This is a genomic window from Streptomyces sp. NPDC093546 (assembly GCF_044765045.1).
Classification (GTDB): domain Bacteria; phylum Actinomycetota; class Actinomycetes; order Streptomycetales; family Streptomycetaceae; genus Streptomyces.
Genome location: NZ_JBIWJG010000014.1, coordinates 56690 through 112944, shown reverse-complemented (window position 1 = coordinate 112944; position 56255 = coordinate 56690). Strand labels below are relative to the sequence as shown.

General features: G+C 72.6%; 50 protein-coding genes and 1 riboswitch (2 of these 51 running past the window's edge). Of the genes, 30 read left to right on the top strand and 20 right to left on the bottom strand.

The window, feature by feature from the left end:
• The 8 genes from ACIRNI_RS26520 to ACIRNI_RS26485 all read right to left on the bottom strand — a co-directional run.
• Positions 1-218, bottom strand: the 5' portion of a protein-coding gene (locus ACIRNI_RS26520) for a hypothetical protein (protein WP_403555001.1). It extends 421 nt beyond the left edge of the window; the window shows 218 of its 639 coding nt (coding positions 1-218); its start codon is at positions 216-218; its stop codon lies off the left edge, out of view.
• Positions 215-958, bottom strand: a complete 744-nt coding sequence (locus ACIRNI_RS26515; protein WP_403554999.1) for an HAD family hydrolase — start codon at positions 956-958, stop codon at positions 215-217. Before ACIRNI_RS26515 ends, ACIRNI_RS26520 begins: the two co-directional genes overlap by 4 nt.
• On the bottom strand, positions 955-1782 hold the full coding sequence (locus ACIRNI_RS26510; RefSeq protein ID WP_403554997.1) for an AfsA-related hotdog domain-containing protein: 828 nt from the start codon (positions 1780-1782) through the stop codon (positions 955-957). The genes ACIRNI_RS26515 and ACIRNI_RS26510 overlap by 4 nt, the downstream gene beginning before the upstream one ends.
• 53 nt (positions 1783-1835) lie before the next feature.
• Positions 1836-2054 (bottom strand): 4-oxalocrotonate tautomerase family protein, encoded by a 219-nt coding sequence (locus ACIRNI_RS26505; RefSeq protein WP_403554995.1) that lies wholly within the window; start codon positions 2052-2054, stop codon positions 1836-1838.
• A 48-nt stretch (positions 2055-2102) separates the two neighbouring features.
• Positions 2103-3005 carry a hypothetical protein gene (locus ACIRNI_RS26500; protein ID WP_403554993.1) on the bottom strand — a complete coding sequence of 301 codons (903 nt, stop codon included), beginning with the start codon at positions 3003-3005 and terminating at the stop codon, positions 2103-2105.
• A complete protein-coding gene (locus ACIRNI_RS26495; protein WP_403554991.1) occupies positions 2998-3618 on the bottom strand; it encodes a hypothetical protein in 621 nt (206 codons plus the stop codon). The genes ACIRNI_RS26500 and ACIRNI_RS26495 overlap by 8 nt, the downstream gene beginning before the upstream one ends.
• Before the next feature lie 107 nt (positions 3619-3725).
• On the bottom strand, positions 3726-3968 hold the full coding sequence (locus tag ACIRNI_RS26490) for a phosphopantetheine-binding protein (RefSeq protein WP_403554989.1): 243 nt from the start codon (positions 3966-3968) through the stop codon (positions 3726-3728).
• Between the two features lie 215 nt (positions 3969-4183).
• A complete protein-coding gene (locus ACIRNI_RS26485; RefSeq protein WP_403554987.1) occupies positions 4184-5113 on the bottom strand; it encodes a helix-turn-helix transcriptional regulator in 930 nt (309 codons plus the stop codon).
• Positions 5114-5237: 124 nt separating this feature from the next.
• Between ACIRNI_RS26485 and ACIRNI_RS26480 the strand changes: the two genes are divergently transcribed.
• The 4 genes from ACIRNI_RS26480 to ACIRNI_RS26465 all read left to right on the top strand — a co-directional run bounded on the left by ACIRNI_RS26480 (position 5238) and on the right by ACIRNI_RS26465 (position 9152).
• On the top strand, positions 5238-6110 hold the full coding sequence (locus tag ACIRNI_RS26480; RefSeq protein ID WP_403554985.1) for a thioesterase II family protein: 873 nt from the start codon (positions 5238-5240) through the stop codon (positions 6108-6110).
• 47 nt (positions 6111-6157) lie between these two features.
• Complete coding sequence (locus tag ACIRNI_RS26475; RefSeq protein ID WP_403554983.1) at positions 6158-6985, top strand: helix-turn-helix transcriptional regulator; 828 nt, start codon at positions 6158-6160, stop codon at positions 6983-6985.
• 369 nt (positions 6986-7354) lie between these two features.
• Entirely contained in the window at positions 7355-8398 is a 1044-nt protein-coding gene (locus ACIRNI_RS26470) for a beta-ketoacyl-ACP synthase III (protein WP_403554981.1), read from the top strand.
• Positions 8399-8498: 100 nt separating this feature from the next.
• Positions 8499-9152: an NADPH-dependent F420 reductase gene (locus ACIRNI_RS26465; protein ID WP_403554979.1), complete on the top strand. Its 654-nt coding sequence runs from the start codon at positions 8499-8501 to the stop codon at positions 9150-9152.
• 110 nt (positions 9153-9262) lie between these two features.
• Here the strand turns inward: ACIRNI_RS26465 and ACIRNI_RS26460 are convergent, their stop codons facing one another.
• Positions 9263-10420: an acyltransferase family protein gene (locus ACIRNI_RS26460; protein ID WP_403554977.1), complete on the bottom strand. Its 1158-nt coding sequence runs from the start codon at positions 10418-10420 to the stop codon at positions 9263-9265.
• Between the two features lie 611 nt (positions 10421-11031).
• Between ACIRNI_RS26460 and ACIRNI_RS26455 the strand changes: the two genes are divergently transcribed.
• The 4 genes from ACIRNI_RS26455 to ACIRNI_RS26440 all read left to right on the top strand — a co-directional run bounded on the left by ACIRNI_RS26455 (position 11032) and on the right by ACIRNI_RS26440 (position 14192).
• Positions 11032-12279, top strand: coding sequence for an MFS transporter (locus ACIRNI_RS26455; RefSeq protein ID WP_403554975.1), 1248 nt, complete (start codon positions 11032-11034; stop codon positions 12277-12279).
• A 46-nt stretch (positions 12280-12325) separates the two neighbouring features.
• Positions 12326-12937 carry an NADH oxidase gene (locus tag ACIRNI_RS26450; RefSeq protein ID WP_403554973.1) on the top strand — a complete coding sequence of 204 codons (612 nt, stop codon included), beginning with the start codon at positions 12326-12328 and terminating at the stop codon, positions 12935-12937.
• 156 nt (positions 12938-13093) lie between these two features.
• On the top strand, positions 13094-13597 hold the full coding sequence (locus ACIRNI_RS26445) for a flavin reductase family protein (protein ID WP_403554971.1): 504 nt from the start codon (positions 13094-13096) through the stop codon (positions 13595-13597).
• 169 nt (positions 13598-13766) lie between these two features.
• A complete protein-coding gene (locus tag ACIRNI_RS26440; RefSeq protein WP_403554969.1) occupies positions 13767-14192 on the top strand; it encodes a nuclear transport factor 2 family protein in 426 nt (141 codons plus the stop codon).
• Positions 14193-14329: 137 nt separating this feature from the next.
• On the opposite strand, the gene ACIRNI_RS26435 is transcribed toward ACIRNI_RS26440, so the two are convergent.
• From ACIRNI_RS26435 to ACIRNI_RS26425, 3 genes are all read right to left on the bottom strand, one after another.
• Positions 14330-15097, bottom strand: coding sequence for a BTAD domain-containing putative transcriptional regulator (locus ACIRNI_RS26435; protein ID WP_403555132.1), 768 nt, complete (start codon positions 15095-15097; stop codon positions 14330-14332).
• A gap of 196 nt (positions 15098-15293) precedes the next feature.
• Positions 15294-16280, bottom strand: coding sequence for an aldo/keto reductase (locus ACIRNI_RS26430; RefSeq protein WP_403554967.1), 987 nt, complete (start codon positions 16278-16280; stop codon positions 15294-15296).
• A gap of 120 nt (positions 16281-16400) precedes the next feature.
• Entirely contained in the window at positions 16401-17558 is a 1158-nt protein-coding gene (locus tag ACIRNI_RS26425) for a hydrolase (RefSeq protein WP_403554965.1), read from the bottom strand.
• Between the two features lie 215 nt (positions 17559-17773).
• Here ACIRNI_RS26425 and ACIRNI_RS26420 point away from each other — a divergent pair, with 215 nt between their 5' ends.
• The 7 genes from ACIRNI_RS26420 (at position 17774) to ACIRNI_RS26390 (ending at position 28327) form a co-directional block, all read left to right on the top strand.
• Positions 17774-19132 carry a DUF4192 domain-containing protein gene (locus ACIRNI_RS26420; RefSeq protein ID WP_403554963.1) on the top strand — a complete coding sequence of 453 codons (1359 nt, stop codon included), beginning with the start codon at positions 17774-17776 and terminating at the stop codon, positions 19130-19132.
• A 115-nt stretch (positions 19133-19247) separates the two neighbouring features.
• Positions 19248-21308, top strand: coding sequence for a glycogen debranching N-terminal domain-containing protein (locus ACIRNI_RS26415; protein ID WP_403554961.1), 2061 nt, complete (start codon positions 19248-19250; stop codon positions 21306-21308).
• A 74-nt stretch (positions 21309-21382) separates the two neighbouring features.
• Entirely contained in the window at positions 21383-22150 is a 768-nt protein-coding gene (locus ACIRNI_RS26410) for an NUDIX hydrolase (RefSeq protein WP_403554959.1), read from the top strand.
• A gap of 112 nt (positions 22151-22262) precedes the next feature.
• Complete coding sequence (locus ACIRNI_RS26405; protein WP_403554957.1) at positions 22263-24047, top strand: ATP-binding cassette domain-containing protein; 1785 nt, start codon at positions 22263-22265, stop codon at positions 24045-24047.
• A 160-nt stretch (positions 24048-24207) separates the two neighbouring features.
• Positions 24208-25098: a FadR/GntR family transcriptional regulator gene (locus ACIRNI_RS26400; RefSeq protein ID WP_403554955.1), complete on the top strand. Its 891-nt coding sequence runs from the start codon at positions 24208-24210 to the stop codon at positions 25096-25098.
• A 672-nt stretch (positions 25099-25770) separates the two neighbouring features.
• On the top strand, positions 25771-27321 hold the full coding sequence (locus ACIRNI_RS26395; protein WP_403554953.1) for an RNA polymerase sigma factor: 1551 nt from the start codon (positions 25771-25773) through the stop codon (positions 27319-27321).
• 142 nt (positions 27322-27463) lie between these two features.
• A complete protein-coding gene (locus ACIRNI_RS26390; RefSeq protein ID WP_403554951.1) occupies positions 27464-28327 on the top strand; it encodes a S1 family peptidase in 864 nt (287 codons plus the stop codon).
• A gap of 139 nt (positions 28328-28466) precedes the next feature.
• Here ACIRNI_RS26390 and ACIRNI_RS26385 read toward each other — a convergent pair whose 3' ends face one another.
• Positions 28467-28694, bottom strand: coding sequence for a hypothetical protein (locus ACIRNI_RS26385; RefSeq protein ID WP_355356818.1), 228 nt, complete (start codon positions 28692-28694; stop codon positions 28467-28469).
• Positions 28695-29137: 443 nt separating this feature from the next.
• Between ACIRNI_RS26385 and ACIRNI_RS26380 the strand changes: the two genes are divergently transcribed.
• Positions 29138-31255, top strand: a complete 2118-nt coding sequence (locus ACIRNI_RS26380) for a type IIA DNA topoisomerase subunit B (protein ID WP_403554948.1) — start codon at positions 29138-29140, stop codon at positions 31253-31255.
• A gap of 22 nt (positions 31256-31277) precedes the next feature.
• On the opposite strand, the gene ACIRNI_RS26375 is transcribed toward ACIRNI_RS26380, so the two are convergent.
• Entirely contained in the window at positions 31278-32231 is a 954-nt protein-coding gene (locus ACIRNI_RS26375) for a GlxA family transcriptional regulator (protein ID WP_403554946.1), read from the bottom strand.
• 104 nt (positions 32232-32335) lie between these two features.
• Here ACIRNI_RS26375 and ACIRNI_RS26370 point away from each other — a divergent pair, with 104 nt between their 5' ends.
• Complete coding sequence (locus ACIRNI_RS26370) at positions 32336-32950, top strand: MBL fold metallo-hydrolase (protein ID WP_403554944.1); 615 nt, start codon at positions 32336-32338, stop codon at positions 32948-32950.
• A gap of 58 nt (positions 32951-33008) precedes the next feature.
• Here the strand turns inward: ACIRNI_RS26370 and ACIRNI_RS26365 are convergent, their stop codons facing one another.
• Positions 33009-33692 (bottom strand): response regulator, encoded by a 684-nt coding sequence (locus ACIRNI_RS26365; protein WP_403554942.1) that lies wholly within the window; start codon positions 33690-33692, stop codon positions 33009-33011.
• Entirely contained in the window at positions 33689-35308 is a 1620-nt protein-coding gene (locus ACIRNI_RS26360; RefSeq protein ID WP_403555130.1) for an ATP-binding protein, read from the bottom strand. The genes ACIRNI_RS26365 and ACIRNI_RS26360 overlap by 4 nt, the downstream gene beginning before the upstream one ends.
• Positions 35309-35556: 248 nt before the next feature.
• On the opposite strand from ACIRNI_RS26360, the gene ACIRNI_RS26355 reads away from it, so the two are divergent.
• From ACIRNI_RS26355 to ACIRNI_RS26345, 3 genes are read left to right on the top strand one after another with little or no spacing between them, the layout of a single operon-like run.
• Entirely contained in the window at positions 35557-36642 is a 1086-nt protein-coding gene (locus ACIRNI_RS26355) for a CobW family GTP-binding protein (RefSeq protein ID WP_403554940.1), read from the top strand.
• Positions 36643-36652: 10 nt separating this feature from the next.
• Positions 36653-37813 (top strand): DUF1266 domain-containing protein, encoded by a 1161-nt coding sequence (locus ACIRNI_RS26350; RefSeq protein ID WP_403554938.1) that lies wholly within the window; start codon positions 36653-36655, stop codon positions 37811-37813.
• Complete coding sequence (locus tag ACIRNI_RS26345) at positions 37804-38949, top strand: DUF1266 domain-containing protein (protein ID WP_403554936.1); 1146 nt, start codon at positions 37804-37806, stop codon at positions 38947-38949. The genes ACIRNI_RS26350 and ACIRNI_RS26345 overlap by 10 nt, the downstream gene beginning before the upstream one ends.
• A gap of 42 nt (positions 38950-38991) precedes the next feature.
• Here the strand turns inward: ACIRNI_RS26345 and ACIRNI_RS26340 are convergent, their stop codons facing one another.
• Positions 38992-41445 carry a DNA topoisomerase (ATP-hydrolyzing) subunit A gene (locus ACIRNI_RS26340; protein ID WP_403554934.1) on the bottom strand — a complete coding sequence of 818 codons (2454 nt, stop codon included), beginning with the start codon at positions 41443-41445 and terminating at the stop codon, positions 38992-38994.
• Between the two features lie 201 nt (positions 41446-41646).
• On the opposite strand from ACIRNI_RS26340, the gene ACIRNI_RS26335 reads away from it, so the two are divergent.
• The 4 genes from ACIRNI_RS26335 (at position 41647) to ACIRNI_RS26320 (ending at position 46493) form a co-directional block, all read left to right on the top strand.
• Complete coding sequence (locus ACIRNI_RS26335) at positions 41647-42996, top strand: M16 family metallopeptidase (RefSeq protein ID WP_403554932.1); 1350 nt, start codon at positions 41647-41649, stop codon at positions 42994-42996.
• Between the two features lie 26 nt (positions 42997-43022).
• On the top strand, positions 43023-44390 hold the full coding sequence (locus ACIRNI_RS26330; RefSeq protein WP_403555128.1) for a M16 family metallopeptidase: 1368 nt from the start codon (positions 43023-43025) through the stop codon (positions 44388-44390).
• A gap of 259 nt (positions 44391-44649) precedes the next feature.
• A riboswitch (cyclic di-AMP (ydaO/yuaA leader) is annotated at positions 44650-44815 on the top strand.
• Between the two features lie 13 nt (positions 44816-44828).
• On the top strand, positions 44829-45611 hold the full coding sequence (locus tag ACIRNI_RS26325; RefSeq protein WP_403554930.1) for a M23 family metallopeptidase: 783 nt from the start codon (positions 44829-44831) through the stop codon (positions 45609-45611).
• A gap of 216 nt (positions 45612-45827) precedes the next feature.
• Complete coding sequence (locus ACIRNI_RS26320) at positions 45828-46493, top strand: GntR family transcriptional regulator (RefSeq protein ID WP_403554928.1); 666 nt, start codon at positions 45828-45830, stop codon at positions 46491-46493.
• A gap of 133 nt (positions 46494-46626) precedes the next feature.
• Here the strand turns inward: ACIRNI_RS26320 and ACIRNI_RS26315 are convergent, their stop codons facing one another.
• Positions 46627-46908 carry an HPr family phosphocarrier protein gene (locus ACIRNI_RS26315; protein WP_030021209.1) on the bottom strand — a complete coding sequence of 94 codons (282 nt, stop codon included), beginning with the start codon at positions 46906-46908 and terminating at the stop codon, positions 46627-46629.
• Between the two features lie 130 nt (positions 46909-47038).
• On the opposite strand from ACIRNI_RS26315, the gene ACIRNI_RS26310 reads away from it, so the two are divergent.
• Genes ACIRNI_RS26310 through ACIRNI_RS26295 form a run of 4 tightly spaced genes read left to right on the top strand, consistent with a single transcriptional unit; the run spans position 47039 to position 52432 of the window.
• A complete protein-coding gene (locus ACIRNI_RS26310; protein ID WP_403554926.1) occupies positions 47039-49897 on the top strand; it encodes a GNAT family N-acetyltransferase in 2859 nt (952 codons plus the stop codon).
• Positions 49898-49938: 41 nt separating this feature from the next.
• Positions 49939-50523: a DUF5998 family protein gene (locus tag ACIRNI_RS26305; RefSeq protein ID WP_355356844.1), complete on the top strand. Its 585-nt coding sequence runs from the start codon at positions 49939-49941 to the stop codon at positions 50521-50523.
• The gene (locus ACIRNI_RS26300; RefSeq protein ID WP_403554923.1) at positions 50523-51728 is read left to right on the top strand and encodes an alkaline phosphatase family protein; all 1206 of its coding nucleotides are present in this window, start codon (positions 50523-50525) and stop codon (positions 51726-51728) included. The genes ACIRNI_RS26305 and ACIRNI_RS26300 overlap by 1 nt, the downstream gene beginning before the upstream one ends.
• A 59-nt stretch (positions 51729-51787) precedes the next feature.
• Complete coding sequence (locus ACIRNI_RS26295; protein WP_403554921.1) at positions 51788-52432, top strand: thymidine kinase; 645 nt, start codon at positions 51788-51790, stop codon at positions 52430-52432.
• An 11-nt stretch (positions 52433-52443) separates the two neighbouring features.
• On the opposite strand, the gene ACIRNI_RS26290 is transcribed toward ACIRNI_RS26295, so the two are convergent.
• Positions 52444-53217 carry a VOC family protein gene (locus tag ACIRNI_RS26290; protein ID WP_403554919.1) on the bottom strand — a complete coding sequence of 258 codons (774 nt, stop codon included), beginning with the start codon at positions 53215-53217 and terminating at the stop codon, positions 52444-52446.
• A 229-nt stretch (positions 53218-53446) separates the two neighbouring features.
• Here ACIRNI_RS26290 and ACIRNI_RS26285 point away from each other — a divergent pair, with 229 nt between their 5' ends.
• Positions 53447-54283, top strand: a complete 837-nt coding sequence (locus ACIRNI_RS26285) for a sulfurtransferase (RefSeq protein WP_403554917.1) — start codon at positions 53447-53449, stop codon at positions 54281-54283.
• A gap of 50 nt (positions 54284-54333) precedes the next feature.
• Here the strand turns inward: ACIRNI_RS26285 and sepH are convergent, their stop codons facing one another.
• Positions 54334-55392, bottom strand: a complete 1059-nt coding sequence (gene sepH / locus ACIRNI_RS26280) for a septation protein SepH (protein WP_403554915.1) — start codon at positions 55390-55392, stop codon at positions 54334-54336.
• 454 nt (positions 55393-55846) lie between these two features.
• Between sepH and ACIRNI_RS26275 the strand changes: the two genes are divergently transcribed.
• Positions 55847-56255, top strand: partial view of a hypothetical protein gene (locus ACIRNI_RS26275; RefSeq protein ID WP_403554913.1) — the 5' portion only. It continues 332 nt past the right edge of the window; only the first 409 of its 741 coding nucleotides appear in the window; the start codon lies at positions 55847-55849; its stop codon lies off the right edge, out of view.

Below are 56255 nucleotides of genomic sequence, written 5' to 3'. Positions count from 1 at the left end.
GCGAGGAAGTCCACGGAGTACGCGGTGCCGAGACCGGGCAGCAGCTGGTCGTGCAGGTCCCGCCGCAGCCGCGGGATCAGGGCGTGCTCGGGCGCGACGAACGCGCTGTCGGTCGACACCAGCCGCCACCCGGGCAGCGTCTTCGCGAGGCGCCGCATGACCGACGACTTGCCGGCGCCGTCGGGCCCCAGCAGTACGTGGAACCGGGGCTCGCTCATCGGATACGCGTCATTTCGGAGCGCTGCGCCAGGCGGTCGAGCAGCTCGGCGTCGTCCCCGACGACCACCGGATGCCCCACGAGCTCCAGCATCGGCAGGTCGGACACATGGTCCCCGTACGCGTAGCAGTCACGCGGGTCGACGTCGGGGCGGGCGGCCAGGTGGTCCAGCACCGCGGCGCGCTTGCCCTCGCCGATCACGGGGGTGTCGACCTCGCCGGTGTACCTGCCGCCCGCGACCAGCGGACGCGTACACAGGATCGCGTCGGCACCCACCTCACGCGCCAGGGGTTCCAGGAGGGGCGGGAACGAGCCGGACACCAGGACGAGGGACGCGCCGGCGGCCCGGTGGTCACGGAGGGCGCGGCGCGTGGACTCGATGTAGAAGCCCCGCGTGGACACCGCGCGTTCGGTGAACCAGTCGTCCGCGAGACGCGTGATCGTCGCGACGGACTCGTCCGCGTACTGGCGGTAGTAGAAGCGGTTGATGTCGGCGCGCGGCACTCCCTCGGCGGCCCGCCGGCGGACCACCTCCATGATCCGCTCGTACTCCTGCTCGCCGTCCAGACCGTGCCGGCGCACCAGCTGGTAGTGGAGGAAGTCGAACATGCTCTTGACCGTGATCAGCGTCTCGTCGACATCGCTGAAGACGATGGAGGGCGGGGAGGGTAAGGAGGACGAGGAGGACGAGGAAGGTGAGGAGGACGAGGAGGACGAGGAGGGTATAAGGGGCGGGGTCATGACGCGCCGACCTCCGTCCGCGCCGGGTTCTCCGCGGCGGCCGCCGCCGTCGCGAGTGCCACGCCGTCCTGAAGGGAGCGCTGCGCCGCTCGCGTCTCCTTGGCGTGGGAGACCTGCGTGTCGAAGGCGGTGAACCGGACCTCCAGGCAGGCGGTTTCCGACCCGCCCTGGCTGACGGAGAGTTCGCAGTGGAACGTCGTACGGGTGTGGTGCGGCGTGCGGTGGGCGAGGACGTGGCACCGCACCACCGCGGGCAGCGGGAAGAGGAAGCTGCGGTACCGGGTGGCGAAGGAGTCGATGACGAAGTACCTGCTGCCGACCGCTTCGGCCGGCAGGTAGAACTGCTCGGCCACCGCGATGAACATCTGCCGCCCGGCCTCCGTGGCCAGCATCCCCTGCATGTGCTGCCCGGTGAGGTGGTCGGACATCACTTCGTTCGCGGCGTCCACCAGCAGGTCCGCCTCGTACCAGTCGGCGCCGACCGGACGCGGCTCGGAGATCAGCACGTTCTCCGGACGGTGCTTGTGCGCGATCTCCCGTCCGGCGCGGGTGTGCAGCGCCCGGTCGTCGATGACGACCCGGTCCGCGAGCCCGCGCCGGGCGAGCGTGTCGCGTACGAACTGCACGTCGAAGAGGGAGACGCCCTGGCCCAGGGTCACGCGGACCTCGCCGGGACCTTCCGGGAACGTCCCGCTCCGGATCAGCCGTGCCAACTGGGAGACGGTGAACACGCCTTCGTGGTGGGCGAACTCCGCGAACACGTCGCCGACGAGGAACAGCGCCCCCGGCGTGGCATCGGTGTCCCGGGGTGTTTCATGGGGCATGACTCTCGACCTTTCGCGTACTCCTGCGTGGATGGCTCGACGCGCTCAGCGCGTCACTCGGTCGTCCGCCGGCTCAGCTCCGGGAACTTCGGATCGCTGCCCAGGGCTCCGCCCTCGGCCCAGCGGTTGCGGGGAACCTCCTGGATGTAGACGGTGATCTTGTCCAGGGGTGCTCCCGTGACGCGCCTTACGGTCCGGGTCAGCTCCTCCATGAGCTCCTGGCACTGTGCGTCGTCCTGGCCGTCCCACGTGGTGACGGAGATGATGGGCATGGGACCTCTTCCGGTCTCTCTCGTACTAAGGGCTGGTTCAGGACTCGTTCAGGACCGGGGGGATCCGACGGTCCGGAGGTCCTGGAAGGACGGGCCGCGCAGCTTGAGATGGGCGTGGATGTCGCCTCCCAGCCCGAACTCGCCGATGGCGCCGCCGTAGCTGCGCTGGTAACTCATCCACAGCACGACCACGTTGATGACCCGGTTGGCCCCCGGGAGGTCCGGGTCCGGGAACGGGTCCGGCAGCGTGGCGGAGTAGCGTCCCGAGCCGTCCGCGTCCGTGACGAACACGTTCGGCACGCCGAGCGGGCCCGGGCGGGTCGGCCCCGCGGGATCCAGGTCACGGGCCCGCAGCGACATCACCGTGTAGACGCTGTCCGGCACGAGCGAGGAGAACCGGAAGTCGAAGGTCCCGGAGCGGCCGTCCGGCGTGACGGCCACCTCCAGGGTCCCGCTCGCCCGCATCCACCGGCCGAACGTCACCGGCTCGACGACCTTCGGCCCGTCCTCCGCACGCAGGTCCGGGATGGGCACCTGGTGGAAGGCGTGGCTCGGCCGCTCGACCCGGCCGGCGTCGGGCCGCTGTTCCGGCGCGAACACCATGGGGTAGTTGTTGCACGGCAGGGGCAGCGGCAGCGTGTGGAGGACGACGTCCCGGTCCCGCCCGTCGGGGTCGGTGTCCATTTCGCGCAGCACCGTGTAGGGGGCGAGGCTGCCGAACGCGGGGACGGGACTGTCCGGCGAGACCACGGCCGCGCCCCATTCCGGCACGGTTCCTCCGCCCGGGGCGGACCGGTTGATCATGCCCACCACCACGAAGTTGCCGTCGCCGTCCATGACCTCGCTCGGCGGGTACAGCGGGCCCTGGGTCGTGAGGGCGAGTTCGTGGGTCTCCCTGCGGTTCGGGGTGGCGAGCCCGTACGGGCCGGCCACCGTACGGACCTCAGGCATCGACGCGCTGGTAGACGCGCGTGTACAGGCCGCTCTCGCCGCCCACGATGTAGCGGTCGCCCGCCTCCTGGACGATCCGCTGGTACTCCGGCGACGTGAAGACCGCCTGGTACTCCGCCGGCTCGCACGCGAAGCCGGACACGAACATCACGCCGGGCTCGGTGCTGAACAGCGAGTGGTACGCCAGGAAGGCCTCCACCTGCTCCGCGCGCCGGACGACGTCGAAGATGGTGTTCTCCCGCCACTCGCGGTACGCCGCGAACTCCCGGGGCTTCACCTCGATGTGACGCAGCTGCACATACGGGGTCGCCGGCAGCGGGTCGGCGGTGTCCTTCGGCGCCTCGACGAACTCCAGGAGCTGGCGCCGGAAGTCGGAGACCAGGTCGTCCGACACCCCTTCCCACAGCTTCTGCCAGACCGCGCCGAGGGCGCCCAGCTCCGACAGGTTCTCGATGGGCGTGATCTCCAGGATGTTGCCGTCGTCCACGCTGCGGTACAGCGCGCGGCCGGTCACCGGCTCCTTCTGGTTCAGCTCGCTCCACGCGGCCAGGACCTGGTCCGCCTTGCCGGGGGCTACGGCGACTTCGTTGAGGACGAGCAGGGGCGAAGACATGGTGTTCCTCTCGATGAAACGGTGGGGTGGAAAGAAGGGGTGAAGCGGGGGTGGGGGGTGGGGGGAATTCGCCGTGCGGACGCCGTGCGGACGACGTGCGGAATGCGTCAGGCTACGGCGACGCCCTTGGACGAGATGACCGCCGCCGCTTCCGCGACGGTCTGCTCCGGGACGAGCTCGCCCATCTCGATCTCGATACCGAAGGACATCTGCAGTCGCAGTGCCAGTTCTTCCAGCAGGAGCGAGTCGATCTCCATGGCCTCGAACGTGGTGTCCGGCGTGACATTCGCCGTGGACACCTCCAGCTCGCCCAGTATCGTGATGATCCGGCTGGCGATTGAATTGTCCATCACATTCCTCCGTGAATCAATGGGGCCGCCGACTCGCGAGGGGATTTCCGCACCCCGGGAGACGGTGGACTGCCGTTGCGGGAAAGAATGGAACGGTTAATTCGGAGGATTGAACTCCTCCGCGTCCCACGGATTCATCATGGGATCCGGGAACGGGCGGAGGAAGTGTCTCCTGATCGTGGTGGTGAGAACACCAGCGGTGCCGGTGGCATACCTCAGCCGGAGCCGGCGCCGGAGCCGGCGCCGGAGCCGGAGCCGGAGCCGGAGCCGGAGCCGGAGCCGGAGCCGGCACCGGCCCCGGCCCCGACCAGTTCGCCCGGCGACCGCTCGGCGGAATCCGTCCGGGGCTGGGCGATGTACAGGGTCAGCAGCGACTCCGGGTGGTCCGGCACGCGCATCACCACACGGTCGAAGACCCGCACGCCGGCCTGCGGAAGCGCGATCCTGCGCAGCCCCTGGTGCGGGCCGACGACCTCATGGGAGTCCCACAGGGCGGCGAACCGCGAGCTGGCCTCGCAGAGCCGCTCAGCCATCCGGCCGAATTCCCGGTCCTCCGGGAAACAGGCCGACTGGGCCCGGAACTGGGCGACCAGTCCACGACCCACCTCGTCCGCGTCCGGGTACTTCTCGCGCGTGGCCGTTTCGGTGAAGAACTTCACCACGCAGTTGTGGTCACGCTCGTCGATGTGGAACAGGGAGCGAGCGGTACGGCTGGCCAGTTCGATACGCCCGTACCTGTCGGTGATGTACGCCGGATTGCGCGACCACCCTTCGACGAGCGCGTGCATCCGCGCGTACGCGCTGTCCCACCCGTAGCCCTCCGTGCGCTGGGGTGGATTGTGGCCGGCCAGCCGGTGGAAGTACTGGCGCTCGCAGTCGTCGAGCCGAAGGGCGTTGCTGACCGCGTTCACGATTCCTTCGGAGACGTTGATGTCCCGGCCCTGTTCGAGCCACGTGTACCAGGACACGCCGACCCCGGCCAGGGTCGCCACCTCCTCGCGCCGCAATCCGGGGGTACGCCTGCGCTCCACGTTCACCAGGCCGACTTCTTCCGGCGTGATCTGCTCCCGGCGGGCGCGCAGGAAATGCCGCAGCCTCGCTCGCCGTAAAAGGCCGGATACCGGGGGAGATGCGGTTGTCTGCATGGATCGACTTCTTTCCTTCCGAAGAAGATTTCGGTGCGAGGGGGAGAGGCTCACCGGTGGTAGTGCCACCACCCGGTTCGACAGACACTCCCTCGCATCGGAACTCGGCGTCACACTGGCGGGCATGTTCCACACAGCGGCGAACATTCCGGCGGACACGGCGACGGGTACGGCGACGGCAGCGACGACGGGCCCGGCGACGGCAGCGGCGACAGGAGCGGACACAGGAGCTGCGACAGGCGTCCCGGCGAGGACCCGGGTCGCCCGGCTGCGCCTGTTCTGCTTCCACCACGCGGGCGGCAGCCCGTGGTCCTTCTCCGGCTGGGGGCAACGCCTCGGTCGCGGGGTGGAGGTGGTCCCGGTGTCCATGCCCCCGAGAGCGGTGCGCGCGGCCGGCGTCCCCGGTGCCGTCAGCACGATGGACGCCCTCGTACGAGAGGTGACACGGCAGCTGACTCCTTTCCTCGACGAGCCCTACGCCTTCTACGGCCACAGCATGGGTTCGCTGGTCGCCTACGGTGTGGCTCAGCGGCACATCGCCGCGGGGCGACGCCCGCCCGCCTGTTTCGTGGCCGCGGCGCACCGTGCGCCGCACCTCAGGGCTGCACCCGACCTCACCGTAGGACTGTCGGATAGTGCGTCCCTCGAGCTGCTGTTGGGTCTCGGTGGAGCCGGCCGCCTGCTGCGGGAGAACCCCGCGCGCATGCAAGCCGTCGCGGACCGGCTCCGGGAGGACCTCCAGGTGTGCGGCACCTACCGGCACCCGGCCGCGGGGCACCGGCCGCTGCCCTGCCCTGTCCACGTCCTGGTGGGAAGCCGTGATCCGCTGGTCCCGGCCGAGGACGCCGCGGCGTGGCGCGTGCACACGAGCGCCCGCTTCTCGTTCCGCACGCTCCCCGGAGGGCACTTCTTCAACCGGGAGCACAAGGAACTGTTCTTCACCGAGTTGGAGCCCCTGCTCGGCGAAGCCGCGTACGGAGTCACGGGCGTGGTGTGATCCTCACCGCTGACAGTGCGTGTGGGCGTGACCTACCTTCGGTCGGTATGGACGCCATGCCCACGGGGCCCGAGAGTAAGAAGAAGCGGCGCACCCAGTTAGCGCACTTCCTGCGGAGCCGTCGTGCGGGGCTCTCCCCCGAGGACGTGGGGCTGGCGACGACCGGCAGGCGCGCCCGGGTCGGGCTCCGCCGGGAGGAGGTCGCGGTCCTGGCCGGGGTGAGCGCGTCCTGGTACGCCTGGCTGGAGCAGGGCCGCCCCATCAGGGTCTCGGACGGGATCCTGGACGCGATCAGCTCCGCCCTGCGGCTCAGCGAACTCGAACGGGTACACCTGTACCGGCTCGCGGACGCGAACCCCCCGGTGCCGCTCACGCCGCCCGGCCCCTCGGATCCCGACGTGTTCCAACGGATGGTCGAGACACAGCAGTTGGGCCCCTCCTGCGTGATCGACCGGTACTGGGACGTCCTCGCGGCCAACCAGCCGGCCGTCGATCGGCTGGACCTGACCCGCGACGGCAACGACAACTTCCTGACCAGCCTGTTCACCGGATCCCACGGCAGGCACTACCTGAACCGGCCGCAGGTGGCCCGCCGGATGACCGCCCGGTTCCGCTTCCAGGCCTCGTACGCCGCCGACGACCCGCGCTACGAGCAGATCGCGGACCGCCTGACGCGGAGCGACCCCGAGTTCGACGAGCTGTGGGACCGTCACGAAGTCGAGGACTTCGTACCGACGACCGTCGAACTCGACGGCGCCCAGGACGGGCCCCGTTCCTTCGTGCTGTTCACCATGGACCTGGACGACGCCGCCAGCAACCGCCTCCTGGTGTACGTGCCGCCGGGCGCCGCGGCCCCTCCGTCGGCCCGGCAGTAGAACCGCTCCCGTTTCTCCTCCCTGATACGAACCCGAGCCAAGCCAAGCCGAGCAGTCGCAGCCGCCGTACGCAAGGGCGGCAGAGTGGTGGTTCCACCACCACCGACGGCACCCACAGCGTCAGCGCGCTCTGGATGGGACACGTCCGCCGCCGGAGAATCGTCGTACGTCTTCAAGACGGCTTCGAGACGGCGCGGACCTCCGCGCCCTCCGTACCGGGTCGCGTCCGGTGGCCGCGTACCGCGGCGCCCGCCGGCGACGCCGTTCCGCGTCCGTCGCCTTTCCCTTCGAGCGGAGTGCGGCCCGTTCCACCATGCCCGGTAGCGGCGTCCCGCACCGGCGATCAGGGAGGCCCCCTTGACTTACGCGTTGTCCCACGGACATCTCCCCCTCGGGCAGGGTGCCGGGCGAGCAGCCGTCCTCACCGGGCTCGGCTCGTTCGTCCCGCCCCGCGTCGTGACCAACGAGGAGCTCTCGCGGACCCTCGACACCACGGACGAGTGGATCCGCACCAGGACGGGCATCACCCGCCGCCACTGGGCCGACCCCGGGACCGCGACCGGCGACCTCGCCGTGGCCGCGGGCGAACGGGCGCTGAAGTCGGCCGGATCCGCCGACGTCGACCTGGTGGTCCTCGCCACGACCACCCCGGACCACCCGTGCCCGGCGACGGCACCCGACGTCGCCTCCCGGCTGGGGCTGGGGAACGTGGCGGCCTACGACATCGCCGCCGTGTGCAGCGGGTTCGTCTACGCGCTCGCGTCCGCCGCGGGCGCCATCGCCACGGGCACCGCCGAACGCGTGCTGGTCATCGGCGCGGAGACGTACTCGACCATCCTCGATCCGGACGACCGCACCACCTCGGTCATCTTCGGCGACGGCGCCGGAGCCGTGGTGTTGCGGGCCGGCGACCCCACCGAGCAGGGTGCGCTGCTGGGGTACGACCTCGGCAGCGACGGCTCGTTGAAGGACCTCATCATCGTCCCGGGCGGCGGTTCGCGGCAGCGGACCACCCAGGCCGACGAGCCCGGAGCACGCCCCGCGGACACGTACTTCACCATGCAGGGCAAGCAGGTGTTCCGGCACGCCGTCACCCGCATGGCAGCCTCCTCCCGCGCGATGCTCGACCGTTCCGGGTGGGCACCGGAGACGGTGGACTGGTTCGTCGGCCACCAGGCGAACGTACGGATTCTGCACGCCGTGGCCGACCAGCTCGGGATGGCCAGGGACCGGACCGTCGTCAACCTCGACCGCGTGGGCAACACCTCTGCCGCCTCCATCCCGCTGGCCCTCGCCGACGCCGTCTCCGGCGGCCTGATCACCCCGGGCGACCGTGTGCTGATGAGCGCCTTCGGCGGTGGTGTGACCTGGGGCTCGACCGCTCTGGTCTGGCCCGACATCGCCGTGCAGTGAGTCTGCGCCCCTCCCTCTCGTCGGCCGTCGGCCGTCGGTCAGAGATGACCGGCGGCCGACGGCCATGTCCACAACCAGCCAAAGATATTGAGGAGTTCACATGACCGCGAACGCGACGCCCCTGACCATCGGCATCCTCGGGGCGGGCAACATCGGCCGCCCCCTCGGCCGTCACTGGGTGGCGGCCGGGCACAGCGTGACGTTCGGCTCCCGGGACCCGGGCCGGCTCGCCTCCTTCGTCGAGCCGCTGGGGGACCGGGCCCGGGCGGCTACGTACGCCGAGGCGGTCGAGGCGAGCGACGTCGTACTGCTGTCCGTCCCGCACCCGGCCCTGGACGAGCTGCTGGACCGGCTGAAGGACCGGCTGACCGGAAAGACCGTGATCGACGCCACCAGCCCGATCGGCGTCTCGGAGGAGGGCCTCTTCGTCTCGCAGCTCCGCCCGGGCCTCACGCAGGGCAGCTGGACCGCCGAGCGGCTGCCGGACAGTTCGGTCGCCCGTGCGTTCACCCACTTCCCCGACGAGCTGCTGTGGTCGCGCGGTACGGGGCAGCGGCACTTCTGGGGCATGGGCATCGCGTCCGGCGACTCCGACGCCCGCCGGATGACGGAGGCTCTCGTGCACGACGCCGGGTTCGTCCCGGTCCACCTCGGCGGCCTCGAGGAGTCGGCCGCCGTGGACCCCGGCGGCGCGCTCTTCGGGTACGTGTCCACCGCGGCGGGCCTGCGCGCCGCGGCCGGGCTCGCCGGCTGAGCCGCCCCGTACCGGAACCACACGAAAGGGGGCCGCCTGCCCCACCGGCTCCGGCCGGGTGGGGCAGGCGGCCCCCTTCATGCTTCACCTGTACCGCTTCACGCGTACGGTCAATCGACCGCGCCCGGAGCGGCGAGAGGCAGCGGCGCGGCTGCCGCGGGGCGCTCGGCCACCGGCTTCTTCTTCGGGTTCGACCAGCGCCGGGTGATCGGCCGCTCGATCAGGGCGTACAGCGCCCATGACGCCAGGATCCCCACGCCCATGCACAGCACCATCAGGCCGACGGCGCCCGGGACCGAGTACGACGCCCCGCCGAGCAGCTTCCACACACCGACCATCACGGTGTAGTGCACCAGGTAGAAGGCGAACGAGATGTCGCCGAGCCAGACCATCACGCGGTTCCGGAAGAGCGTGAACCTGCCCTCGTTGTCCGCGATGGCGCCGGCGGCGATGAGCAGGGCGGCGGGGACGACACAGACCGCACGCGTCGAGTAGATGGGCGGCGTGAAGTAGCCCACCGCATAGCTGGCGACGAGCAGGACACCGGACCACACCATGCCGATGTTGCGCCAGCGCCCCGCCATCACCGAGCGGGCCACCAGGATGCCGAGGGCGAAGTCCAGCACCCGGGGCAGCGGCAGGATGTAGGAGAAGAAGTACTGGTTGACCGAGGTGTCGGGTTCCGTGTCCATCATCGCCGTGCCGGCCGGGACCAGCAGCTCCGAGAGCAGCGGCGTCGCGATGATCCCGGCGGCCACGGCCGCGACCCAGAGGTTCAGCCGGTGCGCCGGAATCTTCTTGATCCAGTGGAGCAGCACCGGGAAGAGGAGGTAGAAGACCGCCTCGACGCCCAGGGACCAACCAGCCGGGTTCACACCGAAGTTGATGGCGAAGTCCGGGTACCAGACCTGGACCATGAAGAGGTTGAGCAGCCCGATCGTCATGTCGGTGAAGGGGGCGGCGAACACCACCATGGCGAGCGCCCACACCAGGACGTAGTTGGGGACGATCTTGAGGAACCGGCGCCGCCAGAAGCGCGGTGCGGTGTCGGTGTCCCGGGCCGACCACGTCAGCACGAAGCCGCTGAGCACGAAGAAGAAGGTGACGCCTAGGGCGCCGGCGTGGGCGACGGCGTCGTAGTAGGTGGTCACGGCCGAGCTGTTGCTCAGCCACGGGACGCCCAGGAAGGCCAGGAGCGACGCGTGGTACAGGAAGACCACGAAGGCGGCGGGGAAGCGCAGTCCGGTCAGCGTGTCGAGACGGTTCACCCGGTTACGCCCGGGCGCTCGCACGGCTCCCGCCGCTCCTTGAGCTTTCGCCGCTCCCTGTGCCCCCGCCGCTCCCTGCGCCCCCGGCGCTTCCGTCCCCGCCGTGCCGGCGGGCCGCGGCACCACGTCCACCGCTTCGTGCTCCGTCACACGCATGCTGTCCGTCGACACGTTTCTGCTCCTTCGGGAGAGGGGTGATCTACGAGGTGAGTACGCCGGAAGCCGGAGGCGAGGGGCCAATTTCGCTGCGGGCCCGGAGAATCGTCTGCCGTGCATGGCGAGTGACCGCCCGGCAGGAATGCGTTGACTGAAAGCTACCCGGCACAGAGCGCTCTTGCCTGGGCCAACTCATCCTGTTGGTGCGGCCACCACCATGGGCGCAACCAGCAAGCCCCGCTTGGAAACTGGTGCTCCCACCACCAGGTGCAGAAGGCACTTCCTCGGCCGGCCACAGGCCCGCGACAATGCGTCGGCGGACCTATTCACGCCACGCTGATCCAGCTGATCCAGCTGATCCATGCGTTATCCGGCTCCGAGCCGCACGCTTTCCGCGCGGGCGGCCCCGTGAAAAACACCCCCCGCACCGCCGGACAATCAACCCGGGAGCATCGATGTCCCACAGCGCGACCCTTTCCGAAGCCGGCTCCGAGGCCACCTCCGAGGCCGTACCGGACGGCTCCTCCCTCTCGGCCCCACCGACCTCGTCCTTACGCGGCTGGCTGGCCGTGGTCGGACTGGCCCTCGGGGTCTTCTCCTTCGTCACCACGGAGACCCTGCCCATCGGCCTGCTCCCGTCCATCGCCGACGGTACGTCGGTGTCCTTGGGCACCGCCGGCTTCCTGGTCACCGGTTTCGCGGCGCTGGCGGCGGTGACCGCAGCGCCCCTGACCGCGCTGACCGGGCGCCTGGACCGCAAATGGCTGCTCGTCGCCCTGATGGCGTTCTACATCGTCGGCAACCTCATGGCGGCCGTCGTCTCCAGTTACGCCCTGCTCCTCACCGCGCGTCTCATCGTGGCCCTGGCGCACGGGGTGTTCTGGTCCATCGCCGTCGCGGTCGCCGTACGGCTGGTGCCCGAACGGCACGCCGTCCGCGCGACCTCCGTCGTCCTCGGCGGGATCTCCCTCGCCTCCGTCGCGGGCACCCCGCTGGGCACCGCCGTCGGCCAGTCCGCCGGCTGGCAGGTGGCGTTCGTGTGCGTCGGGCTCCTCGGCTTCCTGGTCCTGGCGGCGAGCCTGCTGTTCATGCCCGCGCTGCCCGCCCGGGGCAGCGGCAGCCTGACCGCGCTCCTGCACGTGCTCCGGCACCGCGCGCTGCGCGTCGCGGTCGGCGTCACCGCCCTGGTCATGAGCGGCCACTTCCTCGCCTTCACCTACGTGGCCCCGTACCTGCAGGAGGTGACCGGTGTCCGGCCGTCCCTCATCGGCGTGCTGCTGCTGGTCTTCGGCGCGGCCGGACTGGCCGGGAACTTCGCGGCGGGCGCCGTGGTCGGCCGGGCCCTGCGCACGAGCCTGATCGGCAGCACCGGGCTTCTGGCCGCCGTCATGGTGGTGATGTACGCGGGCGGGACCAGCGGTCCGCTGGTCATCGCGATGCTGGTGTGCTGGGGCGTGCTCTACGCGGCGCTCCCGGTCGCGCTGCAGACCTGGGTCATGCGCCTCGTCCCCGAGGAGAGCGAGGCCGCCTCGTCGCTGTACGTGGCCGCCTTCAACGGCGCGATCGGCGTGGGCTCGTTCATCGGTGGCCTGGTCATCGACGCCTCCGGGCCCCGCCCGGCGATGCTCGTGGCCGGTGCCTTCGTGCTCGTCGCCTCGGTCATGACGGCCGTCCTCGGCACCAGCCGGGCAGACACCCCCTAGCGCGCCGTACGCGACAGAACCCGCCGCCCGGCAGGAGAGGTGCACCATGCGGCGTACGACCCAGGAGGCCCGGACCTTCCATCTCTGGTCGCTCTCCGAGGAGGTGACCATCGAGCAGGGTGCCGACGGCGGCGCCCTGCTCCTCACCAGCCGCTGGGGGCAGGACCGGCTCGACCGGCCGAGTCCCGCGGTGCGCGAGGTGCTGCGGAGGATGGAGCTCGGCCCGGTCCTGCTGGACAACGCCCTGGAGGGGTACGAGGACCAGTGCCTCCTCGCGCTGTCGACGCTCGGCGAGCTGTCGCACCTCGTGGTGCGCACCCTCGGCATGGACGACCTGAAGGGGCCGCTGCTCTCGGTGGTCCCCGTGTCGTCGGCGGTGGCGCCGTTCGTTCTGATGCGCCCGCCCGGCGAGCGCCGCGTACGGCTGCCCCGTCACGTGTCCTTCAGCGTCCCGGAGCCGGGCGCCGGCTGCGTACTGCAGTCCGCCTGCTCGTCCTACCAGGTGGTCCTGCACCGGCCGGAGGCCGCGTGGGTCGCGACGGCACTCGCCTGGCCGACCACCCTCACCGCGGTCGCGGCGGCGCTCCCCCTGCCCCCGCGGGTGACCGGGGACGTCATCGGCTACCTGGGCGCCGCCGGCCTGGTCGCTGTGGCGTGAACCGGCCAGAACCCGGCGCGAACCCGGCGTGACCCGGCTCGAGGACGAGTGGTTCCGGCCGGCCTCGAGGAGCCCTCCAGGCAGTTTCCGGCCACTACCTCGATAGTGCCGAAAAGCAGCGGGAGAGGCCCGCGACTGGTCGACGGAGTGGACGCCATGCTGGACACGGATAGCTTCCGCAAGGTTTTCGGTACGTTCCCCACCCCCGTCGCCATCGTCACCACCCTCAACGACGACGGCGATCCGAGCGGTTTCACCTGCAACGCCTTCTCCGCGGTGTCCGCGGCCCCACCTCTGCTCCTCGTGTGCGTGGGCAAGGGGTCCAGGACCCTGCCCGCCATGCTCTCCTCCGGGGTGTTCGGGGTGAACTTCCTGGCCCACCGCGGCCAGGACACGGCTCGCGTCTTCGCCGGAAAGGCGGCGCGCAAGTTCGACGACGTGGTCTGGCGCGCCGGGCTGGCGGGGGTGCCCGTGCTCCCGGAGGCCGCGGTCGCCTACGCCGGCTGCACGCTCGTTCAGACCGTGGAGGCGGGCGATCACGTCCTGCTGATCGGACGGATCGAGGAGAGCGAGATATTCCCCGGCACGGCGGCCCTCTACCAGCAGGGTGAGTTCGGCATGTGGGAGCCGGGCTCCCGGCCCGTCCTCCAGCACCACTGAGCCGGTCCGCAGGGCGGCAGGAGACGGTACGACGGCGGCACCGCACCGGGAACCCCGGTGCGGTGCCGGACGTCGGGCCTCCCGGGCCCCACTCGCACTCGAGGAAGGGTCGAGTCCGTTGGTCCACCCTGACCGTGTCATTCAGCCCATCCGGCACGGAGGCCCGACCATGAGCGCGGTTGTCAGCAGCGAACTCTACGTCCAGGTACAGCACTTCTACGCCCGTCAGATGCAGGCGCTCGACAACGGGCGGCTCGAAGAGCACGCGCACACGTTCGCCGAGGACGGCAGCTTCGCGCTCACCCCGGGCGCGGAGCCCGCGGTCGGCCCCCAGGCCATCCTCGAGCAGCTGCGCGCGTTCATGAAGCAGTTCGACGGCAACCCCACGCAGCTGCGGCACCACTTCAACCAGGTCCTGCTGACCCCGCAGGACGACGGCAGCGTCGCCTCCACCGTCTACGGCCTGCTCGTACGGACGCGGCCGGCCGAGCAGCCGGAGATCGGCGCCAGCATCGTCCTCCATGACGTCATCGACGTGACGGACGGCCGGATCCGGCTGCGGTCCCGCTCCGTCGGCTACGACCAGCTGGCCTGATCGACCGGGCGACGGACGAAGCTCCTGGCGCACTCGGGACTCGACAGCGAGCCCGTGCACCAGGAGCTTCGTCTTTCCGTGCCTTTCCGTGTCCTTCCGTACGCCCGCCGTGTCGCGCCGTCGTGCCGTGGCGGCGACTACGCGGAGAGCGCATGCAGGGCGGAGGGGGAGGAAGGGGCGTTCAGGCCGGTGTCGTTGGCCAGGATGGCCTGGTGCAGCCGCTGCAGCCGCGGCGACGGTTCGACCCCCAGCTCGCTGATGAGCGCGTGGCGCAGGGCCTGGAAGGCGTCGAGCGCGCGCCAGGGCTGCCCGGCCCGGTACAGGGCGGTCATCAGCTGGGCGGACAGGGTCTCGTGAATGGGCTGCCGGCTCACGAGCATGCGCAGCTCGCCGATGATCTCCGCGTGCCGGCCGAGCCGGAGGTCGGCGTCGAGACGCATCTCCAGCGCCCAGGCACGCTCCTCCTGCATGCCGATGACCTCCGTGCCGAGGATCTCCCCGGCGGGTACGTCGGTGAGGGCCGGACCGCGCCAGAGGCCCAGGGCGCGGCCCAGGTGATCGGACGCCTTTCCGGGGTCGTTCTCGGCCAGGGAGCGGTTGCCCTGACGGACCAGCTGCTGGAATTCCTGAAGGTCGAGGGAGAACTTCTCCGGAGCGAGCCGGTAACCGCCGTAACAGGTTTCCAGCACGTCCTTGGCGCTGCGGCCGGCTTGCTCCACACCGGCTTCGGTCAGTTTCCGCCGCAACTGCAGGATGTAGGTCTGGAGCGTGGTGGCGGCGCTCCGTGGAATCGCATTGCCCCACAACTCGGCCATGAGCGTTTCCACTTGTACGACACGGCCCGCCCGAATGGCGAGCAGCGCGAGGATCTGTCGGGGTTTTCCAGCGGTCGGCACAATCGACATGTTGTGCATGCGTGCTTCGAGCGGTCCGAGAACTCCGAATTCCATGAGTCAAGCTTCTCAGCCGCCTCGCGGGGCCAACCAGTGATGTCGGCACGAGCGGGCGTGAATATTTCACATGCCGCTTCCCGCGCCGTACGAACACCGGAGCCGCGCGGTACCCCGTGTCCTCTGGGTACCGCGCGGTCGGAGCGGTGGCTCAGCCGTTGACGAAGGTGAGACCGGTCGCGTCGTAGCGGGTGCCCGCGATCTGCTCGGGCGGGGCGGCGGCCTCGATGGCGGCGAGGTCCTCGGGGGACAGCTCGACGGCCAGGGCCGCGAGGTTCTCCTCCAGGTACCGCTGCCGCCGGGTGCCGGGGATCGGCACCACGTCGTCGCCCCGGTGCTGCACCCAGGCCAGGGCGAGCTGCCCCGCGGTGATGCCCTTCGCCGCCGCCAGTTCACGCAGCTTCGCGACGATCGCCAGGTTGCGTTCGCGGTTGCCGTCGGCGAAGCGCGGGTGGCCCCGCCGTACGTCGGTCTCCGCCAGTCCCTCGACCGAGCTGTACTGGCCGGTCAGGAAACCCCGCCCGAGCGGGGCGTACGGGACGAGCCCGATGCCCAGTTCGCGGCAGACCGGGGCGATCTCCGTCTCCAGGTCGCGGCTCCACAGCGACCACTCGCTCTGCAGCGCGGTGATGGGGTGCACCGCGTGCGCGCGCCGGATGGTCCCCGCGCCGGCCTCGGACAGCCCGAGGTGGCGCACCTTGCCGGCCCGTACCAGCTCGGCCATGGCGCCGACAGTCTCCTCGATCGGCACCTGCGGGTCGACCCGGTGCTGGTAGTAGAGGTCGATGTGGTCGACCCCGAGCCGGCGCAGCGACGCCTCGCACGCCTGGCGGACGTAGGCGGCGTCGCCGCGGACCCGGGTCGGCTCACCCAGGCGGTTGGCGAAGCCGAACTTCGTGGCCAGCACCACCTCGTCGCGGCGCCCCGCGACGGCCCGTCCGATCAGCTCCTCGTTGTGCCCGGCTCCGTAGAAGTCGGCGGTGTCCAGGAGGGTCACCCCGAGGTCGAGAGCCCGGTGCAGCGTGGCGATCGACTGCGTGTCGTCCGTGGCGCCGTAGCCGTGGCTCATGCCCATGCATCCCAGGCCCTGCGCGGAGACCGTCAGTTCGCCTAGGTGCCGGGTGGGGATGTCGGTCATGCTGCTGCCTCCTGGAACTGGTGACTGGCTGCCCGCGACGCTAGGGGCTGGAGTGCGCTCCAAGTCAAACGGAACTGCACGCTTGCACGGGCTGGTGTGGGGGGTTGGGGGAGCGGGGGGTCAGCGGGCGAACGCGTGGGACGCGTAGAGCGTCGCGGCCGGGTCGAAGGCGAGGGCTATGTGGGTGGCGATGGAGTTGACGTCCCGCCAGATGCGCTGGAGGGAGCCGTCGGTGCTGTGCCCGGAGGTCCCGGCAGTGGCGAACATCCGGTTGACGGCGTTCACCAGGAGCTCGGTCGACATCGCGTAGTCGCGCACGTTGCGGGCCGTTTCCTCGGCCGTGACCCGCGCGCCCCCGTCCGCGACGCGCGCGGCCCGCTCCAGCAGCCACGCGGCGACGTCGATGTCGGCGGCGCTGCGGGTCAGGACCGCTTCGTAGGTGGACCGGGCGGGGCCGGGCACCCCCGGGCGGCCGGCGCCGCGCCCCAGCCGCTCCGCCGTGTCCCCGGTCCACAGCGCGAGTGCGTCGCGGGCGGCGCCCAGCGCGATCGGCGCGCACGACAGCCCGTTGACGGCCTGGATCGGCACGGTGTGGCAGTCGGCCGACGAGGCCGCCGGCCGCCCGTCGAAGAGGCGCTGCCGGTCGATGCTGCGTGACTCGGGTACGAACACGTCGTCGGCGACCAGTGTGTTGCTGCCGGTGCCGCGCATGCCGGAGCCGGTCCAGGTGTCCTTGATCACGTACTCGGTACGCGGGAGGGCGAACAGCCGCGCCGGCGGCGGCCCGCCCTGCGGTTCCCCGTTCCGCGGGACGACGGCGCACACCACGGCCCAGTCGGAGTAGTCGACGCCGCTGATGTACGCCCACGACCCCGACACCCGCCAGCCGCCCGCCACGGGCGTGGCCCTGCCGATGGGGGACAGGGAGCCGACCACGAAGGTGTCGGGCCCGGCGCCCCAGATGTCCGCGTGCGCCTCCTCGGGCAGACAAGCGGCCATCCGCGCCAGGCTCGACGCGACCGAGGCGCACCACGCGGTGGCCGCGCAGCCCTCGGCCACGGTCACGATCGCTTCGGTGAACTCCTCGAACGTCCCCTCGGCGCCGCCCTGCGCGGCCGGCACGAAGTGCCGTGCGAATCCCGTCCGGAGCATCCGCTCGACCACGTCGGGAGTCAGGCGGCGCTGGTTCTCAGCGTCCTGGGCACGGTGACGGGCCAGTTCGGCCAGTTCCGCCGACCGAGAGACGAGCCCGGTCCTCTGGGGAGCCTGTGTCTGCATGCTGCCTCCTTCTCGACGCCGATGATCGGAGCGGACCATGGCACAGCCCGGTGGACCACCGCTCGGATCGGCCTCGAGCCGTCCGCGGCACCATCCGACCTTCGTACCAGCGCGGCACCGGCGGAGCGAGCGGACCGGCCGGGCTGTGGACAACGGCGACCGGCGGTTATCCACAGGGGTCGACGGCTGACGGTGATCGCGGGACCGTCGTGACCATGAACAAGCACCACGACACGACCGGCCCCTCCGACGACCGCCAGCAGATCACCCTGCGTGGCCCCGCCGAACTCGCCGACGCCCTGCCCTACATGCTGGGCTACCACCCGACCGACTCGGTGGTCCTCGTCGCCCTCCACGGCGACCGGGGCCGCTTCGGCGGCCGCGTGAGGACGGGCATTCCCCACTCGCCCCGGGAGTGGCCGCCGACCGCCGAGCAGCTCGCCGAGAGCCTGATCGAAGGGTGCGAGCGGCACGGCTCACGCCCCGACGGCATCGTCGTCTTCCTCTGCCAGGACCCGGAGGAGGGCGAGACGGGCCTGCGCGTCATGGAGCGCCTGCGCCCGCTCGCCCAGCGGCTGCGCACCGCCTGCGGCGCGCTCGACGTGCCGGTGTACGAAGCGCTGTGCATCTCCGACGGCCGCTTCTGGTCGTACTGCTGCCCCGACTCCCGCTGCTGCCCGCCCGAGGGGGACGTCCTCGCCCTGCCCGGTACGACCGTGATGGCGGCCGCCGCGGCGTACGCGGGGATCCAGGTGCGCGGATCGCTGCGGGACCTGGAGGCGCGGCTGCTGCCCGGGCGCCCCGGCCTGCCGGGGGACGCGGGCGAGCAGGGGCGGGCGCTGGACATCGCGAGCGGGGCGCTCGTGCCCAGGATCCTGGACGAGGCGCAGTGCGAGGAGGTGCGCACCGAGACGCTCGGGCTGGCCCACCGGCTCATGCGGCGGCTCGAGGAGAGGCCACCGGCGCCGGAACCGGCGGCGGCCGACGCCCACGACGACGCGCTGATCGCGCACGACGAGGCCGCCGCGCTGATCATCGGCCTCCAGGACCGGATCACCCGGGACCGGGCCGCGGAGTGGATGGAGGGCGCGGAGGCGCATCCGGCGCTGCGGCTCTGGCGCGCACTCGCCCGCCGCTGCGTCGGGGCCTACGCCGAGCACGCCGCCGCACCGCTGACCCTCGCGGGCTGGGTCGCCTGGTCCACCGGCGACGAACCGAGCGCACGCGTCGCCCTGGGGCTCGCGCTCCACGCCGACCCCGAGTACGTCTTCGCCCGGCTGCTCCACCAGGCCTGCAACGAAGGGCTCGACCCGGAGTCCCTGCGCAGCTGCCTGCGCCAGGAGCGTGACGCACGCGCGGCCGCCGCCTCGCGAACGGCTTCCGCGCCCGTCGAGGCCGCGGACGGGCGCCCCGCGCGCCGGCGGACCCGGACCCGGACCCGGACCGGGACCGGGACGGGATCTCGGACCCGGGGCCGGGCCCGTGGGGCACGGCCGCCGGGCCTCGCGAAGCCCGCGCCCGCGCGCGGATCGCGGCGCGCTGGGCAGCGCGACGGCGACAGGAGCGAGCCATGACGGCCGTGACCGGTGACCGGGGGCGGGCGTTCACCACTTCGGCGGAGTCGTATGACCCGTGCCGCCGTACCTCCAGCGGCTGTCCGGAGCGCACAGAAGGCTCAGCAGACCACCCATGGACCGTCCCGTCCCACACCGACCTCCCGTCCCGCACCGACCTCTCATCCCCCAGCCCGGGCAGACGTCCGCCGCCCACCCCCGCCCGGCGGGCCCCGGCCCGGGGAACCCCGGCGAACTGCCGCCCGTGCACCACACACTCCTCTGCGTCGCCCTGCCCCACTTCACGGTGTCGGCCCCCCACGGCCAGCTCACCGGCGAGGGACTGGAGGGCGTCTACCAGTCGGGCCGCCGGCTCCTGTCCCACTGCCGGCTCCGCGTGGGCGGCCGGGAACCGGTCGCCGTCCACGGCGCACTCGCCGGCGCGGACGAGGCCCGGTTCATCGCCGTCGTCCGCACGTCGGCGGACCCCGGCCCCGACCCCGGGCTCCGCGTGGAGCGCTCCCGCCACGCCGGGGGCACCGAACGCATCACCTTCCGCAGCTCCCTCGGCCGGCCCGTCCGCGTGCCCGTCGACATCGCCCTCGGTACCGATCTGACCCACCTCGGCGCCGTGGCGGCCGGCCGTCCCGGGCCGGCGCTGCGGGCCGCCGTTCACGACGCGGGCATACGCTGGTCCGCCCCGGACGGCACGTACGCGACCGTCACCGCCGACCCGCCACCCGACGACGCCCTGGCCTCCGCCGGGCTGCTCCGCTGGGAGTTCGCCCTCCAGCCGGGCGAGGCCCGCACGATCGAGCTGCGGGTCCGTTCCGGGCGGCCCGTCCGTCCGGTCGGCCGGACCAGCGGCGGCCCTTTCCTGCCCGAGGCCCGCGCCGAAGGCGACGACCCACGGGTGGAGAGGCTGCTGCGCACCGCGCTCGACGATCTACGGGCGCTGCTGCTGCGCGACCCCGCCCACCCCGGGGACCTCCACCCGGCGGCGGGCGTGCCCTGGCGCTGCGGCCTCGCCCCGGCCGAGGCCCTGTGGACCGTCAGGATGGCGCTCCCCCTGGGCACCCGGCTCGCCGCCGCCACCCTGCGCACCGTCGCCCGCACCCAGCTCACCGGTGGCGAGCCCGGAGCGGGCCGCATCCCCGGCCCGCTCCGGGACGCCGGTCCTCATCTCCCGCCCGCCTGCACCGGCGTCGAGGCGACCCTGGCCTTCCCGGCCGTCCTCGCCGAGGCGCGGCGCTGGGGGCTGCCCGACCGGGAGCTCGCCGCGTTGCTGCCGGCCGCCGAGCGCTGCCTGGACTGGCTGCGCACCACCGCCGGTGACGGCGGACTGCTCGCGGAGCCGGGCACCGCCGGGCTGCGGCGTGCCGAGACCCAGGCGCACGCGCACCGGGCCGCGCTGCTCGGCGCCGACCTCCTGGACGCCTGCGGTCGCCCCGGCGCGGACGCCTGGCGCGACTGGGCTGCGGCCCTGCGCGGGCGCTTCCGCGAGGAGTTCTGGCTCGACGACCACGGCGGCGGCCGCCCCGCGGCCGCCGTCACCCCGGACGGCAGAGCGCTGCGCCACCTCGGCGCGGGCGCGGCGCACCTCCTGGACACCGGACTGCTGGGCGGCGGGCAGCTCGCCGAGGGCCTGCTGGACAAGGGCCAGACCGAGCAGCTCGCCAGGCTGCTCGGCGGACCCGCCCTCGACTGCGGCTGGGGCCTGCGCGGCCTCGGCTCCAAGGAGCCGGGTCACAACCCCTTCGGCCACCGCTCCGGGGCGGTACGGGTGCACGAGACCGCCGTCGCCGTCGCGGGCCTCGCCGCCGCCGGGCACGACAAGGAGGCCGCGTCCCTGCTGCGCGGACTGCTCGACGCCGCCGAGGCGTTCGCGTACCGGCTGCCCGAGATGTACGCGGGCCTGCAGCGCACGGCGGACAGCACCCCCGTCGCGCACCCGGCCGCCTGCCGCCCCGCCGCCGTGGCCTCGGCCGCCGCCGTGCTGGTGCTCACCACGCTGGCGGGGATCCGGCCCGACGTCCCGGGCGGCACGGTGGCCCTGCACCCCGTGCGCGGCGTGCCGCTGGGAGCGGTCCGCCTCTCCGCGCTGTGCGTCGCGGGCGAGCCGTTCGCGGTACGGATCAGCAGAATGGGGCTCGGCATGGTCGAGGAAGCCGCCCCCGGGCTTCACTTGGGGGTGTGAGCAGCGTGCGAGAAGTGGCCACGGCGCAGCTCCGGGGGCGTGCTTATCGTCAGGAAGACGACTATGATCGCGCCATGTCGCCCTACGACCCGTCGGCCTTTCCCCCCTTCGCCGTGACCGTCGACCTGGTCGTGCTCACCGTGCGCCGCCACGCCCTGTGCGCGCTGGTCGTCCGCCGCGGAGAGCCACCGTTCCAGGGTCGCTGGGCCCTGCCCGGAGGGTTCGTGAGGTCCGAGGAGGATCTCGGCGCGGCGGCGGCGCGCGAGCTCGCCGAGGAGACGGGACTCTGCGCGCACGAACCCGGTACGCCACTCCCGGCCGAGGGGAACGGCGCCCACCTGGAACAGCTCGCCACGTACGGAGACCCCAAGCGCGACCCCCGCATGAGGGTCGTCAGCGTCGCCCACCTCGTGCTCGCGCCCGACCTGCCCGCGCCGCGCGCGGGCGGTGACGCCCACAGTGCCCGCTGGGCCCCGGTCGAGGAGCTCCTCCAGGCGACGGGCCCGGGGCGCGACGACGAGCAGCCCGCCCCGCTCGCCTTCGACCACGCCCGGATCCTCGCCGACGGTGTGGAGCGCGCCCGTTCCAAGATCGAGTACTCGTCGCTGGCCACCGCCTTCTGCCCGCCCGAGTTCACGGTCGGCGAGCTGAGGCGGGTCTACGAAGCGGTCTGGGGCGTCGCCCTCGATCCCCGCAACTTCCATCGCAAGGTCACCGGTACGCCGGGCTTCCTGGTTCCGTCCGGCGGCACCACCACCCGGCAGGGCGGCCGGCCCGCCCAGCTCTTCCGGGCCGGTGGCGCCACCCTGCTCAACCCGCCGATGCTGCGCCCCGAGGTCTGACACACCCGGGGCCGCGCGCCCTCAACCCTGCACAAAAAGTCCGAAATGTCGCGTTATCTTGTCGCGGTACCCGACCTGCCGCCGAGCGGTCTCATCTACCGCGGGAGAAGCGATGCTCCAGGCAATCGGACTGACCAGCACACCCCGCCGGGGCCATGAGCCCGCCGTGCGCGACCTCACCTTCGAGGCCCGGCCCGGCGCGGTCACCGCGCTCCTCGGCGCCCCCGGCTCCGGCAAGACCACCGCCCTGCGGCTCATGCTCGAACTCGAACCGGGCCGTGGCATCACGCACTTCCGCGGCCGCCCCCTCCATCGCATCGCCCACCCCGCCCGCGAGGTCGGCGTCCTCCTCGCCGACGTACCGGGCCATCCGGCCCGTACCGTACGCGGTCAGCTCCGGATGCTCTGCGCGGCCGCGGGAGTTCCCGTGACGCGCGCCGACGAGGTGCTCGAGGCCGTCGGCCTCGCCGAGCTCCACGACCAGCGCCTGGGCACCCTCTCCACCGGCATGGAGCGCCGACTCGGCCTCGCCGCCGCCCTGTTGGGCGACCCGCACGCCCTCCTGCTCGACCAGCCCGCCACCGGACTGTCACCGCGCGAGGCCGCCTGGGTGCACGCCCTCCTCCGGACCCACGCCGACCGGGGCGGAACCGTCCTGTGCACCACCGACGACGCCAAGGAAGCCGCCCGCGTCGCCGACCACGTCGTCGCCATCGACGAAGGCCGGCTGATCGCCGACCAGGACGCCGCCGCCTTCGCCCGCACCCGGCTGCGCCCCCGCGTCGCCGTCCGCACGCCGCACGCCGCCCGCCTGGCCGCCGTCGTCACCCGCGAGGCCCGCGCCGCCCAGCGCTCGGTCGAGGTCGTCACCGAGAACGGCAACCGCCTGAGCGTCTACGGCAGCAGCTGCCCCGAGATCGGCGAGACCGCCTTCCGGCACGGCGTCCTCCTCCACCAACTCGCCGACGAGACCGGCGACACGGGCCCGCGCCCGGATCCGCACCCGGCTCCGACCACCGAGCCCGACGCCGAAGCCACGGCCCCGGTTCCGGCCGGACTCCAGCCGACGGGGGAGAGGGACGCACAGGCGGAAGCCCTGTCGCCGCCGCTGCGCCCCAAGCCTGTACGCAGCCCGCTCCACCCGCTCCGCTACGAGTTGCGCCGGCTGCTCGGCGTGCCCGCCACCCCGCTGATCACGGCCGCCGTCCTCGTCGCCTCCGCCGCCATCGCCGTCCTCCTCGCCCGCACCGGCCGCACGCCCCTGCCCGCCGTCATCGCCGCCTGGCCCGGCCTCCTGCCGCTGCCGCCGGCCGCCCTGGGCGCCGGGCTGCTCGGCGCCCTCTCGTTCGGCGACGAGTTCCGCTACCCCGTGCTCTCCTCGGGCCGGGGCCCCGTCCCGCGCCGCCTCGGCCTCCTGGCCGCCAAAATGGCCGTGACCGCCGCCACCGCCCTGCTCCTCGCCCTCCTCGTCGCCGTCGCGGACCTCGAGGCGCTGCGCGTCGTGTACGGCGGACACTTGATCCCCGTACCGGAGAACTGGCCCTCACTGTGCGCGAGTTGGGCCGGCCTCGCGGTCGGGTGCGCCTGGGCCGGCCTGCTCGGCGCCGGGGTGTTCCGGGCGACCGGCGCCGGCATGGCGGCCGTGCTCGCGGTGCCCGTCCTCATGGTTCCGCTGGTGCGGAAAGCGCTGGTGGGCCCGTCCGTGCGTTCGATCGCGGGCCTGCCCGGCAGGTTGCGTGAACTGAGCTGGACGCACTGGCCCTACGAGGCCGACCGCTGGCTCATGGGGGCGGTGCACGTCGTAGCCCAACCCGTCGGCGCCGCACTGGTGTTGTCGCTGACCGCTCTGATCTGTGCCTATCTGCTCACCGGGCTGCGCCGCCGCGCCCGTTGGTGACCAAGTGGTGACCGAAGCGCTTCGAACGGTCATAACTCCCTTGGAAATTGCCCGCTTCCTTCCGATAAGGCGTCAATTGGGCAGCGAGCGCCGATCACCCTTTCGTGTGCTTTTCACCAAAGACCTCAAGGGCCGTGGAAGCGACGCCGACAAAGGATGCGTGAGTACCCTTGCGCACACCATGATGACCGCCACCCGCCCCGTCGAGACCGGCCTCGCGGCCCCGGGTGGACTGGACCGCTATCCCTACGCGGAGACGCCCGGCGTCGCCGATCGTGTCGGGCCTTCCGCATGGGAGAGCGCCGACACGGAGTTGGGCCGGGTCGGCCGGCGGGCGGCGGGCAGCCGCGGCCGCGGCCTGCACGGCCAACTCGTCCAGCAGCTCGGCCAGATGATCGTCTCCGGCGACCTGGGCGCCGACCGCCCGCTCGTCCCCGAGGAGATCGGCCAGCGCTTCGAGGTCTCCCGTACCGTCGTCCGGGAGTCCCTGCGCGTCCTCGAGGCCAAGGGCCTGGTCAGCGCGCGCCCCAACGTCGGCACCCGGGTCCGGCCGGTCAGCGACTGGAACCTCCTGGACCCGGACATCATCGAGTGGCGGGCGTTCGGGCCGCAGCGCGAGGACCAGCGCCGCGAGCTCGGTGAGCTGCGGTGGACCATCGAGCCGCTGGCCGCGCGTCTCGCCGCCGGGCACGGCCGCGAGGACATTCAGCAGCGCCTCGGGGACATGGTCGAGATCATGGGCCATGCGTTTGCGCAGGGTGACGTGATCACGTTCTCCCGCGCCGACGCGGAGTTCCACTCCCTGCTGATCCAGGTCGCCGGCAACCGGATGCTGGAGCACCTCTCCGGCATCGTCTCCGCCGCCCTCCAGGTCTCCGGATCGCCGACGATCAGCTGCGACCGCCCCAGCGAGACCTGCGTCGCCCACCACGCGCGCATCGTCGATGCCCTGGCCACGGGCGACGGGCAGGCCGCCGAGGCGGCGATGCGGCAGCTGCTGACGATCCACCCCGAAGTGGAGCGAGTCGTTCCCGCTCCGCGCGAGCACTGAGCCGCCGCTGTCGCACCGTCGGCGGTTGCGTACGTACGGGCACGGCGGGGGCCGCGGGTGCGGCCTGTCGCCGAGCCCGAGCCCGAGCCGAGTCCAGCCCGCGCCCAGCCCGAGCCCTGCCCGAGCCCAGCCCCAGCTCCGCGCGGGCCCTGGGCGGGCCGGCCGCCGGGCGACGCGGCCCCGGGCGCCCCGCCCGCCCCGGTGCCCGGCGCCCCCGGCTCCGAGGCCCGGCTCCGACGCCCACAGCGCCCGGCCTCGCGCCTCGGGCGCCCCGGCCGTCCGGGAGGCGTCCCCAGCCCTGCGGCAGCGCACCGGGCCGTTCGGGCCACTGGTCGACGTCAACCTCCCGTGCGCCGAGCCCGCCCCCCGGCCTGACACGGCGTCCTCACGCCTCTGCCGCACGCGATTGCGAGGGGAATCTACCCATCCACACCCTTTAGGCACATCTGGGGTGTGACTCGGGCCACGTGAAACGGGCGTAACGCTCCTCGAAGCCCTGCGATGACCTAAGAGGTGACAGCCGAGGAGGGAATACAGCCGCCGCTCATGGCGCTGTGCAGCTCCGAGGTTTCCCCACCCGCGTCGTCGGCACATTCCCAGCCGGCGGTCGTCGGCTCCGGCCCGATCATGGGCGGGGCCGGAAGCCGTTTCCATCGTTCCGAGAGGTTGTTCGTGTCGGCCAGCACATCCCGTACGCTCCCGCCGGAGATCGCCGAGTCCGAGTCTGTGATGGCGCTCATCGAGCGGGGAAAGGCTGATGGGCAGATCGCCGGCGATGACGTGCGTCGGGCCTTCGAGGCTGACCAGATTCCGCCAACCCAGTGGAAGAATGTTCTGCGCAGCCTCAATCAGATCCTCGAGGAAGAGGGTGTGACGCTGATGGTCAGTGCAGCGGAGTCGCCGAAGCGCGCCCGCAAGAGCGTCGCAGCGAAGAGCCCGGCGAAGCGCACCGCCACCAAGACCGTCACCGCCAAGACGACCGTGACGAAGCCCGTCACGGCCGCCGCGGCCCCGGCGGCCCAGAGCACGGAAGCCGCGGCCGACGAGGCCGGCGGCACCGCCAAGAAGGCGGCCGCGAAGAAGACCGCCGCCAAGAAGACGGCGGTGAAGAAGACCGCCGCCGCCAAGAAGACCACGGCCAAGAAGACCGCGGCCAAGAAGGACCCCGACGAGATCCTCGAGGGCGAAGAGCTGCTCGACGACGTCGCCCCCGGCAAGGGCGAGGAGGACGAGACCGACGGCGAGGCCAAGGGCTTCGTCCTCTCCGACGAGGACGAGGACGACGCGCCGGCGCAGCAGGTGGCCGTCGCCGGTGCCACCGCCGACCCGGTCAAGGACTACCTCAAGCAGATCGGCAAGGTGCCGCTGCTCAACGCCGAGCAGGAGGTCGAGCTCGCCAAGCGCATCGAGGCGGGCCTGTTCGCCGAGGACAAGCTGGCGAACTCCGACAAGCTGGCGCCGAAGCTCAAGCGCGAGCTGGAGATCATCGCCGAGGACGGGCGCCGCGCCAAGAACCACCTGCTGGAGGCCAACCTCCGCCTCGTGGTCTCGCTGGCCAAGCGCTACACCGGCCGCGGCATGCTCTTCCTCGACCTGATCCAGGAGGGCAACCTGGGTCTGATCCGCGCGGTCGAGAAGTTCGACTACACCAAGGGCTACAAGTTCTCCACGTACGCCACCTGGTGGATCCGTCAGGCGATCACCCGCGCCATGGCCGACCAGGCCCGCACCATCCGTATCCCGGTGCACATGGTCGAGGTCATCAACAAGCTCGCGCGCGTCCAGCGCCAGATGCTCCAGGACCTGGGCCGCGAGCCCACCCCGGAGGAGCTGGCCAAGGAGCTCGACATGACCCCCGAGAAGGTCATCGAGGTCCAGAAGTACGGCCGCGAGCCCATCTCGCTGCACACCCCGCTCGGCGAGGACGGCGACAGCGAGTTCGGTGACCTGATCGAGGACTCCGAGGCGGTCGTCCCGGCCGACGCGGTCAGCTTCACGCTCCTGCAGGAGCAGCTGCACTCCGTGCTCGACACGCTCTCCGAGCGTGAGGCGGGCGTGGTGTCCATGCGCTTCGGCCTCACCGACGGGCAGCCGAAGACGCTGGACGAGATCGGCAAGGTCTACGGCGTGACCCGTGAGCGGATCCGCCAGATCGAGTCCAAGACCATGTCGAAGCTGCGTCACCCGTCGCGCTCGCAGGTGCTCCGGGACTACCTGGACTGATGGTCTGAGCTGGTACGACACACGACGCGAGGGCCCGGTCTCCCGAAGGGGAGCCGGGCCCTCCAGCGTGTGAGCGGGTGCGGCCCGGGCCAGGGTGGCGGACGCTGGGTGAACATGGTTCACCGGAGAGTCAGGAGACCGAATGCGTCCTGTGCGTCCTCTGCGCCGTCCCATCAGCCGGAAACGGCCGCGTCGTGCCGTAGCCCGTCGTGCCCTGGCGGTGGCCTTGAGCGCGTTGGCGGCGGCCGGGCTGCCCCTCGCCGCCCCGGCGCCCGCGGCGGCCGACAGCGTGGTGGTCGGCGGACAGCCGGTACGCGCCTCGGACAGCCCCTGGGCCGTGGCCCTGGCCAGCCGTGCGCGGTTCGGCAGTGCGCGCGCGGGCCAGTTCTGCGGTGGGGTGGTCGTGGCGCCCACCAAGGTCGTCACCGCCGCCCACTGCCTGGGGCCGGCGGTGCTGGGCCCGGACCCCGGCGGGCTGACCGATCTCGCCGTCATCGCGGGGCGGACCGAGCTGCACGGGCCGGGCGGCCGGGAGGTCCCCGTGACGCGGGCGTGGATCAGCCCGGCGTACGACCCCGAGACGCAGTCGGGGGACTTGGCCGTGCTGACACTGGCGAGCGCGCTGCCGCGTTCGTACGTGATCAAGGTCGCGGGGCAGGGCGATCCGGCGTACCAGCCGGGGACGAGCGCCGACGTGTACGGCTGGGGCGATACGACGGGGGGTGGCGCCTACGCGTACGGACTGCGCTCGGCACGCGTCAGCGTCCTGCCGGACGAGGTCTGCGGGCGCGCCTACGCGGCGGGCGCGGGAGGTGCGTACATCCCCGCGACGATGCTGTGCGCGGGCGACCCGCAGGGCGGGCGTGACGCCTGCCAAGGGGACAGCGGGGGTCCGCTGGTCGCCCAGGGGCGGCTGATCGGCCTGGTCTCCTGGGGCAGCGGTTGCGGTCAGCCGGGCAGCCCGGGTGTGTACACCCGGGTCTCGGCGGTGATGCCGCAGCTGTGACGCGGCTACGGTGAGGCTCCGGTCACGCGCAGGGTGCGATGCCGGTGCGGTACGAGAACGGGCGGCCCACCCCTGGGTGTGGGGAAGGCCGCCCGTCGGCCGGTCCTGGACCAGCCCCTGGCTCGTCGGGATGTGAGCGTCAGCGATCCTCTTCGGTGCTGGCCGGCACAGCGGTGAGCCGGTCCGTCTCATCCTGTATTTCCGCGGCGATCTTCTTGAGTTCCGGCTCGAACTTGCGCCCGTGGTGGGCGCAGAAGAGCAGTTCGCCACCGCTGGTCAGCACGACGCGCAGATATGCCTGGGCGCCGCAGCGGTCGCAGCGGTCGGCGGCCGTCAGCGGGCTCGCGGGGGTCAGAACAGTAGTCACGTCGCCTCTTCTCTAGCTCGACGAGCTGTCGTACCAGGGTCAACATCCAACCAGGCCGAAAACGTTCCCGCTCGTGGCTTTTCCTCGAAACTTTTTCCAAGGTGGCTGTCTGCTGCCGGTTGGCGGCGAATGAGCCGTATTGCTGTGCTCTACGGGTTTCGCGTGGTTTGCGGTGTTATGCCTAGTTCGGTCCTCCCGGCTGGATTGCCGGTTGTGCATGAGGACGTGCCCGGAGCCTAAATGGTTCATGCCTGGAAGGGAACGTGATGTCCACGTCACTCCATCGAGGGATCGAACACCCATGCGACGCTGGACTAGCATGAGGGATCACGAGGGTGGCGTGACAACGGCTCTACCAGGCCTCGGTACCCTCTGACCCGGCGACAGACGCCGGGCCTCTACCCCCATGGGCCAGATCTTAAATTCAGCGAGGAGCGAACCGCGTGACCGCCGAGACGTCCGTGCCGTCCAGTGCGCTGCTGACCGCAGACCGTGACGGTTCCAACTACACCGCGCGGCATCTGCTCGTACTGGAGGGGCTCGAGGCGGTTCGCAAGCGACCCGGTATGTACATCGGGTCCACCGACAGTCGCGGTCTGATGCACTGCCTGTGGGAGATCATCGACAACTCCGTCGACGAGGCCCTGGGCGGGTACTGCGATCACATCGAGGTCATCCTCCACGAGGACGCCTCCGTCGAGGTCCGGGACAACGGCCGCGGCATCCCCGTCGACGTCGAGCCGAAGACCGGCCTGTCCGGCGTCGAGGTCGTCATGACCAAGCTGCACGCCGGCGGAAAGTTCGGCGGCGGCTCGTACGCCGCCTCCGGCGGTCTGCACGGCGTCGGCGCCTCCGTGGTGAACGCCCTCTCCGCCCGCCTCGACGTCGAGGTCGACCGGAACGGCTCCACCCACTCCATCAGCTTCCGCCGCGGCGTCCCGGGCATCTTCACCGAGTCCGGCGCCGACGCCCCGTTCGACCCCGCGAACGGCCTGCGGAAGGTCAAGCGCGTCCCGAAGACCCGCACCGGCACCCGCGTGCGCTACTGGGCCGACCGCCAGATCTTCCTCAAGGACGCCAAGCTCTCCCTGGAGAACCTGCACCAGCGCGCCCGCCAGACCGCGTTCCTGGTGCCCGGCCTGACGATCGTCGTGCGCGACGAGCGCGACCTGGAGGGCGAGGGCAAGAGCGAGGAGACGTTCCGCTTCGACGGCGGCATCAGCGAGTTCTGCGAGTACCTCGCGCAGGACAAGGCCGTGTGCGACGTCCTCCGCCTCACCGGGCAGGGCACCTTCAAGGAGACCGTGCCGGTCCTCGACGAGCGCGGCCACATGACGCCGACCGAGGTCACCCGCGAGCTCGGCGTGGACGTGGCGCTGCGCTGGGGCACCGGGTACGACTCCACGGTCAAGTCCTTCGTCAACATCATCGCCACCCCCAAGGGCGGCACCCACGTGTCCGGCTTCGAGCGCGCCGTCACCAAGACGGTCAACGAGGTGCTGCGCGCCAGCAAGCTGCTGCGCGTCGCCGAGGACGACATCGTCAAGGACGACGCCTTGGAGGGCCTCACCGCCGTCGTGACCGTCCGGCTCGCGGAGCCGCAGTTCGAGGGCCAGACCAAGGAGGTCCTCGGCACGTCCGCGGCGAACCGCATCGTCGCCAACGTCGTCGCCAAGGAGCTCAAGGCCTTCCTGACCTCCACCAAGCGCGACGCCAAGGCCCAGGCCCGCGCCGTCCTGGAGAAGGCCGTCGCCGCGGCCCGGACGCGTATCGCCGCCCGCCAGCACAAGGAGGCGCAGCGCCGCAAGACCGCGCTGGAGTCCTCGTCCCTGCCCGCCAAGCTCGCCGACTGCCGCAGCGACGACGTGGAGCGCAGCGAGCTCTTCATCGTCGAGGGCGACTCCGCGCTCGGCACGGCCAAGCTCGCCCGGAACAGCGAGTTCCAGGCGCTGCTGCCGATCCGCGGCAAGATCCTCAACGTCCAGAAGTCGTCGGTCTCGGACATGCTCAAGAACGCCGAGTGCGGGGCGATCATCCAGGTCATAGGGGCGGGCTCCGGCCGGACCTTCGACATCGACGCCGCGCGCTACGGCAAGATCGTGCTCCTCGTCGACGCCGACGTCGACGGCGCGCACATCCGCTGCCTGCTGCTGACCCTCTTCCAGCGCTACATGCGGCCGATGGTGGAGGCCGGCCGGGTCTTCGCCGCCGTACCGCCGCTGCACCGCATCGAGCTGGTCCAGCCCAAGAAGGGCCAGGACAAGTACGTCTACACGTACTCGGACAACGAACTGCGGCAGACGCTGCTGGAGTTCCAGCGCAAGGGCGTCCGGTACAAGGACTCCATCCAGCGCTACAAGGGCCTCGGCGAGATGGACGCCGACCAGCTCGCGGAGACGACGATGGACCCGAGGCACCGCACCCTGCGCCGGATCAACATCGGCGATCTGGAGGCGGCGGAGCAGGTCTTCGACCTGCTGATGGGCAACGAGGTCGCGCCGCGCAAGGAGTTCATCACCAGTTCCGCGGCGACCCTGGACCGCTCGCGCATCGACGCCTGACCCCCGCGGGCCGGACTCCGGGCTACGGAGTCCGGCTGAACGAGCGGCGATAGGAGCGGGGCGGGACGCCGCGGCGGCGGACGAACTGGTCGCGCAGGACGGACGCGCTGCCGTAGCCGACGCGGCGCGCGACCTCCTCCACCGGGAGGTCCGTGGTCTCCAGGAGCTCCTCCGCGCGGCTCAGGCGCAGGCCGCGCAGCCAGGCGTGCGGCGTGGTGCCCGTGGCGGCGGTGAAGCGACGGGCGAAAGAGCGCCGGCTCATCAGGGCGCGCCGCGCGAGTTCGGCGACGGGGAGCGGTTGGTCCAGGTGCTCCCGGGCCCACGCCAGCACCTCGCCGAGGCGTTCGTCCTGGCAGTCCTCGGGCACGGGCGCGGTCACGTACTGGGCCTGCCCGCCGTCACGGTGGGGCGGCAGCACCAGGTCGCGGGCGATCGCGTTGGCGGTCGCCGCGCCGTACTCCCGCCGCAGCAGATGCAGGCACAGGTCGAACCCGGCGGCGGCTCCCGCGCCGGTCAGCACCCGCCCTTCGTCGACGTACAGGGCGTCGGCCTCGACGGTGACGTCCGGGTAGCGGCCGGCCAGCAGCCCGGCGAACCGCCAGTGGGTCGTGGCCCGCCGGCCGGCGAGCAGCCCGGCGGCGGCGAGCGCGAACGCGCCGACGCAGTGGGCGCCGACCAGTGCCCCGCGCGCGTGGGCGGCCGCGAGGGCCCGGAGCACCGGCGGCGGGGGCGGGGTGCGGAAGTCGGCCCAGGGAAGGGCCAGTACGAGATCGGCGTCGGCCAGCCGGTCCAGACCGTGCTCGACGGCGAGCGGCACACCGAGGTCCGTGACAACCCGTCCCGGCCGCTCGGTGCAGAGCGCGAAGTCGAACGCGGGCAGCCCCGGACGAGCGTCGAACACCTCGGACGCCACGCCCACGGCCAGCATCCCGACACCGGGCGGGGCGTAGGCGGCGACGGTCACGAAGGGCGGCATCCGCGCAGTCTGGCACGGGCGGTGGGACCCCGTGGCACGTTTCCTGCGATCAGTGGCAGCACGGCCACTCGTGGCAGGCCGCCCCGCACGGAAGGCTGATCCCCATGAACGACATGAGCGAGACCCACGACGCGCCCGTCGGCCGCAGCGCCGCGTACACGATCCTGCACACCGGCTACACGCTCTCCACCGGCCCCGGCGTGGCCGCCACCGTCTCCTACGTCTCCGACGCCGGACGCCATGTGATCGTCGATCCGGGCATGGTGCCAGGCCGCGACCGCATCCTCCGTCCGCTCGCCGAGCTGGGCCTCGGCCCCGACGACATCACCGACGTCGTCCTCAGCCACCACCACCCGGACAACATCCTCAACGTGGGCCTGTTCGCCCGGGCGCGCGTCCATGACCACAAGGCGATCTACGAGGCCGACCAGTGGACCGACCGTGACGCCGAGGGGTATGAACTCAGCCCCTCCCTGCGGCTGATCAGGACCCCCGGCCACAGCCCGGAGGACATCACCCTGCTCGCCGGCACCACCGCCTCCGGCGTGGTCGCCTTCGCCGGAGACCTGTGGTGGCGCCCGGACGGTCCGGCGGAGGACCCCGTCGCCCCCGATCGCGACACGCTGAGGGAGTCCCGGCTGCGCGTGCTGGCGGCGGCCGACCTGATCGTCCCCGGCCACGGCGGCCCCTTCGCCGCCGACGACCGCGCGCCGCGCTAGGGGGTGTCTTGTCGATCAGGGCGGATCAGCGTGCGTGCCAGGCGACGCGACACAGCCGTCAGGCGGCCGCCGCCCAGACGTAGCGGTGCTCCGGCCGGCCCGTCTCGCCGTACCGGAGGGACAACCGCACCCGGCCCGCCCGCTCCAGCAGCTTCAGGTACCGCTGGGCGGTCTGCCGGCTGACGCCCGCCCGCTCGGCGATCTCCTGCGCCGACAGCGGTCCGTCGGCGGCCAGCAGCACCTGCCGTACGAGCTCCGCCGTGGTGGGGGAGTGGCCCTTGGGCAGGTCCGGGGCGCCGGAGGCCACCGACAGGGCGCCGAAGATCCGGTCCACCTCGGCTTGTTCGGCCTCGCCGCCGCCCTCCAGGGTGCGGCGCAGCGCCGCGTACGCCTCCAGCTTGGGGCGCAGGCCCGCGAAGTTGAACGGCTTCACCAGGTACTGCAGCGCCCCGTGGCGCTGCGCGGCCCGGACGGTCGCGACGTCCCGGGCGGCCGTCACCATGATCACATCGGTGGGGTGGCCGCGCCGCCGCAGCTCCCGTACGACCGCGAGCCCGTTCTGGTCCGGCAGGTAGTGGTCGAGCAGGATCAGGTCCAGATCGGGCCGTTCCTCGACCCGGGCGAGCGCCTCGGCCGCCGTGTGGGCCGACGCGGCGACCTCGAAGCCGGGCACCTTCGCCACGTACGCCGCGTTGATCGCGGCGACCCGGACGTCGTCGTCGACGACGAGCACGCGGATCATCGGACGCCCTCCGCAGTGGGAGCGCCCTCCACGGCGGGAGCGGTCTCCGCGGCAGGAGCCGGCTCCGCAGCGGGAGCGGTCTCCGTCAGCGCCTCCGGGAGTACGACGGTGAACTCGGCGCCGCCGCCGGGGGACTCCCCGACCCGTACGCCGCCGCCCTGCCGTTCCGCCAGCCTGCGCACCATGGCGAGCCCCAGACCCCGTTCCCCGCCGTGTGCCGGGCGCTCCTTGGTGGACCAGCCCTCCGTGAAGATCAGCTCGCGCCGCTCGGCCGGCACCCCGGGGCCGCTGTCCGCGACGCGCAGCACCGCCGTACGGCCCTCGGCGCGCAGCTCCACCTCCACCAGCGGCTCCTCGGAACCGGCCGCCGCGTCCAGCGCGTTGTCGACCAGGTTCCCAACGACCGTGACCAGCTCGCGCGGCTCGACCAGCCGGTCCGGCAGCAGCGTGCCGGGCGCGACGCGCAGCGAGACGCCGCGCTCCGCCGCCACCGTGGCCTTGCCCACCAGCAGCGCCGCCAGCAGCGGATCGTGCACCTTCTCGGTGACCTGCTCGGCGGTCGTCCGGTGCACGCCCACCACCTCGGTGACGAACTCCACCGCCTCCTCGTGCATCTCCAGCTCCAGCAGCCCCAGCAGGGTGTGCAGGCGGTTGGCGTGTTCGTGGTCCTGGGCGCGTAGCGCGTCGATGAGCCCGCGCGTCGAGTCCAGCTCCCGCCCCAGCCGCTCCAGCTCGGTCCGGTCGCGCAGGGTGGCGACCGCGCCGCCGTCGTCCGTCGGCATGCGGTTGGCGATCAGCACCCGCTGTCCGCGTACCGTCACCAGGTCCTCGCCGGTGACCCGCCCGGCGAGCACGTCGGTCGTACGGCCCTCGCCGAGCACCTCCTCCAGCGGCCGCCCGATGGCCTCCGGACCCATACCCAGCAGCCGCTGCGCCTCGTCGTTCAGCAGCCGCACGCGCCCCGACCCGTCGAGGGCGACGACTCCCTCCCGGATGCCGTGGAGCATCGCCTCCCGCTCCGCGAGGAGGGCCGAGATGTCGGAGAAGGCCAGGTCGTGCGTACGGCGCTGGAGACGGCGCGAGATCAGGTACGCCGCCAGCGCCCCGACGGCGAGGGCGCCGCCCGCGTACGCGAGCAGCCCGGGGATCGCGGCGAGCAGGCGGGCGCGCACGCTGTCGTACTCGATGCCCACCGACACCGCGCCGACGATGTCGCCGTCCGCCTCGCGCAGCGGGACCTTGCCCCGCGCGGAGCGGCCGAGGGTGCCGCTGTCGATCTCCATGACGTCCTTGCCCGCGAGGGCGTCGCTCGGATCGGTGGAGACCACCCGCCCGATCTTGCGGGGGTCGGTGTGCGACCAGCGCACCCCGCGCCGGTCCATGACCACCACGTACTCGGCGCCGGTGGCCCGCCTGATCCGCTCCGCCTCGGCCTGTACGGGCCCGGTGGCGGTCGGCGGCGAGTGCAGCAGCCGGCCCGCGACCTCGGGGGACGCGGTGGTCTCGGCGATGGCGAGCGCACGCCGCATCGCCTGGTCGTCGAGCTGGTCGCTCAGCGGCGCCAGGAACAGGCCGGTGGCGAGCACGGTGACGCCGGTGGCGATGGCCAGCTGCATCAGCAGGACCTGAGAGAAGACCCGCTGCGGCCAGCCGAAGCGCCTGCGCCGCGCGGGGGCGCGTGCGGCGAGGGCGACGGGCGTCGAGGTCGGTGCGGGGCTCACTCCAGGAACCGTAAAGGGACACACCGCCCCGAGGGAACGCCCGGCGCCATGACCGACGTCACGCCGGCCGTGGCGCCCGTGGACCCCGCCTATCCTGAGGGCCGCAAGCCGCCGGACGCGGAGCCGACCGAGAAGGGTGCCCCTTGAGCAGCAGCGTGCCGCAGCAGATTCCCGCCATCCCCGTCGTCGTCCTCTCGGGCTTCCTCGGGTCGGGCAAGACCACCCTGCTCAACCATCTGCTGCGCAGCGCCAGAGGCACCCGTATCGGCGTCATGGTCAACGACTTCGGCTCCATCGAGATCGACGCCATGACGGTGGCCGGCCAGGTCGGCTCCACCGTCTCCCTCGGCAACGGCTGCCTGTGCTGCGCCGTCGACACGAGCGAGCTCGACACCTACCTGGAGACCCTCACCCGACCCTCCGCCCGCCTCGACGTCATCGTCATCGAGGCGAGCGGCCTCGCCGAGCCCCAGGAGCTGGTGCGGATGATCCTCGCCAGCGACAACGACCGGGTGGTGTACGGCGGGCTGGTCCAGGTCGTCGACGCCGCCGAGTTCGACGCCACCCGCGCCCGCCATCCCGAGACCGACCGGCACCTCGCCCTCGCCGACCTCGTCGTCGTCAACAAGGCCGACCGCGTGGAAGCCGACGAGCTGCGCCGCGTCCACGGCGCCGTCGCGGCCCTCGCCGAACGGGCCGCCGTCGTCGACGCCGCGTACGGCCGGGTCGACCCCGAGCTCCTCTTCGACCGGGCCGCGCGGCGCGAGGGCGGGGACGACTGGATCGAGGGCCAGCTCTCCTTCGACGACCTGCGCGAGGACGAGCACCACGACCACCCGCACGCGGCGTACGACACGGTCTCCTTCACCGCCGACGTACCGATGCACCCGCGCCGGCTGCTGGACTTCCTCGACTCGCGCCCCGAGGGCCTGTACCGCATCAAGGGCTTCGTCGACTTCGGCGACGCCGACCCCGCCAACCACTACACCGTGCACGCCGTCGGCCGGTTCCTCCGCTTCTACCCGGAGCCCTGGCCCGCGGACGGCGGGCAGCGCCTCACCCAGCTCGTACTCATCGGCTCCGGCGTCGACGCCGACGGCCTGGGCAAGGCCCTCGACGCGTGCCGGGTGACCGACTCGCCGGAGGACGCCCCCGGCGAGCACAGCATGTGGGGCGTCCTGCGGTACGTGCCGGAGCCTGCGGAGCCGTCCCCCGAGGACGGTTCATAAGATCGTCCCCGTGACCACGGGGACGACACACTGGATACCGCCGACCCTGACCGAGCGCCTGCTGTACGAGGCGAAGACGGCCGGGGACCGCGAGGCGCGGCTCGCCCTGCTCTCCCGCGCCACGCTCTTCCTGCCGGTCGCCCGGCTGCACGCGGACACGCCCGGGGCCGGCCTCCCGCTCGTACCCGCCAAGGACCCGCAGACCGGCAAGTGGAGCATCGCCGCCTTCACGGCGGGCATGCTCCCGCCCTGGCACCCGGAATGGGTGTGCCAGGCCACGACGCTCGCCGAACTGGCCCGCCACTGGCCGGACGGCAGGAAGAAGGCGTCCCTCGCGGTCAACCCCGGCACACCGTGCGAAATCGGCGTCGAGGCCGGACCGCGCCACCGCGCGGCCTGGGCCAAGGCCGCCGCCGAGAGCGGAGGCCCGCCCCGCGGACTGCTGCTCACGCACGCCCACGGCCCCGCACAGGGCGCCCTCGCCCACGGACTGGCCTGCGGCGCCCATCTGTCGGTCCACAACAGCGTCCCGTGGAACCAGCTCGGCTCGACCCTCTTCGGCTACGCGTCGGACGTTGGCACCCTGCGCGGCACCTGGCGGGTCACCAACCGCGGCCAGTACCGGGACAAGTTGGAGACCCTCTTCCGGGCCCGGCTCTGCGGCCTCGAGGAGTCGGCCGCCCTGCGCGCCCGCACCGTGCTCGCCGCCCGCCTGGGCCGGACGCCCACCACGGGGGAGTGGCTGGACACCGTCCTCGCCTCCCTCACCGAGCGCGGCGCGGACGAGGCGACCCTCAAGGAGCTGACCGACACCGTGACGCGGATCGGCCGCTACGAAGCCCGCTTCCGCGCCGACGGCGTGCTGGGCCCGGACGAACGCGTCGACTCGCTCGCCGCGTTCGACTACGGGCGCGTCGTCTCCTTCGTACGGATGGGGCTCGGCGCCCGCCTGTGCGAGCCGCACGAGGCGGAGGAGGCGATCCTCACGGCCGGCCGGCTGAGCCGGGAGGCGTACCCCTCGTGGGAGGCGTTCTCGGCGGCGTACGCGCTGGCCCGGGTCATCGCCTTCGACGAGGACGGCTTCGGCCGCGTCTACCAGGAGTCCGTCGGCCAGCACCGGATCCTCACCCAGGACCCGGCGAGCCCGTACCGGAGCGTGCCGTGGAAGTGAACTGGGTGCCGCCCTCGCCCGTCGAGCGGCAGCTGTACGAGGCGGGGCAGCGCGGCGACGTCCACGCGCAGCTGCGGGTGCTGGCGGCCGAGCCGCTGTACATCGGGCAGGCCCGCCACGAGGTCGACGCCGAGCCGGGTCTGGTGCGCTGGCGCGCGGTGACGGCCCCGAACGGCGGCCTGTGCAAGGTCCTGCTGACCCGGGGCATGCTGCCGCCCTGGCACCCCGACTGGGTGTTCCACGAGGTCGACCTCGACTGGGTGGCGGAGCTCAGCTGGTCCGACCCCCGGCAGTGGCTGGCGGTCAATCCCGGCACACCCGCCGCCGTGCACCTGCCGGCGGCCCCTCAGGACCGGGCCCTGTGGCGGCGGTTCCACGCCGAGAACGACCGGTCGACGGACGACCGGCTGACCGCCCTGCACACCGGACCGCTCTTCGGGCCGCTCGCCTTCGGGCTGGCCTGCGGGGCGCACCTCGCCGTCTCCAACGGCGTGCCCTGGAACGAGGCCGGGACGGTCTACGTCGACTACGTCTCCCAGCGGAAGATGCTGCGCGACTCCTGGGACATCACCGACCACCAGGGCTGGCGGCACGAGATGGACGCCCTGCTCGAGTACAGCAACAGCCCGGCCGCGCCCGAGTACGCGCTCCGCGTGCGCGAACAGCTCCGCAAGAACACCGGCGAGCTCCCGCCCGCCGACCTGTGGCGGGAAACCGCCGCGGGCAGCCTCCACGACCAGGGCGCCCCGCCCTCGCTGGTCACGGAGATGGAGGAGCTGGTGCGCCGCATCCTGCGCTACGAGGCGAGGTTCCGGGCCGACGGGCTGCTGCCCGGTGACGGCTGGGTCGCCACGGCGGCGGCGTACGACTACGGGCGGGCCGTCAACCTCGCCCGCTGGGGCCTGTCCGCCCGCTACTGCGACCCTCAGCAGGCGGAGCAGGCCATCGTGCACGCGGGCGCGCTCGGCAAGGCCGCGTACCCCTCCTGGGAGGCCTACTCGGCGGGCTACACGCTGGGCAGGGTGCTGCGCTTCGACGACGAGCGGTACGGCCCGTACTACGAGGACTCCCTCACCGCCCACCGGCTGCTCACGGACGACGAGGGCAGCCCCTGGCGGAACATCCCCTGGCGCTGACGGCGGGGGCGCGCCCGCGGCGGACGCGCCCCCGGCAAGGTCTTACGACGCCGGGCCCGCCAGCACCGCGACCGGCTTGGCCGGCGGTGTGCCCGAGCCGTCCCGGCGCGGGTCGATCTCGGGCAGCTCGACCGGGGTGCCGTTCTTCTGGGCCGCCCGGGCCGGGGCCGCCCCCGCCCAGGCGAGGACCAGGACGTCCTCGCCCTTCAGGAAGCGCTGACAGCGCACGCCGCCCGTCGCGCGGCCCTTGCGCGGGTACTGGTCGAACGGCGTCAGCTTCGCCGACATCCCGGCCGTCGGGTCCAGCGCCCCGGACGAGCCCGCGACCGTGAAGACCACCGCGTCCGCCGCCGGGTCGACCGCCGTGAACGAGATCACCTCGGCGCCGGCCGCCAGCTTGACGCCGGCCATACCGCCCGCCGGGCGGCCCTGCGGCCGCACCTGCGAGGCCGGGTAGCGCAGCAGCTGCGCGTCGGAGGTGATGAAGACCAGGTCCTCCTCGCCCGTACGCAGCTCCGCCGCGCCGACGATCCGGTCACCCTCCCTGAGGGTGATGACCTCCAGCTCGTCCTTGTTCGCCGGATAGTCCGGCACCACGCGCTTGACGACACCCTGGAGCGTGCCGATCGCCAGGCCCGGCGACGACTCGTCCAGCGTGGTCAGGCAGACGAGCGTCTCGTCCTTCTCCAGCGTCAGGAACTCCGAGAGCTGCGCCCCGCCCGACAGGTTCGGCGCGCCCGCCGTGTCCGGCAGCTGCGGCAGGTCGATCACCGGCAGCCGCAGCAGCCGCCCGGTGGAGGTCACCACGCCCACGTCGCCGCGCTGCGTCGCGGGCACCGCCGAGACGATCACGTCGTGCTTGGTGCGCTTGCCGTCGCTGTCCGGGAGCGGCTCGCCGCTCGCCGTACGGGCCAGCAGACCGGTGGAGGACAACAGCACCCGGCACGGGTCGTCCGCGACCTCCAGGGACACCGCGGCGACCGGCGCGCCCGCCGACTCCAGCAGGACCGTGCGCCGCTCGGTGCCGAACTTCTTGGCCACCGCGGCCAGCTCGGAGGAGACCAGCTTGCGCAGCTCGGCGTCGGAGTCCAGGATCCGCGTCAGCTCCTCGATCTCGCTGTTGAGCCGGTCGCGCTCGCCCTCCAGCTCCAGCCGGTCGAACTTGGTGAGCCGCCGCAGCGGGGTGTCCAGGATGTACTGCGTCTGGATCTCGCTCAGCGAGAAGCGCTCGATCAGCCGCTCCTTGGCCTGCGCCGAGTTGTCGCTGGACCGGATCAGCCGGATGACCTCGTCGATGTCGAGGAGCGCGACGAGCAGGCCCTCGACCAGGTGCAGCCGGTCGCGCTTCTTGCCGCGCCGGAACTCGCTGCGGCGCCGTACGACCTCGAAGCGGTGGTCGAGATAGACCTCCAGCAGCTCCTTGAGGCCCAGCGTGAGCGGCTGCCCGTCGACCAGCGCCACATTGTTGATGCCGAAGGACTCCTCCATCGGCGTCAGCTTGTAGAGCTGCTCCAGGACGGCCTCCGGGATGAAGCCGTTCTTCACCTCGATGACGAGCCGCAGCCCGTGCGCGCGGTCGGTGAGGTCCTTGACGTCGGCGATGCCCTGGAGCTTCTTCGACGCCACCAGGTCCTTGATCTTGGCGATCACCTTCTCCGGGCCCACCGTGAACGGCAGCTCCGTCACGACCAGGCCCTTGCGGCGCGCCGTCACGTTCTCCACGGTCGCGGTCGCGCGGATCTTGAAGGTGCCGCGGCCCGTCTCGTACGCGTCCCTGATCCCGGACAGGCCCACGATCCGGCCGCCGGTCGGCAGGTCGGGACCCGGCACGTACCGCATCAGGGTCTCCAGGTCGGCGCCCGGGTGCTTGATCAGGTGGCGGGCGGCGGCGATGACCTCGCCCAGGTTGTGCGGCGGCATGTTGGTCGCCATGCCGACCGCGATTCCGGACGCGCCGTTGACCAGCAAGTTCGGGAAGGCGGCCGGCAGCGCGACCGGTTCGCGCTCCTGGCCGTCGTAGTTGGGTACGAAGTCGACGGTGTCCTCGTCGATGGACTCCGTCATCAGCGACGTGGCGTCGGCCATCCGGCACTCGGTGTACCGCATGGCGGCCGGCGGGTCGTCGTTGCCCAGCGAGCCGAAGTTGCCGTGGCCGTCGACCAGCGGCAGGCGCATCGAGAACGGCTGCGCCATGCGCACCAGCGCGTCGTAGATCGACGCGTCACCGTGCGGGTGCAGCTTGCCCATCACCTCGCCGACGACCCGGGCGCACTTGACGAACCCGCGCTCCGGGCGCAGGCCCATCTCGTTCATCTGGTACACGATCCGGCGGTGCACCGGCTTCATGCCGTCGCGGGCGTCGGGCAGGGCCCGGGAGTAGATCACCGAGTACGCGTACTCGAGGAAGGAGCCCTGCATTTCGTCGACGACGTCGATGTCGAGGATCCGCTCCTCGTAGTCGTCGGGCTGCGCGGTCTTCGTGCTGCGGCGGGCCATCGCGGCTGCGCTCCTTCACCAGGCAAAGGCTGATCTGTCGCCGACCATTGTGGACCGTCCCACTGACAACCCCGACCGCGACCCGGAAGAGGGACGATCGGGTGGGACGGGAACTTCCGCGACCGTCGGTGCGCTTGCATACAGTGGCAGGACTTTCACCGCACGACTTTCCACATCGCGATCGAAGGGACGTACATGCCCATGGGTCACACGGCCACAGCCCAGGCCGGCTCCGGCGGACTGACAGCGACCGAGCACCGGCTGGCCAACGGCCTGCGCGTGGTGCTCTCCGAGGACCACCTGACCCCGGTCGCCGCGGTGTGCCTCTGGTACGACGTCGGCTCGCGCCACGAGGTGAAGGGCCGCACCGGCCTCGCCCACCTCTTCGAGCACCTGATGTTCCAGGGCTCCGCCCAGGTCAAGGGCAACGGCCACTTCGAGCTCGTCCAGGGCGCCGGCGGCTCCCTCAACGGCACCACGAGCTTCGAGCGGACCAACTACTTCGAGACGATGCCCACGCACCAGCTGGAGCTGGCCCTGTGGCTCGAGGCCGACCGGATGGGCTCGCTGCTCACCGCGCTCGACGAGGAGTCCATGGAGAACCAGCGGGACGTCGTGAAGAACGAGCGCCGCCAGCGGTACGACAACGTGCCGTACGGCACCGCCTTCGAGCGGCTCACGGCCCTCGCCTTCCCGAAGGGCCACCCCTACCACCACACGCCGATCGGCTCCATGGCGGACCTGGACGCCGCCACCCTGGAGGACGCGCGGAACTTCTTCCGTACGTACTACGCGCCGAACAACGCCGTGCTGTCCGTCGTCGGCGACATCGACCCGGAGCAGACGCTCGCCTGGATCGAGAAGTACTTCGGCTCCATCCCGGCCCACGACGGCAAGCAGCCGCCGCGCGACGGCACGCTCCCCGACACCATCGGCGAGCAGCTGCGCGAGGTCGTCGAGGAGGACGTCCCGGCCCGCGCGCTGATGGCCGCCTACCGGCTGCCGCACGACGGCACCCGCGAGTGCGACGCCGCCGACCTGGCCCTCACCGTCCTCGGCGGCGGCGAGTCGTCCCGGCTCCACAACCGCCTGGTGCGCCGCGACCGTACGGCCGTGGCGGCCGGCTTCGGCCTGCTGCGCCTCGCCGGGGCCCCCTCCATGGGCTGGCTGGACGTGAAGACCTCCGGCGGCGTCGAGGTGCCGGACATCGAGGCCGCGGTCGACGAGGAGCTGGCCCGGTTCGCCGCCGAGGGCCCGACGCCCGAGGAGATGGAGCGGGCCCAGGCCCAGCTGGAGCGCGAGTGGCTGGACCGGCTCGGCACGGTCGCCGGCCGCGCCGACGAGCTGTGCCGCTTCGCCGTGCTGTTCGGCGACCCGCAGCTCGCGCTCACCGCCGTCCAGCGCGTCCTGGACGTCACCGCCGAGGAGGTGCAGGCCGTCGCCCAGGCGCGGCTGCGCCCGGACAACAGGGCCGTACTGGTCTACGAGCCGGTCAACGGCGACCAGAGCGATGCCGACCACAGCGAGGAAGAAGAGGGGGCCGACCAGTGAGCGACGCCGCTGTGTCCCTGACGTCCATGGAGTTCCACCCGCAGCCCCAGCCCGGCACCGCCCGGCCCTGGGCCTTCCCCGCCCCCGAGCGAGGCACCCTCCCCAACGGCCTGACCGTGCTGCGCTGCCACCGCCCCGGCCAGCAGGTCGTGGCCGTCGAGATCTCCCTGGTGGCCCCGCTGGAGGCCGAGCCCGAGGGCCTGGACGGCGTCGCCACCATCATGGCCCGGGCGCTGTCCGAGGGCACCGACAAGTACTCGGCGGAGGAGTTCGCCGCCGAGCTGGAGCGCTGCGGCGCCACGCTCGACGCGCACGCCGACCACCCCGGCGTACGCGTCTCCCTGGAGGTCCCGGTCTCCCGGCTGGCCAAGGCCCTCGGCCTGGTCGCCGACGCCCTGCGCGCGCCCGCCTTCGCCGACAGCGAGGTCGAGCGCCTGGTGCGCAACCGGCTCGACGAGATCCCGCACGAGATCGCCAACCCGTCGCGCCGCGCCGCCATGCAGCTCTCCAAGGAGCTGTTCCCGGCCGACTCCCGGATGTCCCGCCCCCGCCAGGGCACCCTCGAGACGGTGGAGCGGATCGACTCCGCGGCCGTACGGGCCTTCTACGAAGCCCATGTCCGGCCCGCCACGGCCACCGCCATCGTCGTGGGCGACCTCACGGACGTCGACCTCGACGCGGTGCTGGCCGACACCCTCGGCGCCTGGACCGGCAACACCGCCGAGCCCCGCCCCGTCCCGCCCGTCACGGCCGACGACACGGGACGTGTCGTCATCGTCGACCGCCCCGGCGCCGTGCAGACGCAGCTGCTGATCGGCCGCATCGGCCCCGACCGGCACGACCGCGTCTGGCCGGCCCAGGTGCTCGGCACGTACTGCCTGGGCGGCACCCTCACCTCGCGCCTGGACCGCGTGCTGCGCGAGGAGAAGGGCTACACCTACGGCGTACGGTCCTTCGGCCAGGTGCTGCGCTCCGGTCCCGGAGGCAACGGCGCCTCGCTGCTCGCCATCAGCGGATCCGTCGACACCCCCAACACCGGTCCGGCCCTCGACGACCTGTGGAAGGTGCTGCGCACCCTCGCCGCCGAGGGGCTGACCGACGCCGAGCGGGACGTCGCCGTGCAGAACCTCGTGGGCGTCGCCCCGCTCAGGTACGAGACGGCGGCCTCGGTCGCGGGCACCCTCGCCGACCAGGTCGAGCAGCACCTCCCGGACGACTTCCAGGCGCAGTTGTACGCCCGCCTGGCCGAGACCGGGACGGTGGAGGCCACGGCCGCGGCCGTCAGCGCCTTCCCCGTGGACCGTCTCGTCACCGTGCTGGTCGGCGACGCCGCGCAGATCAAGGAGCCGGTCGAGGCGCTCGGCATCGGTGAAGTGAGCGTCGTCACGGGCTGATTGACGGCGGGTCGGCCGCGCGTCGCCGGCCGCGTCCCGGCCATCACCGGCGGAACCCCGGCATCCATTCGGATGCCGGGGTTCCGCCGTCTGCTGCCGCTTCCCCTCGCCGTCACGGCATGTCCGTTTTGTTGGGGAGGTTACGTGTCTGCCCTGTGGCGTGCGCTACAAAAAACCGTGTCCGTTTGGTGATTGAAAGATCAGCCGCTTAGCGTCTGATGCGCTGTCCGCCCGCTGTACCCGCCGCATCCGCGGCACCGGGCAGCCATCGCCGAATCCCCATCGGGCGCGAGCCCGGGGAGCCGGGGACCCACACGAAGTCCCTGGGGTGAATCGGACGCCTTCGCATCCGTGCGGAGGGGCCCGTAGGAGACCTTCCTGCTCCGAACCCGTCAGCTAACCCGGTAGGCGAGAAGGAAGGAAAGGATCAGCCACCGTATGGCGTTCACCCGTGCCACCGGGAAGCACCGTGCCCCGAGCCGCCTGAGCCGCAAGAGCGCACACGTCGCCGGCGTGGCGGCCATCGCCACCACCGGCGTCATCGGAACCCTCGCTTCCCCGGCGCTCGCCGCCGACGCGGACGTCCGCGCACTGGAGGACACCGGCCTCAACCAGGCGGTCATCACCGACACGCTCGCCGAGACCGTCGACGCCCAGGCCGAGGCCCAGGAGCGCGAGGCCGAGGAGGCCGCCGCCCGCGCCGCCGCCCAGGCCAAGGCCGAGGCGGAGGCCAAGCGCAAGGCCGAGGCCCGCGTCAAGGCCGCCCGCGAGGCGGAGGAGCGCGCCGCCCGCGAGGCCGAGCGCAAGCGCCTGAACTCCTTCACGCTCCCCGTCGCCGGCTCCTACGTCAGCACCGGCTACCAGACCGGCGGCGCCATGTGGTCCTCCGGCAGCCACACCGGCGTCGACTTCCACGCCCCCTCCGGCTCCACGGTCGTCGCCGTGGGCCTGGGCACCGTCGTCGAGGCGGGCTGGGGCGGCGCGTACGGCAACAACGTGGTGATCCGGATGGCCGACGGCACGTACACGCAGTACGGCCACCTCTCCTCCGTCAGCGTCTCGGTCGGCGAGCGGGTCATGCCCGGCCAGCGGATAGGCCTCTCCGGCTCCACCGGCAACTCCTCCGGCCCGCACCTCCACTTCGAGGCCCGTACGAGCGCCGAGTACGGCTCCGACATCGACCCCGTCGCGTACCTGCGCTCGCACGGCGTCAACGTCTGACCTCCGGCCCGCACGACCTGAGACAGACAAGGCCCCGGCTCCTCGGATGAGCGGCCGGGGCCTTCGCCGTTCTCCGGCGCGGCAGGCCTGGCCAAAAGATATCCATGGATTTCGACCCGGCGTCGGAAATTCAGGAATGGTGCCATAGAGTCACTGAACACTCGTCAAATCGGTCGGACGCACGCTGTTTCGCGCGCATTACGTCGGAGGTTCGGTATGCGCATTCCCGCGCACTCGGTATGCACGGCGATTCGCGACGACATCGTCTCCGGCGTCTTCCCGCGCGGCAGCCGCCTCACCGAGGAGCAGCTGGCGCGCCGCTACGGCGTCTCCCGCGTCCCGGTCCGCGAGGCCCTGCGGACCCTGGAGTCGGAGGGCTTCGTCACCACCCGCCGCCACGCCGGGGCGTGCGTCGCCGAGCCCACCGAGCAGGAGGCAGCCGACCTGCTGGAAGTCCGGGCGCTGCTGGAGCCGCTCGGCGCGGCGCGGGCCGCCCAGCGCCGTACCGAGGCGCACCTCAAGGTGTTGCGGGGCCTGGTCAGGCTGGGCCAGGAGCGGGCGCGCCGGGGCCAGGGGGAGGATCTGCGGGCGCTCGGCGACTGGTTCCACGAGACGCTCGCCCAGGCCTCCGGCAGCCCGGGCCTCACCGCCCTGCTGACCCAGCTGCGGCACAAGATCGCCTGGATGTACGCGGTCGACCAGCCGCCCGCGCCCGTGGAGGCGTGGGCCGAGCACGGCGCGATCGTCGACGCGGTGGCGCGCGGTGACGCCGAGCGGGCCCGGGCGCTGACCGCGCTGCACGCCGAGCGCTCACTCGGTTCGCACCGGCTGCGTGTGAGGAGTCCGCAACATCGCGTCAACACGGTGAGCGCCCGCAATTAACAATGCGGCCGTAGAAAGAAAGGTTCACCGAAAAAGCGGAGCCGTATCACCCCGGAATTCGGGGGCGATACGGCTCCGCTGCAAGAGGACAGGTAATTGTCCGAAGTGATGGCCGGGCGATGCCCGAAGCCCGTCAGACGGTCTCGGGAAGCTCCTCGAGACCCTCCGCGACCAGCTTCGCCAGGCGGTCCAGGGCGGCGTCCGCACCTTCCGCGTCCGACGCGAGCACGATCTCCTCGCCGCCCTGCGCACCCAGGCCGAGGACCGCGAGCATCGACGCGGCGTTCACCGGGTTGCCGTCGGCCTTGGCGATCGTCACGGGGACGCCGGCGGCCGTGGCGGCACGGACGAAGATGGAGGCGGGGCGGGCGTGCAGGCCCTCGGCCCAGCCGACGTTGACGCGGCGCTCAGCCATGGTGTTGCCCTTCGAGTTCAGGGGGTTGTCTAGACCACTCTCTCATGTTCTCCGGTGTGCACGCGAACCTGATCAATGTGCCCTGTCCACAGCACCTCCGCGACCGGTGTCCGCACCGTAACCTGGGCCCATGCGGACCCCGTCGGATCAGCCGGAACATGCGTACCCCGACCACTGGGAAGCCGACGTCGTGCTGCGCGACGGCGGCACCGCGCGGATCAGGCCGATCACCCCGGACGACGCGGAACGCCTGGTCAGCTTCTACGAGCAGGTCTCCGACGAGTCGAAGTACTACCGGTTTTTCGCACCCTACCCCCGCCTCTCCGCCAAGGACGTGCACCGCTTCACGCACCACGACTACGTGGACCGGGTGGGCCTGGCCGCGACGGTCGGCGGGGAGTTCATCGCGACCGTCCGCTACGACCGGATCAACGAACAGGGCCTGCCCGCCAGTGCCCCCGCCGACGAGGCCGAGGTCGCCTTCCTCGTCCAGGACGCCCACCAGGGCCGGGGCGTCGCCTCCGCGCTCCTCGAACACATCGCGGCGGTGGCGCGGGAGCGGGACATCCGGCGGTTCGCGGCGGAGGTGCTGCCCGCCAACAACAAGATGATCAAGGTCTTCACGGACGCCGGATACACCCAGAAGCGCAGCTTCGAGGACGGCGCCGTCCGCCTCCACCTCGACCTGGAGCCCACCGACCGCTCCCTCGCCGTGCAGCGCGCCCGCGAGCAGCGCGCCGAGGCCCGCTCCGTGCAGCGGCTGCTCGCCCCCGGCTCGATCGCCGTCATCGGCGCCGGCCGCGCGCCCGGCGGCGTCGGCCGCACGGTCCTGCGCAACCTCCTCGACGCCGGGTACACCGGCCGTACGTACGCGGTGAACCACGCCCTGCCGGAAGGCGAGTCCGTCATGGAGGGGGTCCCCGCCTTCCGGTCGGTCGCCGACATCGGCGAGCCCGTCGAGCTCGCCGTCGTCGCCGTCCCCGCCGAGCGCGTACCGGAAGCCGTCGCCGCCTGCGGCGAGCACGGCGTCCAGGGGCTGGTCGTCCTCTCCGCCGGGTACGCCGAGCAGGGCGCCGAAGGGCGGGAGCGCCAGCGGGAGCTGGTCCGCCAGGCCCGCTCGTACGGCATGCGCGTCATCGGCCCCAACGCCTTCGGCGTCATCAACACCGCCCCCGGCGTGCGGCTGAACGCCTCCCTCGCGCCGCACCCGCCGGCGCGGGGCCGCATCGGGCTGTTCACCCAGTCCGGCGCCATCGGCATCGCGCTGCTGTCCGGGCTGCACCGGCGCGGGGCGGGCCTGTCGTCCTTCGTCTCCGCCGGGAACCGGGCGGACGTGTCCGGCAACGACATCCTGCAGTACTGGTACGAGGACGCCGACACGGACGTCGTCCTGCTGTACCTCGAATCGATCGGGAACCCGCGCAAGTTCACGCGGCTCGCACGGCGCACGGCGGCGGTGAAGCCGGTCGTCGTGGTCCAGGGCGCCCGCCACAGCGGCAGCGCGCCGCCCGGCCACGCGGTGCCGGTCACCCGCATCCCGTACGCCACGGTGTCGGCCCTCCTCCGGCAGGCGGGCGTCATCCGCGTCGACACCGTCACCGAGCTCGTCGACGCGGGCCTCCTCCTCGCCGGACAGCCGCTCCCGGCCGGACCCCGGGTGGCGATCCTCGGCAACTCCGAGTCCCTCGGCCTCCTCACGTACGACGCCTGCCTGACGGAGGGGCTGCGTCCGCTGCGGCCCCGCGACCTGACGACCGCCGCCACGCCCGAGGACTTCCGCGCGGCCCTGGCCGAGGCGCTGCGGGACGACGCGTGCGACGCGGTGGTGGTCACCGCGATCCCGTGGGTCGGCGAGAACGGCGTGACCGAGTCGGGCGACGGCGAGGTCCTCGCCGCCGCGCTGCGCGCCGCGTCCGCCACGGCGCCGACGAAGCCGGTCCTGGTGGTCCACGTCGAGATGGGCGCCCTGGCCGACGCCCTGGCCGCCGCCACCAGCACGGCGCCGCCCCCGCCGGCCCCCGCGCCCCCTGGTACCCCCGCCACCCCGGCGACCGGCGAGTCCGACGGAGCCCCGGCCCCCGCCACCGACCCGGACCCCGACGGCGATGGCGACCACCGCATCCCCGCCTACCCCGCCGCCGAGCGGGCCGCCCGCGCGCTCGCGCAGGCCGTGCGGTACGCGCGCTGGCGGCGGCAGGCAGCCGAGCCCGGCCGGGTGCCGCACTACGACGGGATCGACGAGGCGGGGGCCGCAGCACAGATCGAGCGGGTGCTGAGCGAGACCGACGACGCGGGGGAGCGGGGCGTCACCCTCGACGCGGAGGCCGCGCGCGAGCTGCTCGGGCGGTACGGCATCGACGTACGCCCCGCCCTCGCCGCGCCCACCCCCGACGCCGCCGTCGACGCCGCGCAGCGCCTCGGCTACCCCGTCGCGCTCAAGACCACCGCACCCCACCTGCGCCACCGCCCCGACCTCGGCGGCGTACGCCTCGACCTGGCCACCGAGGAGCAGCTGCGCGCCGCGTACGCCGAGCTGACCGAGACCCTCGGCAAGCCCGAGGAGCTCCAGCCGGTCGTGCAGGCCATGGCGCCGCGAGGGGTCGACACCGTCATCCGCGCCGCCATCGACCCCGGCGTCGGCGCCGTGCTGTCCTTCGGCCTCGCGGGCGCGCCGTCCGAGCTGCTCGGCGACACCGCGCACCGCCTGGTCCCGGCCACCGACCGGGACGTCGCCGAGCAGATCCGCTCCATCCGCACCGCGCCGCTGCTGTTCGGCTGGCGCGGCTCGGACCCGGTCGACACCCCCGCCCTCGAAGAGCTGCTGCTGCGGGTCTCCCGGCTGGTCGACGACCACCCGGAGATCGTCTCCATCGGCCTGGAGCCGGTGGTCGTCGCCCCCCGCGGCCTGTCCGTCCTCGGCGCGTCCGTCCGCCTCGCGCCGCCCCCGGCCCGTACCGACCTGGGCCCGCGGCGGCTTCCCAACTACTGAGGGGGCGGGTGTCCCCCTACCGGCCCCGTAGGATGGAGCTCATGGCGAAGACCGGTACGACGACCCAGGGGCTGCGCGCGGCGATCGAGCGCAGCGGCTACTACCCGGCCCTCGTGGCCGAGGCGGTGGAGGCCGCCGTGGGCGGCGAGCCCATCGCCTCGTACCTGGTCCACCAGGAGACCACCTTCGACGCCAACGAGGTGCGCCGCCACGTCACCGTGCTCGTCCTGACGGCCAACCGCTTCATCGTGAGCCACACCGACGAGCAGAACGCCGACACCAGCTCCCCGACGCCGTACGCGACGACCTCCACCGAGTCCGTGAAGCTCGGCCGGATCTCCTCCGTGGTCCTCAGCCGCGTCGTCGCGAACCCGGAGTCGTACACCCCGGGCACACTGCCCCGCGAGGTGGTCCTCAACATCGGCTGGGGCGCGGTCTCCCGCATCGACCTGGAGCCCGCCGCCTGCGGCGACCCGAACTGCGACGCCGACCACGGCTACACCGGCAACGCCACGGCGGACGACCTGAGCCTGCGTGTCAGCGAGGCCGGCGACGGCCCCGAGACGGTCCGCCAGGCCCTCGCCTTCGCGCAGGCCCTGTCCGAGGCCACCGCGGCCACCCGCTGATGGCGCAGCCCACCGCGACGGCCGCCGCCTGGCCCGACGACCCGACGCCGCTCGCCCTCGACACCGCGCCCGTACCGGAGTACGGCTCCGGCTCCCTCGCCGACCTGCTGCCCACGCTCGCGGCGGCCCAGGGCGTACCGGGGTGCGACCACCGCATCGCGGAGCTGGCGCCCGCCGACCGCAACTGCGTGTTCCTGATCGACGGCCTCGGCTGGGAGCAGATCAAGGCCCACCCCGACGAGGCGCCGTACCTCACCTCCCTCCTCGCCACCTCGCGCGGCGGGACCGGGCGGCCCCTCACCGCCGGCTTCCCGGCCACCACCGCCACCTCGCTCGCCTCCGTCGGTACGGGCCTGCCGCCCGGCGCGCACGGCCTGACGGGCTACACCGTGCGGGACCCGGACACCGGTGCGCTGATGAACCAGCTGCGCTGGCGGCCCTGGACGCCGCCGCACGTCTGGCAGCCGTACCCGACCGTCTTCCGGATGGCCGACGCCGCAGGCGTCCACACGGCGCAGGTCTCGTCGCCGGCCTTCCAGGACACCCCGCTCACCAAGATCGCGCTCAGCGGCGGAACGTTTCACGGGCGGCTCTCGGGCGACGAGCGCATGGACCTCGCCGCCGAGCAGCTCGCCGCCGGCGACCGCTCGCTGATCTACACGTACTACAGCGAGCTCGACGGCAGCGGTCACCGCCACGGCATCGACTCCGACTCCTGGCGCGGCCAGCTGATGTGCGTGGACCGGCTCGTCCAGCGCCTGGTCGAGCAGCTGCCGCCGCGCTCCGCGCTGTACGTCACCGCCGACCACGGCATGGTGGACATCCCGTTCGACGAGCAGTCCCGGATCGACTTCGACGAGGACTGGGAGCTGCGCGCCGGAGTCGCCCTGCTGGGCGGCGAGGGCCGGGCCCGCCACGTCTACGCCGTGCCGGGCGCCGAGGCCGACGTCCTGGCCTGCTGGCGCGAGGTGCTCGGCGAGCAGTTCTGGGTGGCGAGCCGCGAGGAGGCGATCGCGGCGGGCTGGTTCGGGCCCGCGATCGACGAGCGGGTGTACGGCCGGATCGGCGACGTCGTCGCCGCCGCGCACGACGACGTCGTGATCACCGCGTCCGTCAACGAGCCGCACGAGTCCGCGATGGCGGGCATGCACGGCTCGATGACCCCGGCCGAGCAGCTCGTCCCGCTCCTCGAAGTCCGTTCCTGACCCGTTCCCGACCCACCCCTGTCCCTGCCCCCTCCGACCCGAAAGGTCGTCACTTTCCCATGCCCGAGTTGGTGTTCTTCTCCGGAACGATGGACTGCGGAAAGAGCACCCTCGCTCTTCAGATCGAGCACAACAGGTCCGCCCGGGGCCTCCAGGGCATGATCTTCACGCGTGACGACCGCGCCGGCGAGGGCAAGCTCTCCTCCCGCCTCGGCCTGGTGACCGAGGCGGTCGAGGCGGCCCCGGGCATGGACCTGTACGGCCACCTGGTGGACCAGATGTCGAAGGGCGGCAAGGTCGACTACGTCATCGTCGACGAGGCGCAGTTCCTCGCCCCCGAGCAGATCGACCAGCTGGCCCGCGTCGTGGACGACCTGGACCTGGACGTCTTCGCCTTCGGTATCACCACGGACTTCCGCACCAAGCTCTTCCCCGGCTCGCAGAGGCTGATCGAGCTGGCGGACCGTGTCGAGACGCTCCAGGTCGAGGCAATGTGCTGGTGCGGGGCGCGCGCCACGCACAACGCCCGCACGGTGGGCGGCGAGATGGTGGTCGAGGGCGAGCAGGTCGTCGTGGGCGACGTCAACCGCCCTGCCGCGGAGGTCGGTTACGAGGTCCTGTGCCGGCGCCACCACCGCCGCCGCATGACGAGCGCCGCCGCCCGCGCCGCCGCCCTCTCCCCGGACGTCCTGCCGGTCACCTGAGCCGGACGGTCTCAGCGGCCGGCCGACCGCACGAGCGTGAAGACCGCGCCCTCCGGGTCCGCGACCGTCGCGCGCCGGCCGGTGGAGCCGTCGCGCGGCGGCTCCAGCACCCGGCCGCCCAGCTCGGTGACCCGGCGCGCCGCGTCGTCCGTGTCCGCCACCTCGAACCAGGTGATCCAGTGCGCGCCCCGGTCCCGCGGCAGCGCCGCGCCGACGCCGTGCAGCGAGGCCACCGGGCGGTCGTCCAGCTTCAGCGTCACCACGTCCAGGTCGGCGGAGGCGAGCGGCTCCAGCTCGTACCCGAACACCGTCTTGTAGAACTTGCCGACCGCCTCGGTCTCCTGCGTCAGCAGCTCGTTCCAGACCGGTGTGCCGTGCCTGCCCGCCACCGCCGTACCGAGGTGCGCCGCGGCCTGCCAGACCCCGAAGACTGCGCCCGTCGGGTCGGAGCAGATCACCATGCGGCCGGCGTCGGCGGCGTCCAGCGGCCCCACGGCGACCGTGCCGCCGCTGCACCGGATCGATTCCGCGCTCTCGTCGGCGTCGTCCGACGCCAGGTACGGCGTCCAGGCCGTCGGCAGGCCCCGGTCGGCCGGGTGCTGACCGATGCCGGCGACCTCCTGGCCGTCGAGCAGCCCGCGCAGGTACGGGCCGAGCTGCTGCGGTCCCGGCTGGAACCGCCAGCCGAACAGCGTCCCGTAGAACTCCCGCGTCGCGTCAAGGTCGTGCGCCATCAAACTCACCCAGCAAGGTGTACCGGGCTTGCGCCGAGCCGCCTCGGTCATCGTCACTCTCTCCTTCGACCATCGGTTGTGGCCGTGCGGGGGGACCGGGCGTGCGCGCCGTTCGGGTACCGGCTCCACGCCTCGTCAGATGCTTGCACCACTGGCCGCGCGGTGCGCCCCGGCCGCGCCGGGATGTGGCGCGATCCCGCAGGAGGATGCCCGGATTTCCGAGGCCCATCCGCGGTGTGACGGCCCCCGCGCGGGCCGTCGCTGAGCGAGGATGGCACGTATGAACCCCATCATCTCCGCAACCGAACTGGCGACCGAGCTCGCCGGACCCCGCCCGCCGGTCCTCCTGGACGTCCGCTACCAGCTCGGTGGCCCGCCCGGCCACCCGTTGTACGAGGCGGGGCACATCCCGGGCGCGGTCTACGTCGACCTGGAGACGGAGCTCGCGGGCAAGCCCGGCCCCGGCGGCCGCGGGGGCCGGCACCCGCTGCCGGACGTGGCCGAGTTCGGCGCGGTGATGCGCCGGGCGGGCGTCTCCGTGTCCTCGCGGGTGGTCGCGTACGACGGCGCCCAGGGCTGGGCGGCGGCGCGCGCGTGGTGGCTGCTGCGCTGGGCGGGGCACGCGGACGTACGGGTCCTCGACGGCGGTCTCGCGGCGTGGCGGGGTGAGCTGTCGACTGCGACGCCCACGCCCCCCGTTGGCGACTTCACGCCACGGCCGGGTGCCCTGCCGCTGCTGGACGCCGACGGCGCGGCGGCGCTGGCCCGGACGGGCCTGCTGCTGGACGCGCGGGCGGCGGAACGGTACCGGGGAGACGTGGAGCCGATCGATCCGGTGGCCGGTCACATCCCGGGCGCGGTGTCGGCCCCGACCATGGAGAACGTCGACGAAGAGGGCCGCTACCTGCCCGCCGAGGCGCTGGCGGCCCGCTTCAAGACCCTGGGCGCGACGGATGCCCCCCGGGTCGGCGTCTACTGCGGCTCGGGCGTCTCGGCCGCCCAGCAGATCCTGGCGCTGGAGCTCGCCGGCATCGAGGCCGCCCTCTACGCCGGTTCCTGGTCCGACTGGTCCAGCGACCCCGCCCGCCCGGTCGCCCAGGGCCCCGAGCGCGGCTGACGCACCGCCCGGGCCGGCCTCGGCCCGGGCGGTCACTCCGGTTACTCCGGCTACTCCTGCTTCTTGCGGCGCGTGCCGAAGACGATCTCGTCCCAGCTCGGGACCGCCGCGCGGCGGCCCGGGCGGACGCCGTCCGCCTCCGCCTGGCGGTCCGTGGTGCCGATCAGGCGGTCGCGGTGACCGCTCACCGCGCGCGGCATCAGCACGTCCGCGTACGCCGAGCCGGCGCCCGCCGACGCGGCGGGGGCCGGGGGTTCCTCGGCGTCCGGTTCCTGGTCGGGATCGGCCGCGGACAGCTCCGTGGCGCCCGCGCGCTCCGGGACGACCATGTCGCCCCGGAAGCTCGGCACCGCCTCCAGCAGGCTGGTCAGCGAGTCGCGCTCGGGCTCCTCCTCGGCCTCCGGGACCGGCGGCGGCACCGGCGTACGGTCCAGCGGCCGGTCGCGCGGCAGCCGTGCGATCCGGGGGACGAACGGGAAACTCGGCTCCGGCACCGCCACCGCGTCGTCGGTCTCGCCGATCAGGGACCGCGCCTCGTCGTCCACGGCCTGGACGAGCCGCCTGGGCGGGTCGTACGTCCAGCTGGCCGAGTGCACCTCGCCCGCGACGCGGTAGACGAGCAGGACTTCCCAGGTGCCGTCGTCCCGGCGCCAGGAGTCCCACACCACGGTGTCCTTGTCGGCGCCGCGCAGCAGCAGCCGCTCCTGCACGGCCTCGCCGAGCTGGGGGCCGGTGTTCTCGCCGGGCCGGCGCACGGGGGTCTTGCGGGCCCGCTCGGCCATGAAGGCGCGCTCCGCGAGCACGGGGCCCTCGAAGCGGCGTACCCGCTCGACGGGGATGCCCGCGAGCTGGGCGACCTCCTCGGCGGAGGCACCGGCACGTATGCGCGCCTGGATGTCGCGGGGGCGGAGGTGGCTCTCCACCTCGATCTCGATCTGGCCGAGCCGGGCGCGGTCGTTGCGTACGGCGGCGCGCAGCCGTTCGTCGATCGGGAGCGTGTACTCCGTGTTGTCGGCAGCCTTCAGCACCAGTCGTGTGCCGTCGTTGGAGACGGCCACGACACGCAGTTCGGGCATGGGGACCTCCCGGGTGGTGCCTGCCGACGTCACCTGCGTCGCTGCTTCCGCTAGTCGAGTGTGGCCTGCCCGGGTGCAGCCTGCCACAACCTTGCCGAGTTGCCCGGCGTGTCGGGCATGGGCCCTGGAACGCCGTTATGGCACGGTTACCTGTTCGCGACGGAGCGTGACCGTGGCGGTCGCGCTGTGCGGCAGGCGTCCGTGCGGTGCCGCGGCGCCGCCGGATCGAGTGCCATGTGGCCCCCTCCCGTTGGTCCCGGACACCCATTGGAGGACCGGGGCCCAGGGTTCGCCACAGTACTCCATTCGGGCCAGCGGGGTGGACCGGCGCGCCGTCGAACTTGTCCCGCGGTATGGCAGTTGGGCACCCGGAGGTATTCCTCCCGAGTGGCATCCTTCACGGAATCGGCAGAAACGGAACTATTCGCTTCGCCCAAAAGTCCCTTCTCGCTGCATGCATCAACAGACCGGTGGGCAAGGGGACGAAATGGAACACAAGCTGGCGACACGGACAAAAGAGAGAGAAGGGAAGAAGAGGCGGCTCGACCTCACCGTCACCCAAGTGGCGGGCAGCGCGGCCGCCGCGGTCGTCGCGGCCAAACTCGCCGCCAAGCTGGGCGTGTACGGCACGGTCCTCGGCGCCGGCGTCATCAGTGTCATCGCCACCTGTGGCGGTCCGGTCTTCCAGCACCTCCTCACGGCGGCGGGCGAGCGGGTGCGGGCCGTGCGGCGCCCGCGCTCCACGGCGTCCGCCGAGCCGGGCCCCGCGCACGGCGAGTTCGGCGGTGCGACGACGTACCGCGCCCGGACGCTCGTACGCGGCCGAAGGCGCTCGGTGATCGCGGCGGCGCTCGTCTTCGTCCTGGCGATGGCCGGCATCACTGCGTACGAGCTGA

Coding starts and splice junctions, on each gene's coding strand:
- ACIRNI_RS26410 (WP_403554959.1), top strand. CDS start 21,383: ATGTCGCCCTACGACCCGTCGGCCTTTCCCCCCTTCGCCGTGACCGTC.
- ACIRNI_RS26485 (WP_403554987.1), bottom strand. CDS start 5,113: ATGCAGACAACCGCATCTCCCCCGGTATCCGGCCTTTTACGGCGAGCG.
- ACIRNI_RS26445 (WP_403554971.1), top strand. CDS start 13,094: ATGCTGGACACGGATAGCTTCCGCAAGGTTTTCGGTACGTTCCCCACC.
- ACIRNI_RS26320 (WP_403554928.1), top strand. CDS start 45,828: ATGCGCATTCCCGCGCACTCGGTATGCACGGCGATTCGCGACGACATC.
- ACIRNI_RS26455 (WP_403554975.1), top strand. CDS start 11,032: ATGTCCCACAGCGCGACCCTTTCCGAAGCCGGCTCCGAGGCCACCTCC.
- ACIRNI_RS26370 (WP_403554944.1), top strand. CDS start 32,336: ATGAACGACATGAGCGAGACCCACGACGCGCCCGTCGGCCGCAGCGCC.
- ACIRNI_RS26490 (WP_403554989.1), bottom strand. CDS start 3,968: ATGGACAATTCAATCGCCAGCCGGATCATCACGATACTGGGCGAGCTG.
- ACIRNI_RS26500 (WP_403554993.1), bottom strand. CDS start 3,005: ATGCCTGAGGTCCGTACGGTGGCCGGCCCGTACGGGCTCGCCACCCCG.
- ACIRNI_RS26390 (WP_403554951.1), top strand. CDS start 27,464: ATGCGTCCTGTGCGTCCTCTGCGCCGTCCCATCAGCCGGAAACGGCCG.
- ACIRNI_RS26290 (WP_403554919.1), bottom strand. CDS start 53,217: ATGACCGAGGCGGCTCGGCGCAAGCCCGGTACACCTTGCTGGGTGAGT.
- ACIRNI_RS26375 (WP_403554946.1), bottom strand. CDS start 32,231: ATGCCGCCCTTCGTGACCGTCGCCGCCTACGCCCCGCCCGGTGTCGGG.
- ACIRNI_RS26295 (WP_403554921.1), top strand. CDS start 51,788: ATGCCCGAGTTGGTGTTCTTCTCCGGAACGATGGACTGCGGAAAGAGC.
- ACIRNI_RS26300 (WP_403554923.1), top strand. CDS start 50,523: ATGGCGCAGCCCACCGCGACGGCCGCCGCCTGGCCCGACGACCCGACG.
- ACIRNI_RS26425 (WP_403554965.1), bottom strand. CDS start 17,558: ATGCAGACACAGGCTCCCCAGAGGACCGGGCTCGTCTCTCGGTCGGCG.
- ACIRNI_RS26305 (WP_355356844.1), top strand. CDS start 49,939: ATGGCGAAGACCGGTACGACGACCCAGGGGCTGCGCGCGGCGATCGAG.
- ACIRNI_RS26450 (WP_403554973.1), top strand. CDS start 12,326: ATGCGGCGTACGACCCAGGAGGCCCGGACCTTCCATCTCTGGTCGCTC.
- ACIRNI_RS26465 (WP_403554979.1), top strand. CDS start 8,499: ATGACCGCGAACGCGACGCCCCTGACCATCGGCATCCTCGGGGCGGGC.
- ACIRNI_RS26285 (WP_403554917.1), top strand. CDS start 53,447: ATGAACCCCATCATCTCCGCAACCGAACTGGCGACCGAGCTCGCCGGA.
- ACIRNI_RS26405 (WP_403554957.1), top strand. CDS start 22,263: ATGCTCCAGGCAATCGGACTGACCAGCACACCCCGCCGGGGCCATGAG.
- ACIRNI_RS26420 (WP_403554963.1), top strand. CDS start 17,774: ATGAACAAGCACCACGACACGACCGGCCCCTCCGACGACCGCCAGCAG.
- ACIRNI_RS26430 (WP_403554967.1), bottom strand. CDS start 16,280: ATGACCGACATCCCCACCCGGCACCTAGGCGAACTGACGGTCTCCGCG.
- ACIRNI_RS26330 (WP_403555128.1), top strand. CDS start 43,023: ATGGAGTTCCACCCGCAGCCCCAGCCCGGCACCGCCCGGCCCTGGGCC.
- ACIRNI_RS26505 (WP_403554995.1), bottom strand. CDS start 2,054: ATGCCCATCATCTCCGTCACCACGTGGGACGGCCAGGACGACGCACAG.
- ACIRNI_RS26365 (WP_403554942.1), bottom strand. CDS start 33,692: ATGATCCGCGTGCTCGTCGTCGACGACGACGTCCGGGTCGCCGCGATC.
- ACIRNI_RS26440 (WP_403554969.1), top strand. CDS start 13,767: ATGAGCGCGGTTGTCAGCAGCGAACTCTACGTCCAGGTACAGCACTTC.
- ACIRNI_RS26310 (WP_403554926.1), top strand. CDS start 47,039: ATGCGGACCCCGTCGGATCAGCCGGAACATGCGTACCCCGACCACTGG.
- ACIRNI_RS26335 (WP_403554932.1), top strand. CDS start 41,647: ATGGGTCACACGGCCACAGCCCAGGCCGGCTCCGGCGGACTGACAGCG.
- ACIRNI_RS26435 (WP_403555132.1), bottom strand. CDS start 15,097: ATGTCGATTGTGCCGACCGCTGGAAAACCCCGACAGATCCTCGCGCTG.
- ACIRNI_RS26340 (WP_403554934.1), bottom strand. CDS start 41,445: ATGGCCCGCCGCAGCACGAAGACCGCGCAGCCCGACGACTACGAGGAG.
- ACIRNI_RS26480 (WP_403554985.1), top strand. CDS start 5,238: ATGTTCCACACAGCGGCGAACATTCCGGCGGACACGGCGACGGGTACG.
- ACIRNI_RS26495 (WP_403554991.1), bottom strand. CDS start 3,618: ATGTCTTCGCCCCTGCTCGTCCTCAACGAAGTCGCCGTAGCCCCCGGC.
- ACIRNI_RS26475 (WP_403554983.1), top strand. CDS start 6,158: ATGGACGCCATGCCCACGGGGCCCGAGAGTAAGAAGAAGCGGCGCACC.
- ACIRNI_RS26510 (WP_403554997.1), bottom strand. CDS start 1,782: ATGCCCCATGAAACACCCCGGGACACCGATGCCACGCCGGGGGCGCTG.
- ACIRNI_RS26515 (WP_403554999.1), bottom strand. CDS start 958: ATGACCCCGCCCCTTATACCCTCCTCGTCCTCCTCGTCCTCCTCACCT.
- ACIRNI_RS26360 (WP_403555130.1), bottom strand. CDS start 35,308: ATGCAGCTGGCCATCGCCACCGGCGTCACCGTGCTCGCCACCGGCCTG.
- ACIRNI_RS26325 (WP_403554930.1), top strand. CDS start 44,829: ATGGCGTTCACCCGTGCCACCGGGAAGCACCGTGCCCCGAGCCGCCTG.
- ACIRNI_RS26315 (WP_030021209.1), bottom strand. CDS start 46,908: ATGGCTGAGCGCCGCGTCAACGTCGGCTGGGCCGAGGGCCTGCACGCC.
- ACIRNI_RS26415 (WP_403554961.1), top strand. CDS start 19,248: ATGGACCGTCCCGTCCCACACCGACCTCCCGTCCCGCACCGACCTCTC.